At 32.9% G+C, this 57,671-nt stretch carries 44 protein-coding genes, 8 tRNA genes, 1 rRNA gene and 3 other annotated features (1 of these 56 cut by a window edge); of the genes, 51 read left to right on the plus strand and 2 right to left on the minus strand.

Annotation, left to right across the window (positions count from 1 at the left end):
- Positions 1–346 precede the first annotated feature (346 nt).
- The 15 genes from BMX60_RS03080 (at position 347) to BMX60_RS03155 (ending at position 21,989) form a co-directional block, all read left to right on the plus strand.
- Positions 347–1,684 (plus strand): sodium-dependent transporter, encoded by a 1,338-nt coding sequence (locus tag BMX60_RS03080; protein WP_091349056.1) that lies wholly within the window; start codon positions 347–349, stop codon positions 1,682–1,684.
- 60 nt (positions 1,685–1,744) lie between these two features.
- Positions 1,745–2,098 carry a YlbF/YmcA family competence regulator gene (locus BMX60_RS03085; protein ID WP_091349059.1) on the plus strand — a complete coding sequence of 118 codons (354 nt, stop codon included), beginning with the start codon at positions 1,745–1,747 and terminating at the stop codon, positions 2,096–2,098.
- Positions 2,099–2,469: 371 nt separating this feature from the next.
- Positions 2,470–2,652 (plus strand): indolepyruvate ferredoxin oxidoreductase subunit alpha, encoded by a 183-nt coding sequence (locus BMX60_RS03090; RefSeq protein WP_072907598.1) that lies wholly within the window; start codon positions 2,470–2,472, stop codon positions 2,650–2,652.
- A gap of 374 nt (positions 2,653–3,026) precedes the next feature.
- Positions 3,027–3,470 (plus strand): BREX-3 system P-loop-containing protein BrxF, encoded by a 444-nt coding sequence (gene brxF, locus BMX60_RS03095; protein WP_091349061.1) that lies wholly within the window; start codon positions 3,027–3,029, stop codon positions 3,468–3,470.
- A 13-nt stretch (positions 3,471–3,483) separates the two neighbouring features.
- Entirely contained in the window at positions 3,484–7,170 is a 3,687-nt protein-coding gene (locus tag BMX60_RS03100) for a DUF6079 family protein (RefSeq protein ID WP_242945693.1), read from the plus strand.
- Positions 7,171–7,182: 12 nt separating this feature from the next.
- A complete protein-coding gene (locus BMX60_RS03105) occupies positions 7,183–9,714 on the plus strand; it encodes a DNA methyltransferase (protein ID WP_091349064.1) in 2,532 nt (843 codons plus the stop codon).
- Positions 9,715–9,720: 6 nt separating this feature from the next.
- On the plus strand, positions 9,721–12,078 hold the full coding sequence (locus tag BMX60_RS03110; RefSeq protein ID WP_091349067.1) for an AAA family ATPase: 2,358 nt from the start codon (positions 9,721–9,723) through the stop codon (positions 12,076–12,078).
- A 70-nt stretch (positions 12,079–12,148) separates the two neighbouring features.
- Positions 12,149–14,824 (plus strand): DEAD/DEAH box helicase, encoded by a 2,676-nt coding sequence (locus tag BMX60_RS03115; protein WP_091349069.1) that lies wholly within the window; start codon positions 12,149–12,151, stop codon positions 14,822–14,824.
- Between the two features lie 4 nt (positions 14,825–14,828).
- Positions 14,829–16,274: a PglZ domain-containing protein gene (locus tag BMX60_RS03120; protein ID WP_091349071.1), complete on the plus strand. Its 1,446-nt coding sequence runs from the start codon at positions 14,829–14,831 to the stop codon at positions 16,272–16,274.
- Positions 16,275–16,979, plus strand: a complete 705-nt coding sequence (locus BMX60_RS12245) for a hypothetical protein (RefSeq protein ID WP_242945694.1) — start codon at positions 16,275–16,277, stop codon at positions 16,977–16,979.
- Between the two features lie 329 nt (positions 16,980–17,308).
- Entirely contained in the window at positions 17,309–18,406 is a 1,098-nt protein-coding gene (locus BMX60_RS03135; protein WP_091349076.1) for a carbohydrate kinase, read from the plus strand.
- 3 nt (positions 18,407–18,409) lie between these two features.
- Entirely contained in the window at positions 18,410–19,306 is an 897-nt protein-coding gene (locus BMX60_RS03140; protein ID WP_091349077.1) for a pseudouridine-5'-phosphate glycosidase, read from the plus strand.
- A gap of 18 nt (positions 19,307–19,324) precedes the next feature.
- Positions 19,325–20,593, plus strand: coding sequence for an EF-P 5-aminopentanol modification-associated protein YfmF (yfmF, locus tag BMX60_RS03145; RefSeq protein ID WP_091349080.1), 1,269 nt, complete (start codon positions 19,325–19,327; stop codon positions 20,591–20,593).
- Between the two features lies 1 nt (position 20,594).
- Complete coding sequence (gene yfmH, locus BMX60_RS03150; protein ID WP_091349082.1) at positions 20,595–21,878, plus strand: EF-P 5-aminopentanol modification-associated protein YfmH; 1,284 nt, start codon at positions 20,595–20,597, stop codon at positions 21,876–21,878.
- A gap of 25 nt (positions 21,879–21,903) precedes the next feature.
- Positions 21,904–21,989 (plus strand) — tRNA-Leu (locus BMX60_RS03155).
- 58 nt (positions 21,990–22,047) lie between these two features.
- On the opposite strand, the gene BMX60_RS12000 is transcribed toward BMX60_RS03155, so the two are convergent.
- Positions 22,048–22,209, minus strand: a complete 162-nt coding sequence (locus BMX60_RS12000) for a hypothetical protein (RefSeq protein ID WP_177159674.1) — start codon at positions 22,207–22,209, stop codon at positions 22,048–22,050.
- A gap of 179 nt (positions 22,210–22,388) precedes the next feature.
- On the opposite strand from BMX60_RS12000, the gene BMX60_RS03160 reads away from it, so the two are divergent.
- From BMX60_RS03160 to BMX60_RS03320, 33 genes are all read left to right on the plus strand, one after another.
- Complete coding sequence (locus BMX60_RS03160; protein WP_091349085.1) at positions 22,389–22,967, plus strand: RNA polymerase sigma factor; 579 nt, start codon at positions 22,389–22,391, stop codon at positions 22,965–22,967.
- Positions 22,968–23,004: 37 nt separating this feature from the next.
- Complete coding sequence (locus BMX60_RS03165; protein WP_091349088.1) at positions 23,005–23,487, plus strand: hypothetical protein; 483 nt, start codon at positions 23,005–23,007, stop codon at positions 23,485–23,487.
- Between the two features lie 80 nt (positions 23,488–23,567).
- On the plus strand, positions 23,568–26,063 hold the full coding sequence (polA, locus tag BMX60_RS03170; protein WP_091349090.1) for a DNA polymerase I: 2,496 nt from the start codon (positions 23,568–23,570) through the stop codon (positions 26,061–26,063).
- 17 nt (positions 26,064–26,080) lie between these two features.
- Positions 26,081–26,899, plus strand: coding sequence for a DNA-formamidopyrimidine glycosylase (mutM, locus tag BMX60_RS03175; RefSeq protein WP_091349092.1), 819 nt, complete (start codon positions 26,081–26,083; stop codon positions 26,897–26,899).
- 90 nt (positions 26,900–26,989) lie between these two features.
- On the plus strand, positions 26,990–27,613 hold the full coding sequence (ytaF, locus tag BMX60_RS03180; RefSeq protein ID WP_091349094.1) for a sporulation membrane protein YtaF: 624 nt from the start codon (positions 26,990–26,992) through the stop codon (positions 27,611–27,613).
- 215 nt (positions 27,614–27,828) lie between these two features.
- The gene (coaE, locus tag BMX60_RS03185) at positions 27,829–28,431 is read left to right on the plus strand and encodes a dephospho-CoA kinase (protein ID WP_091349096.1); all 603 of its coding nucleotides are present in this window, start codon (positions 27,829–27,831) and stop codon (positions 28,429–28,431) included.
- Positions 28,432–28,680: 249 nt separating this feature from the next.
- Positions 28,681–30,504: an ABC transporter substrate-binding protein gene (locus tag BMX60_RS03190; RefSeq protein ID WP_091349098.1), complete on the plus strand. Its 1,824-nt coding sequence runs from the start codon at positions 28,681–28,683 to the stop codon at positions 30,502–30,504.
- A 154-nt stretch (positions 30,505–30,658) separates the two neighbouring features.
- On the plus strand, positions 30,659–31,645 hold the full coding sequence (locus BMX60_RS03195) for an ABC transporter permease (RefSeq protein ID WP_091349100.1): 987 nt from the start codon (positions 30,659–30,661) through the stop codon (positions 31,643–31,645).
- Between the two features lie 12 nt (positions 31,646–31,657).
- Entirely contained in the window at positions 31,658–33,487 is a 1,830-nt protein-coding gene (locus BMX60_RS03200) for an ABC transporter permease subunit (protein ID WP_242945695.1), read from the plus strand.
- An 11-nt stretch (positions 33,488–33,498) separates the two neighbouring features.
- Entirely contained in the window at positions 33,499–34,491 is a 993-nt protein-coding gene (locus BMX60_RS03205; RefSeq protein WP_091349102.1) for an ABC transporter ATP-binding protein, read from the plus strand.
- On the plus strand, positions 34,484–36,040 hold the full coding sequence (locus tag BMX60_RS03210) for an ABC transporter ATP-binding protein (protein WP_177159675.1): 1,557 nt from the start codon (positions 34,484–34,486) through the stop codon (positions 36,038–36,040). The genes BMX60_RS03205 and BMX60_RS03210 overlap by 8 nt, the downstream gene beginning before the upstream one ends.
- Positions 36,041–36,054: 14 nt before the next feature.
- Positions 36,055–36,267 (plus strand): hypothetical protein, encoded by a 213-nt coding sequence (locus BMX60_RS03215; RefSeq protein WP_091349105.1) that lies wholly within the window; start codon positions 36,055–36,057, stop codon positions 36,265–36,267.
- Between the two features lie 87 nt (positions 36,268–36,354).
- A tRNA-Leu gene (locus tag BMX60_RS03220) sits at positions 36,355–36,439 on the plus strand.
- A gap of 197 nt (positions 36,440–36,636) precedes the next feature.
- A tRNA-Asp gene (locus BMX60_RS03225) sits at positions 36,637–36,713 on the plus strand.
- Between the two features lie 13 nt (positions 36,714–36,726).
- Positions 36,727–36,802: transfer RNA gene (locus BMX60_RS03230), tRNA-Phe, on the plus strand.
- Positions 36,803–36,812: 10 nt separating this feature from the next.
- Positions 36,813–36,887: transfer RNA gene (locus tag BMX60_RS03235), tRNA-Gly, on the plus strand.
- Positions 36,888–36,897: 10 nt separating this feature from the next.
- Positions 36,898–36,972: transfer RNA gene (locus BMX60_RS03240), tRNA-Cys, on the plus strand.
- A gap of 21 nt (positions 36,973–36,993) precedes the next feature.
- Positions 36,994–37,082, plus strand: a tRNA-Leu gene (locus BMX60_RS03245).
- Between the two features lie 52 nt (positions 37,083–37,134).
- A tRNA-Val gene (locus BMX60_RS03250) sits at positions 37,135–37,209 on the plus strand.
- A 188-nt stretch (positions 37,210–37,397) separates the two neighbouring features.
- Entirely contained in the window at positions 37,398–38,282 is an 885-nt protein-coding gene (ytxC, locus tag BMX60_RS03255) for a putative sporulation protein YtxC (protein WP_091349108.1), read from the plus strand.
- A gap of 43 nt (positions 38,283–38,325) precedes the next feature.
- Positions 38,326–38,533: a binding site (T-box leader), on the plus strand.
- 68 nt (positions 38,534–38,601) lie between these two features.
- The gene (thrS, locus tag BMX60_RS03260; protein WP_091349111.1) at positions 38,602–40,506 is read left to right on the plus strand and encodes a threonine--tRNA ligase; all 1,905 of its coding nucleotides are present in this window, start codon (positions 38,602–38,604) and stop codon (positions 40,504–40,506) included.
- Between the two features lie 39 nt (positions 40,507–40,545).
- Positions 40,546–40,664, plus strand: a sequence feature (ribosomal protein L20 leader region).
- A 46-nt stretch (positions 40,665–40,710) separates the two neighbouring features.
- Positions 40,711–41,202, plus strand: a complete 492-nt coding sequence (infC, locus tag BMX60_RS03265) for a translation initiation factor IF-3 (protein WP_423230154.1) — start codon at positions 40,711–40,713, stop codon at positions 41,200–41,202.
- 23 nt (positions 41,203–41,225) lie between these two features.
- Positions 41,226–41,417, plus strand: coding sequence for a 50S ribosomal protein L35 (gene rpmI, locus BMX60_RS03270; RefSeq protein WP_091349116.1), 192 nt, complete (start codon positions 41,226–41,228; stop codon positions 41,415–41,417).
- A 31-nt stretch (positions 41,418–41,448) separates the two neighbouring features.
- Positions 41,449–41,802 carry a 50S ribosomal protein L20 gene (gene rplT / locus BMX60_RS03275; RefSeq protein ID WP_072907652.1) on the plus strand — a complete coding sequence of 118 codons (354 nt, stop codon included), beginning with the start codon at positions 41,449–41,451 and terminating at the stop codon, positions 41,800–41,802.
- A gap of 101 nt (positions 41,803–41,903) precedes the next feature.
- On the plus strand, positions 41,904–43,241 hold the full coding sequence (locus BMX60_RS03280) for a TrkH family potassium uptake protein (RefSeq protein WP_091349118.1): 1,338 nt from the start codon (positions 41,904–41,906) through the stop codon (positions 43,239–43,241).
- 11 nt (positions 43,242–43,252) lie between these two features.
- Positions 43,253–43,900: a potassium channel family protein gene (locus tag BMX60_RS03285; protein ID WP_091349120.1), complete on the plus strand. Its 648-nt coding sequence runs from the start codon at positions 43,253–43,255 to the stop codon at positions 43,898–43,900.
- A 2-nt stretch (positions 43,901–43,902) separates the two neighbouring features.
- On the plus strand, positions 43,903–44,652 hold the full coding sequence (locus BMX60_RS03290) for a TrmH family RNA methyltransferase (RefSeq protein ID WP_177159676.1): 750 nt from the start codon (positions 43,903–43,905) through the stop codon (positions 44,650–44,652).
- A 95-nt stretch (positions 44,653–44,747) separates the two neighbouring features.
- Positions 44,748–44,959 (plus strand) — a binding site (T-box leader).
- Between the two features lie 45 nt (positions 44,960–45,004).
- Positions 45,005–46,036: a phenylalanine--tRNA ligase subunit alpha gene (gene pheS, locus BMX60_RS03295; RefSeq protein WP_091349126.1), complete on the plus strand. Its 1,032-nt coding sequence runs from the start codon at positions 45,005–45,007 to the stop codon at positions 46,034–46,036.
- 5 nt (positions 46,037–46,041) lie between these two features.
- Positions 46,042–48,417, plus strand: coding sequence for a phenylalanine--tRNA ligase subunit beta (gene pheT / locus BMX60_RS03300; protein WP_177159677.1), 2,376 nt, complete (start codon positions 46,042–46,044; stop codon positions 48,415–48,417).
- A gap of 62 nt (positions 48,418–48,479) precedes the next feature.
- Positions 48,480–48,764 carry a cell division protein ZapA gene (locus BMX60_RS03305; protein WP_091349131.1) on the plus strand — a complete coding sequence of 95 codons (285 nt, stop codon included), beginning with the start codon at positions 48,480–48,482 and terminating at the stop codon, positions 48,762–48,764.
- Positions 48,765–49,295, plus strand: coding sequence for a CvpA family protein (locus BMX60_RS03310; RefSeq protein ID WP_091349133.1), 531 nt, complete (start codon positions 48,765–48,767; stop codon positions 49,293–49,295).
- A gap of 154 nt (positions 49,296–49,449) precedes the next feature.
- Positions 49,450–50,748: a PHP domain-containing protein gene (locus BMX60_RS03315; protein ID WP_091349135.1), complete on the plus strand. Its 1,299-nt coding sequence runs from the start codon at positions 49,450–49,452 to the stop codon at positions 50,746–50,748.
- A 4-nt stretch (positions 50,749–50,752) separates the two neighbouring features.
- Positions 50,753–53,104 carry an endonuclease MutS2 gene (locus BMX60_RS03320; RefSeq protein WP_091349137.1) on the plus strand — a complete coding sequence of 784 codons (2,352 nt, stop codon included), beginning with the start codon at positions 50,753–50,755 and terminating at the stop codon, positions 53,102–53,104.
- A 42-nt stretch (positions 53,105–53,146) separates the two neighbouring features.
- Here the strand turns inward: BMX60_RS03320 and BMX60_RS03325 are convergent, their stop codons facing one another.
- Positions 53,147–55,969 carry a transglycosylase domain-containing protein gene (locus tag BMX60_RS03325; protein WP_091349139.1) on the minus strand — a complete coding sequence of 941 codons (2,823 nt, stop codon included), beginning with the start codon at positions 55,967–55,969 and terminating at the stop codon, positions 53,147–53,149.
- Between the two features lie 191 nt (positions 55,970–56,160).
- Here BMX60_RS03325 and BMX60_RS03330 point away from each other — a divergent pair, with 191 nt between their 5' ends.
- The 3 genes from BMX60_RS03330 to BMX60_RS03340 all read left to right on the plus strand — a co-directional run.
- Positions 56,161–56,634, plus strand: a complete 474-nt coding sequence (locus BMX60_RS03330; RefSeq protein WP_091349142.1) for a hypothetical protein — start codon at positions 56,161–56,163, stop codon at positions 56,632–56,634.
- Positions 56,635–56,683: 49 nt separating this feature from the next.
- Positions 56,684–57,385 carry a sporulation protein YunB gene (gene yunB, locus BMX60_RS03335; RefSeq protein WP_091349145.1) on the plus strand — a complete coding sequence of 234 codons (702 nt, stop codon included), beginning with the start codon at positions 56,684–56,686 and terminating at the stop codon, positions 57,383–57,385.
- 260 nt (positions 57,386–57,645) lie between these two features.
- Positions 57,646–57,671 (plus strand): 16S ribosomal RNA (locus BMX60_RS03340); its annotated part runs 173 nt beyond the window's last position; the annotation flags it as partial.

Genomic DNA, 57,671 nt, shown 5'->3' on the forward strand with positions numbered 1-57,671 from the left:
TTTTAAAGGCTGTAGTAATTAAACATTCTAACAAAGTCTCCGTCGAGATTTAAGGCTTCTATCTAAAAGGAAGAAGGGTACCGCTCTAATTCGCCATCCATGGCTCAATAGAGCTTTCGGAACGTCCTGTTCCTCACCCCTTCTTCCTTTTATCTAATCAGCTCTTAAATCTATCTCCTCGACTTAATCGTATCTTTGTTTAATTACCACAGCTGATGATGACTTTGTCTATAGTTTGTCTTCAATCTGGAGGACCCTATGGGGTCCTTTTATTTTATGTATAGATATGGAAGGAGTTGGCTATGCTAAATTATGAAAAAAACATAATTATGAGGTGAAAGAATCTATGGCAAAACAAAGGGAACAATGGGGTTCAAAATTAGGATTTATTTTAGCAGCTGCAGGTAGTGCTATTGGTTTAGGAAATATATGGCGCTTTCCTACAGTTGTTGGTCAAAGTGGTGGAGGAATTTTTATACTCATATATCTGATAATTATCTTTTTAATTGGTATTCCCTTAATGATTTGTGAGCTAACTATAGGTAGGAAGGGAAAAAGTAATATTGTTAGAGCTTTTAAAGGGATAAAACCTGGTAGTCCTTGGTGGATAATTGGAGCATTGGGGGTAGCTGCAGGTTTTATCATCTTATCTTTTTATTCTGTCATAGCTGGTTGGTCAGTAGCTTATATATTTAAGTTTTTAAGCGGGGGATTAAATAATTTAGATGTTAGAGATTCTAGGGAAATTTTCGTTAATTTTGTAGCTTCACCAGTTGAACCTCTAATATGGCATGGAATATTTATGGCAATGACCATTGGAATCGTCATTTTCGGGATAGATAAAGGGATTGAGAAAGCTAGTAAAATAATGATGCCTGTACTATTTGTACTGCTGCTATTATTAGCTTTAAGAAGTATTACCCTTCCTGGGGCATTAGAAGGTTTAAGATGGTATCTAACCCCTAATCTACAGGCAATAAATATTAAAATTATTTTAGGGGCATTAGGGCAAGTATTTTTTAGTTTAAGTCTAGGGATGGGTGCTATTATGACCTACGGAAGTTATTTAACCGATGATAATGATATACCTAATTCAGCTATGTTTATATCTTTAGCTGATTTAAGTATTGCTATATTGGCAGGATTTATTATTATTCCAGCAGTTTTTGCCTTTGGCTTTGAACCCAATGCCGGTCCATCCTTAATTTTCATAACATTACCGGCGGTTTTTGCTTCCCTTCCTTTAGGGAATCTATTTGGAGGACTATTTTTTATCCTTCTAACTATCGCTGCTTTAACTTCAGCTATTTCATTGTTGGAGGTTCCTGTAGCGTACTTTATAGAAGAATTTAAGTGGTCGAGAAAACAAGCTTCAATAATATTAGGGATTATTATTTTCCTTCTAGGTATTCCTTCGTCTCTATCCATGGGAATTTTAGGTGAGACACTATTCTTCGGTAGAGGATTTCTAGATTTTATGGATTTCTTTTCATCTAATTTGATTTTACCCATAGGAGGTCTTTTAACAGCGGTATTTGTAGGATGGGTATGGGGAGCCCAGGGAATATTTAATGAATTAGAAAAAGCCAGGGTAACTTTTAGAGCAAAAAATATCTGGTTTAGTATCGTAAAATACCTTTTACCTGTAGTACTTTTTTATATTTTAATTACAGGGCTTATTTAAAAAAAGGAATATTTCTTTTTTTGTCAAAATATAAAAGTAAAAAAAAGGGAGGGGATTTTGATGAATATTTATGACAAAGCCTACGAATTAGCTAAAAGCTTTAAAGAATTACCAGAGTATAAAGAATACCAGCGTTTAGCAGAAATTATCAAAAAAGATGTGGATACACAGGAGATGCTTTTAGATTTTAGAAAAAAGAATTATGAAATCCAAAAAATGCAGTTAGCAGGGAAAGCAGCTGATCCAAAGAAAGTAGAAGAAGCAAAAAAACTATATGAGATTATAAAATTAAATAAAACGGCAAATGACTTTTTAGCAGTGGAATATCGTTTAGGTAAAATAATGTTAGATCTTCAACGGATATTAGGTGAAAATATAAAGATGGAGTTTCCAGTAGAAGATATTACCCATTAAATATAATTCTCCATATGTATTTCATAAAGTCTTCCTTAGATTGTATTGGGAAGACTTTATTCTTAAAATTTTTGTCGAAAAAAATCGAAAAAAGGGATTTAAGGGCGAAAAATAGAGGAAAATAAAGAAAGACAAAGATATTTTTTTAAAATGGGGGTTATTGGGGTTTGAGAGGGGAAAAAAAGTGGGTTATAATATGAATGTAATTAGGACAAGCTCTTATAGATAAGCCTTCTCCTATGACCTTCCAGATTCCCCCCTCGTATCTGGAAGGTTTTTTCTTTTTTTATGAATAATAATTTAAAAAAAGGTGATTATAACTGTAGGTGACTAACCTAATTTTGTCTTAAGAAGACTTGGAGGTGACAATAGTGACTTACTTTATTAATCACGACTGTATTTCTTGTGGAGCTTGTGAGCCAGAATGTCCAGTAGATGCTATAAGTGAAGGTGAAGACAAATTTGTTATTGATGCTGCAAAATGTATTGATTGTGGAGCCTGTGCAGATGTTTGCCCTGTAGATGCTCCTAAACCAGCGGATGAAGCTGAATAGAACTTATAATAATGTAAAAAGGTGCTAAACTCTAGCACCTTTTTTTAATACTTATCAGACATAAGTCATTTCTAATCATCTTAAATCTATCTCCTAAATTAAATAATATCTTTGTTAATCCACACGTAATGGTGACTTTGTCTATGGTTTTATCTTCAGTCTCTACTGCTATTAATAGATTGGTGGAGTTATTCTGTATAAAATTTGCAAACAATTAAATACTATATATTTACGCTATTTCTAATATATGCTATATTATTAATAAATTAGATAATTATTACTATTTTGGTATGCACAATTTTCAACTTATTAATTTTTATTTTAGTTATCAATAAGAGGTAAAGTGAAAGATCCAAGGAAAGGTAGTGAAGTTATTGAGTACTTTGATAAAGAGTTTTAATGTTAATATGGATCTTCTAAAGAAAATAACTATACCTATTATTTTTTGTTCATTAGAACCTAGACTAATAAAACTTATTGATGAGTGTAAATATCAAAAGTTGAGCTTAAATTTAGAGTTATCTAAAACCCTTTTGAAGAAGGAAATTCATAATAGGACACAATTTGTTACTGATGAAGTAATGGAAATAGTAAATTCAAAACATGGGCCAATTTTTCTTATAGATTATGAAATGTTATTTGATCCAAGGTATCAAATAGATGTAATAAAACTTTTTTGTGAACTTTCAAGGAAAACTCAAATTATTGTTAAATGGTGTGGTACTTTTGAAGATAATCACTTAATATTTGCAACACCGGATTATAGTGATTATCATTCATATAACATCAATAATTATCAAATTATTTGTGTAAATTGAGGGGGTTGTTTTTATGCGATATCGTGATTTAATTAATTTTAATCCAATTGAAAGTGTTATCCAACTTACTGCTGCAAATGATCGAGAAGAAGCAGTAAAACTAGTAAAAAGTTATGTTATGTCCAATGATATGGCTGACAAGTTGATTATTAATATGCTTTCACAACTTTCTTTAGAAGATGTTGTAGATAATAAAGGTGTTTTGCTGGTAGGTAATTATGGAACAGGTAAATCACACCTTATGTCAGTTATATCCTCTATAGCAGGAGATGCTGAAAATCTTAACTATGTTCAAAATCTAAAGTTTGCAGAGGCAGCGAGAAGTATTTCTGGTAAGTTTGAAGTTTTACGTATAGAGATAGGGGCATCTAAAATGTCCCTTAGAAATATAATCTTAACAAAAGTGAAACAGGATTTTGATAAACGTGGACTTAAATTTGATTTTCCAGATGAAAAGGATATTATTTCAAATAAAGATGTACTTATAGATATGATGTCAATTTTTTCATCCAAATATCCAGATAAAGGATACTTGATTGTAGTTGACGAGTTCCTTGATTATCTGGGTGGACGCAAAGAACAAGAAATAAAACTTGACCTGGGCTTTATGCGGGAGATAGGTGAAATTATTAAAAATTCTCGTTTAAGAGCTATTTTTGGGGTGCAGGAAAAACTTTTTGATAATCCTAGGTTTTCCTTTGTATCTAATTCCTTAAACAGAGTAAAGGATAGATTTGAGCAAGTTATTATTCGTAAAGAAGATACCGCTTTTGTAGTATCTGAAAGAATACTTAAGAAAACATCAGAACAAAAAGCTTTAATTCGTGAACATTTACAAAAGTTTTGTAGTCTATATACCAATATGTCTGAGCGTATGGATGAATACGTAGAATTGTTCCCGATTCATCCTTCATATATTGATGTTTTTAACAAAATATACATTATTGAAAATCGTCATATATTAAAAAATATTTCTGAGATTATAAAGAACATTCTAGACAAAGAAATTAATGATCAATCTCCTGGTATTATATCTTTTGATAGTTATTGGTCTTTTATCAAGGAAAACCCTGCTCTGAGAACAGATTCAAATATCAAAGAAGTTGTTGAAAAGAGTGGTATTCTCGAGGATATTATCAATCGTTCATTTCCTAAAAAAATTTATAAACCTTTGGCCTTGCAAATAATACATGCTTTAAGTGTATATAGATTAACTACCGGTGATATTAGTGTTCGTACAGGATTAACTGCAGAAAATCTACGAGATGATCTTTGTTTATATTTGAAAGGAATGCCTGACGAAAGCTCAGATACATTATGTTCAGTAATTCAAACTGTATTAAAAGATATTATGACAACTGTTAGTGGTCAATTTATTGAATATAATAGAGAAAATGGGCAATATTATTTGGATTTGAAAAAAGATATTGATTTCGATGAAAAAATAATGCAAAGGGCAGCTATTATAGATGATGATAGTTTAAATAGTTATTTTTATGATGTAGTTTATTATTGTCTAGATTGGCAACAGAATGAATATGTTGATAATTTTAAAATTTACGAGCATAGGTTAAATTGGGTATCTCATAATATTTTCCGTTCAGGGTATTTATTTTTAGGAACACCTGAATCACGGCCTACTGCCCAGCCTCCTGAAGATTATTATATATATTTTATTCCACCATATGGTAATGAAGATTACCAAGATGATAAAAAGGATGATGAGGTCTTTTTCCTGTTTAAGACTAATGAAGAATTTAAGAACAATTTAAAATTATATGGTGCTGCTCAGATATTGAAAGATTTAGCAGAAGAAAAAAATAAGCCTGTTTATAAAAATAAGGCTGAGGGTTATAAGAGGAATTTGACGAGATATCTTAGTGAAAACAAAAATACTTGTTTTGAGGTAATTTACAAAGGTCAAAAGAAACAGCTGTTAGAAGTGATGAAGGGGAGATATAAAAGTAATACCCCCTTTAAAGAAACCATTGATCTGGTAGCTTCTATTTGTTTAGATGAATATTTCACTTCAAAGTATCCAGAAATTCCTAAATTTAAAATTCAAGTTACCCACCAAAACAGGGAAAGTATTATTAGAGCAGCTGTTGATAGATTTGCCGGGAGAAAAAATCAACAAGCAAATTATTTCCTTGAAAGTTTTGGTTTACTCGATGGAGATAAAATTACCGTTGAGAACTCCAAATATGCACAATACTTTATAAATGAGCTAGAAAAATTGCCGGTCAATGCAGTAATTAATTTTAGCGATATTTATCAAGAAGTTGAGAATAAAGATGAATTATATATTGATAAGCGTTTCAGCATCTGTTACGCATATTTACCAGTTGTTTTTCTTGCTTTGGTCTATACAGGTCATGCAGTTATAACTTTGAGAAATGGCACAATCTTAACTGCTTCAAATCTAGAATTATTGCCCAAAACAGATCTAACTGATCTTTATGAATTTAAGAATATTTATAAGCCTAAGGAGCTGAGATTAGCAGAGCTGGTAAAACTCTATGAATTGTTAGAGCTCCCAACAGGTCTTATTACCAATCCCAGTCAGAGGGAAGTTGGTCTTGAAAAATTGTTGGCTAAAATTCAAGAGAAAGTTGAACTATCTTCCAAGGCAGTTAGCAAATTAAATAGAGATTTTGAGCTTTGGGGTGAACCGTTAATTCCTGAACATATTTCTCAAGATTATAAGGATTCTATTAAAAGGGTTATAGATATACTGGGTAATTTCCAAAACAGATTTAATACCGTTGCTAAGCTAAATAATTTTAATTATACAATACAACAAATTGAGCAGATCGGAAAAGATATTATGAAATCAGTAATAGTCTTAGAATACGAAAAGTTTAAAAATGATTGTCTGGTAGATGTTAATTATATAATGAATTTGGAAGGGACTAATATTGATGGATTAAGAGATGAGATAAAAGAAGCTAAAGATAAGTTTCGTCAAATTAGAGAAGATATATCTGAAAAAATGAATGGAGAATACTCAGCAATAGAGGTTAAAAAAATACTTTCTGAAATTAAAAACAAATATATTGATATTTATTTTGCAGAGCATCAGAAAAAGCGTTTGGGGTTTTCAGAAGGAAAGCGTAAAGGAGAATTACTAGGTTCGATAAAATTAAATAACTTAAGACGTTTAAAAAATTTAAGCAATATTTTTTCAACTTTCAAACTAGATAGTATTGAAAGAGATCTAGCAGAATTAAAAGTTTGTTATGAGTTAACACCGGATATGCTTAAGTCAAACCATTTATGCACTAATTGTCATTTTTCAATAGGCGAAGAAGGGAAATCAGTAAAAGGAAGATTAGATGAAATTGAAGATAGAATTGATGATTTACTTAGTGAGTGGAGCAATACCCTCTTTAATACTGTCACAGATCCTACTATTGAAGAGCAAAAACAGTATCTAAAACCAGAACAAAGGAAAATAATCGATGATTTTATAAAAACAAAGAAGTTGCCGGAAAAAATTGATCAATTTTTCGTTAATGCTATTGAAGATTTATTAAAAGGTTTTGAACCTGTTGTTATCACTGCCGATGAACTCATTGATAAGCTTGGTGCCATTGGGCCTTGTGACATCGATACCTTCCAAGATAAACTTAAAAAATTCTTAGATGATTATATTAGCGGAAAGGATAAAAATAAATTGCGGATTATTATAAAAAGATAAGGGGAATCGGGTATGAAATTAACTAAAAAAGATATTGATAAGGTTAGACATATTGAAGGTTTTCCAATAGCAAAGGATGAGGATATAATCGCTTTATCTAATCCTCCATATTATACAGCTTGTCCTAATCCTTTTATAGAGGATTTTATAAAGGAACATGGCAAACCTTATGATGAAGGGACTGATGATTATCATAGGGAACCTTTTGCTGCCGATGTGAGTGAAGGGAAAAATGATCCAATTTATAATGCCCATAGTTATCATACAAAAGTACCTCATAAAGCTATAATGCGATATATACTTCATTATACTGAACCAGGTGATATTGTCTTTGACGGATTCTGTGGTACTGGAATGACAGGGGTTGCTGCACAAATGTGTGGCAACCCAGACCCTGAATTTAAGGCTAAAATAGAAAAGGAAATGCCTTATGTAAAATGGGGTGCCCGTAAAGCTATTTTAAATGATCTTTCACCTGCTGCAACATTTATAGCCTATAACTATAATTCTCCTGTAGATGTAGTGGAATTTCAGCGAGAAGCAAATTGCATTTTAGAAGAATGTGAAAAAGAATTAGGATGGATGTATGAAACTAGACATGTCATCGAAGGGAAAATCCAAAGGGATATATATGGAAATCCAGTTATGGGTCGTATTAACTATACTGTTTGGAGCGATGTATTTATATGTCCTACCTGTTCTAATGAAATAGTATTTTGGGATGCTGCCGTTGATAAAGAAAATGGTAAAGTTAATGATAAATTCTATTGCCCCCATTGTCGTAGCCAACTGACCAAACGCAGCTGTACTAGGGCCCAGGAAACCCATTTTGATACCGGCTTGAACCAATTGGTAACTATGGCTAAACAGGTACCGGTTTTAATTAATTATTCTGTTGGTAAAAAACGTTTTGAGAAAGAGCCAGATGAATATGATATAGAGCTAATTGAAAAAATCAACAATATGGAAATTCCCTATTGGTATCCTACGGATAGAATGTGCGAAGGGAGAGAAAGTCGTAGGAATGATCAAAATGGGATAACACATGTGCATCAGTTTTATACGAGAAGAAATAATGCTTTTATGGCAATTTTGTATTCAAAGATTTCAAGATCAAAGAATAGATTACCATTATTATTCGCGTTTACTGCTTCAATTCAAAGAGCAACTAAAACAAACAGATTTAGATTCGGCGGAACTGGCAATCTAAGCGGAACTTTGTATATACCTTCATTACAGTATGAAAGAAGTGCGAATGCATTATTTGTTTCTAAATTTAATGATATTATGAATCAAAAGCAAATGTTAATTGATAAAAATTGTTTTGTAAATACAGCATCGCTTTCTAATATTATCAATTTACAAGAAAATTCAATAGACTACATTTTCACAGATCCTCCCTTTGGCAGTAACCTAAATTACTCTGAATTAAGCTTCATCTGGGAAGCGTGGCTCCGGGTTTTTACTAATCAGAAACCAGAAGCGATTATAAACGCCGTTCAGGGGAAAGGTTTGTTGGAGTATCAGTCGCTGATGACTCAATGTTTTAGTGAGTGTTACCGCATCTTGAAGCCGGGCCGTTGGATGACAGTGGAATTTCACAATTCGCAAAACTCTGTTTGGAATGCTATTCAGGAATCATTAATGCGAGGAGGCTTTATTATTGCCGATGTTCGAACGTTGGACAAAAAGCAAGGCAGTTTTAAACAGGTTACGACAACTTCTGCTGTAAAGCAAGATCTTGTTATTTCTGCATATAAACCAAAGGAAAGTTTCAAACGAGAATTCATTTCTCATGCTGGGAGTGAAGAAACAGCTTGGAGTTTTGTTAGACAACATCTTGAAAATCTTCCTGTAGTCGTAGTTAAAAATGGAAAAATTGAATTAATAGCAGAACGCCAAGCATTTTTGCTCTATGATCGCATGGTAGCTTATCATATCATGAATGGTATATCTGTTCCCTTGGATGCAATAGATTTTTATAAAGGTTTAGATGAAAGGTTCTTAAAACGAGATGGAATGTACTTTTTAGCAGAGCAGGTAAATGAATATGATACCGCTCGAATTATAAATGATGTGCAACCGGTTCAGTTTGAGCTTTATGTCACCAACGAGAAGACTGCTATTTCATGGCTCTATCAGCAACTTGAAACACCGCAGACATATGCTGAACTACAGCCAAAATTCATGCAGGAAATAAAAGCATGGGACAAGTTTGAAAAAAGGCTTGAACTGGCTGTTTTACTAGAAGAGAACTTTTTGCAGGACGATAAGGGTAGGTGGTACATCCCAGATATAACAAAAACTGCTGATGTGGCTAAACTTCGTGAAAAGAATTTATTAAAGGAGTTTGAAGGTTATTTAAGTACAAAAGGTAAATTAAAACTATTCCGTACTGAAGCTATTAGAGTAGGTTTTGCAAAACTCTGGGCAGATAAAAATTATAAGCTTATTGTCGAAACCGCGGAGCGCTTACCGGAAAGTGTTATCCAAGAGGATGATAAGCTGTTGATGTATTATGATTTGAGTTTGGGGAGAGTGTAATTATTTATGATAAAAAAAATTAAGAAAATTGATGGTTTTGGTGTATATAATAATTTTTTGTGGGATTCGACAGTATTAGATAATGAAAATAGTCAACCATTATGTTTTAATAAAGTCAATATTATATATGGTAGAAATTATTCGGGAAAAACAACTTTATCAAGAATTATTCGCTCATTTGAAACTAGTTTTCTCGATTCAAAATATGATTCTTCAACTTTTTCGCTTGAAATGGATAATGGTACAATCTTAACTCAAGAAGATCTACATCAAAAAGATTTTCATTTCAGAGTTTTCAATAAAGATTTCGTCATAGATAACTTAAAATTTATTGTAGATCCCAATGAAAAAATAAAAGCTTTTGCTGTATTTGGAGAGGAAAATGTTCGACTCGAAAAAGAAATTCGTGAACTTAAAAATAAATTAGGTTCTAATGAAAAGGATAAAGAATCAGGTTTATATCATTTATTGAAAGAAGCGAAAATAAACGAAGAAAAAGAGAAAAATAAATTGAAAGATGAAAAAGAAAAACTTGAAAATAGACTACGTGATAAAGCAACTGACCCAAGTACTGGTATAAGATATAATGTTGAAAAATTTGGAGATCAGAATTATGATATTAGAAAGATAAGAAAAGAGCTAGAACTCGTACTCTCAGATAATTACCGAGCTCTTACACCAGAGGAAAAAAATAAATATGAGGCTATTGTTAATGAAAAAGGTAAACCTCCAATTAGTGAATTGCCCAAAATCAATCTTTTATTTGATTCTTTTTGTGACGAAGCACAAGTATTATTATCTAAGCAAATTGGTGAGTCGGATAAAATTCAGGAATTACTTAATGATTACGCATTAAACAAATGGGTAAAAGAAGGTGTTGGCTTGTTAAAAGGTAAAAAGCAATGTGCTTTTTGCGGTTCTGAAATAACAGATGAACGATGGGAATCTCTTAAAAAACATTTTGACGATGAATCCCAAAAACTTGAGAGTGATATCAAAAATTTGATTGATAGAATAGAAAACCATAAGAATGAAATAAACAATGGGTTTATATGGAAAGAGGAAGATTTTTATGTTAATTTCCTTCAACAATTGGAAACGTTAAAAACTAAATATAATGATGTCGCAAATAAATATTTAAAACATTTAGATGCTATAAGAGAGCAGCTTAGAGAAAGATTAACTGTTATTACAAAAAAAATTGAATTTATTAGACCCTGTGATAATAAAAACGACTTTGATGCTATATTGAATGAATGTAAAAGTTTTAAAAATGAGGTAAATGAATATTGTGCTTCTAATAGAAATCATATAAAAGATGCACAAGAAAAGTTAAGGTTATTTGAAGTATATTCTTTTGCTAGAGATATTGGATATGAGGATATTTGCAAGAAAATTAAAGATTTAGAAGAGACGTGTACAAAAGCGGAAGAAGAGACAAAACGACTTCAAAAAAATATAGAAGATATAAAGGAAGAAATTAAAAAGAAAGAAAATTTATTGAGCAGTGAGCAAAATGCAGCAGACAAAATCAATTACTACCTGGACAAATATTTCGGCCATAAATATTTAACTCTTAAAGCTGTTGAAGATGATTCAACAAATGAAAAGAGTGTTTATTTTGAAGTGCATCGAAACGATGATATTGCGTTTAATTTAAGTGAAGGAGAATGTAATTTAATTGCTTTTTGCTATTTTATGGCTAAATTGGAAGATGTTAAAACCGCTGGTCAAAAACCTATAATTTGGATTGATGATCCTGTAAGTAGTCTTGATGATGATAATATTTTTTATATGTATAGCCTAATAAGTGAGATAACAAAGAAAGAGTTATATACCCAATTAGTTATTTCTACACACAATTTAGAGTTTTTAAAATATCTAAGGAGATTAAAACCAAATAAAAAGGGATATTGGATAATACGTCGTACTGGGGAAAACTCTGTCATTAAACCTATGCCAAAACATTTAGTGAAATATGGTACAGAGTTTAACTACCTTTTTTCATGCATTTATAAATGTTCGCAGTTAAACGAAAATGATGATGATAATTATGAAATTATTTACAACTTTGGAAATAATGCAAGAAAGTTTTTAGAAGTCTACCTTTATTATAAATATCCGTATATCGACGAACGAGAATATAATCTAGAAGAAAGACTAGAAAGATTTTTTGCAGGTGATTCTTTAATTGCAGAAAAGGTTAATAGAGTTGTAAATGAACGTTCTCATTTACAAATGATAGAAAGGGGTTTAATTCCATTTGATAAGAAAAAAGAAATCATAAGCGTAGCAAAGCATATAATTGATAAAGTAAATGAAGATAATGAACAATATCAGGAATTACTTAATAGTATTAGCTAATATATTAGACCTTAAACATAATTATAATTAATTTATATGTAAAGTTAATTATTAGAGGGGTCAATACAACATGATTACTTTTACTATAGGAGATTACGTTTTTGATAAAATCAAAAATGAGCGAGTGCAAATATTGGATGTCAGTGAAGTATGGGGCTTTGTTTCTTATAAGGTTTTTAATTCTTCTACTGGAGAAGTTTATAAGTTATCCATTGATGATATTTGCACTGAAGTACCTGAAGATAATTTTAATGAAAATTATCTTCGGTATGTTGCTATGCTTTCTAAAATTAAAAATGAAATCTCTCAAGGTATTATATCAAAAATATCTAACAATATAATTCCTTTACCCCATCAGATTTATGCTCTTAATAGGGCGCTATCAAATAATAATATAAGGTATATATTGGCTGATGAAGTTGGACTTGGGAAAACTATTGAAGCAGGGCTTATTATCAAAGAATTAAAAACTAGGGGACTAATAAAAAGGATTTTGATTGTTTGTCCTACTGGTCTTGTAACTCAATGGAGTTTTGAGATGGAGGATAAATTTAATGAGAAGTTTCATGTTATTTTACCAGAAGATTATAATTCTATACGTAAGATAACTGGTAAAGATGATGTTTACGGACAATTTGAACAAGTTATATCACCAATGGATTCTATAAAACCATTGGTAAGACGGACTGGCTGGAGTGAAGAAAAGGTAATTAAATATAATGAGGAAAGGATCTATTCCATAATAAATAGTGGTTGGGATTTGGTGGTTATTGATGAAGCACATAGAGTTGCTGGGAGTTCAGGAGAAGTAGCTAGATATAAACTTGGTAAACTTTTGGCAGCAGCCAGTCCTTATCTATTATTATTAACAGCTACACCCCATAATGGTAAAACAGAGCCGTTTTTACGCCTTATTCGTCTTTTGGATGAAAAGGCTTTTCCTAATATTAATGCTGTTGTTAGAGAACAGGTAGCTCCTTACATTATAAGGACTGAAAAACGTGAAGCTATAGATAATAATGGTAATAAGCTCTTTAAAAAGCGGGTGACTAAAGTTATTGAATTACATTGGGACGATAGACATTCCCTACAACGTAAATTGTATGGAATGGTATCTAATTATGTTTCTAAAAATTATAACAAAGCAATGCGTAATCGTGGTAAAAATATGTGGTTTGTATTTTTGCTTATTATGATGCAGCGTTTAGTTACCAGTAGTACAAGGGCTATCAGAGAAAGTATGGAACGACGTGTAAAAATCCTAGAAGAGCAAAGTTTTAAGTACCAAACAATGAGTGAAGATGAACTTATAGAGATGGATTTTGAAGAAAATATAGAAGATGTCATTGCTGCTATTTCTTTAGATATAAAAGAAGAGATTGCTCAACTTAGAGATATTATTGCTGTTGCTAAGCAAGCGGAATTTCAATATCTTGATGTAAAAGTTGAAACTCTTCTTGAAATAATTGATAACTTATTTGCAGAGGAAAGGGATAGAAAAGTTATTGTTTTTACAGAATTTGTTGCAACACAAAGCTATCTTGTAAAATTGTTAAAGGATAGGGGTTATTCAACGTCTATACTCAATGGTAGTATGAATATTGAAGAAAGGAATATTGTATTAAAAGAGTTTAAAGAAGAAACTGATATCCTAATTTCCACCGATGCCGGTGGTGAAGGGTTAAACCTACAGTTTTCAAATTGTATTATTAATTATGACTTGCCCTGGAATCCTATGAAGATAGAACAGCGTATTGGTCGGGTTGATCGTATTGGGCAAAAAAGAGATGTATTGGTGTATAATTTAATTTTAGCAGATACTGTTGAAAATCGGGTTAGGGTCGTGTTGGAAGAAAAGCTTTCCGTTATACTTAAAGAATTAGGAATAGATAAGTATTCCGATATTCTGGATAGTGAAGCTGCTGAGTTAAACTTTACAGATGCTTATTTGAAATCAATCCACAATCCTAAGAATATTGAGACTAATATTCGTCCAGTAGAAGAGGATTTGAAAAAGCAAGTTGAAAATAGCATGCTTATTAAAGATTTAATAAAGGATGAAAAAGACCTTACATCAATGATTGGGAAGGAATCATCCTATGATATTGAAACTGCATTAAAGCAAATGTTTACATATTATCAAAACTATAAAGGATATTCCTCCTTACCTATAGAAGGTTTGAAAATTAACGATCCTGTGATTGATAGCCATCTAAAAAAGGAAATAGAGCAAGACATAGGAGGTAAAATCTTAAAAGTTTCTATAAGAGATTTTCCTAATGAGAAGGGTTATTTTATGTTATGGAAGATATCACTAACTAATGAAAGTCATGGCCAGAAAATCATCCCAATTTTTATTAACCAAGAGTTTATAGTTCGTCCTATAGCTGGTAAGAAAATTTGGGATGCTATTCTTGATAAAGACAGGACTATCACTGTTTGGGAAGGGGAAAAGGTAGATATTGAGATACAGAATAAACTACGTATAATTTCACAAGAATTTGCTTATGATACTTTTTTAATGATGAAAACAGAATTGGAAAAAAGGAATGAAGAAAAGTATAGGAAGTATTTGTATGCTTTAAATCTGCGTATTGAGGCTGCAGAACGAATAGGGATCGAAAACATTAGGAAGCACAAACTTATGGCTTTAAGCCGGGAAAAGGCAGAGATAGAAGCCAATTATCAGATGGGTAAGAAATTCTATCCTGATTTTAAATTAGTACTTTTGGCGTATATGGAGTGAAATTATGATAGAGAAACGGATAATTGAATTGTTTTCAATAGAATATGAAAAGCGTTTATTGATATTTGATATAAATGGTTTTTCTGTTATTTACGATTATATTAAATTACTTATTTCTCGGAAATTTCAAGTAATTATTTACGAAGACATTGAAGCATTTCGGTTAAAGTATGAGCAAGAAATAAAGAATTCTAATGATAAATACGCAGTAATTGTACATTCTGATATTTATGTTCCTTATGATATAAGGAAACAGTTCTTTGAAGTTGAAATTTCTCTTAAAAGTATTTTTCCAAAACTTCATGAAGATACAGTGCGCAGGTATATTAAAGACATTGACTTGATTAGTTTTGCCTATGGGGAGCTTTATTCGTTTTGTGATACCAAGGAAAAGACTGAAAAATTTATTATAGATAAGGTCTTTTCAAGGGAAAATATAGAAAGTTATTGTGTGTTGTTAATTAAAAAACTCTTGCCTTCTAATGATAAATATGTTATAAATGCAAATGAATGGATTGAAATTGCCCGTAAAAAAGCACAAATTGATTATTACGCTTCCAAAGGAAACATTACTATTGATACGAGATTTGTTGATGAGAAATTTAAAAACTTTATATTTAATGGTTATCAAAAACTTGCTGGTGAGATTTCAAAAGATGTTCCTGCTATTTTGACTAAAATAATTGATATAATTGCCAATGGTAAAACTGCTCTTATTATTATAGATGGGATGTCTTTGTTTGATTTTGAAGTAATATCCCGATATTGGGAAGGGATTGACTATGATTTTTACTGCACTTACGCCGTTATACCGACGACGACAGCTATTTCAAGGCAATCTTTATTAACGGGCAAGTATCCACGGGAATTAAAAAATCCTTTTTCTTTAAGCCAAGAAGAAAAAGAATTCTTAGAAGCTATAAAGAAAAAGGGGTATACAAAGAAGCAAATCTTATATTTTAAAGGTTATAATCCACCGATTAGTTATTTAACCAAGTTTTTAGTTATTATAATTAATGATGTAGATGATTTAGTTCATGCCCAAAAGCAAGGGCGTGTAGGGATGTATAACGATCTTTCCCTTTGGGCTAAAAGTGGTAAATTGCAAAAATTAATTAAGGAATTGTATGAACAGGGTTTTAATATTTATATAACATCTGATCATGGTAATACTTGTTGTGTAGGAGTAGGAGATATTCGTAATGTTGGTGTTGAGGTTGAAACTAAGTCAAAAAGGATGTTAGTACTGAAAGATTTTGCAGAATACAAAGATTTTTTCACAGATAAAGTTATAAAGTATCCAGGATATTATTTAGATAAAGATTATCAATATTTTGTTTGCGAATCAGACTATTCATTTGATAATAAGGATAAAGAAACAATGACACATGGAGGCATATCTATAGATGAGGTTATTGTCCCATTTATTAAAGTAAAGGCGGTAATTTAGATGGCAAAGATGATTGGAATGTCCCGTTCGATTAAATTAGAATGGTTGAATAAAACTGTAGAACTTATTTTAGAGGGAAAAAATGAAAAACAAATCAAAGATGAGTTAAATGAATATTTGTCTTTTGAAATAAAAGATCCTACTAACCTTATAAAAACTAGAGGAATTCTCATGAATATTTGGGTAAAGACTCCTGATGAGGTTACAGTTTTAAAAAAACTTGCAATAGAAGCTTATAAGGATGAGAAGGCCAACAAATTGGCATTACATTGGAGTATGATGCTAGTTGCTTACCCTGTTTTTTCTGATATATGTGCTTTAATAGGAAAGCTTACTAACATCCAGGATACATTTACAGCCTCTTGGCTTAAAGAAAAGCTGTTTGAAATGTGGGGGGAAGGGACTACACTGTTATACTCTAGTCAAAAAATATTACAAACTTTAAAACAAATTGGAGTTATAGAAAATGAGAAAATTGGTGTATATAGAATAAAAAAATACCAGGTTACTGATGTAAAAACTATACAAGTGTTGTTATTGGCTATTCTTTATTTAAGGGAAAGGGCTTACTATGAAATTGTAGAATTATCTTCAGTGCCCCAGGTTTTTCCTTTTGAATATAATGTTTCCTATGAATGGCTACATGATTCAAATTTATTTAATTTAAGTAACTTTGGAGGTAAAATTGTATTAACTGTAGATTAAGAATAAATATTCTTCTGGAAGGGAGCAGGTGTTAAAATACCGGCTCAGACTGAAGACAAACTATAGACAAAGTCATCATCAGCTGTGGTAATTAAACAAAGATACGATTAAGTTGAGGAGATAGATTTTACCACAGCCTTTAAAAAATGACTTTGTCTACAAACTGAGCTGGTGTTAAACACCGGCTTTTATTTATACTTATAATAATAAAATGGAATACTAATATTTAAATTGATATTAATTTTACAAACTTTTCCTTGACATTAAAGAAATGAAAAATTATACTAACTATTGTATATGACATTAAACAAAAGTTAAGAGGTGTGAGTATGGAGAAGCTAACCGATAGGGAGGAACAAATTTTAAGGGTTTTAATGAATGAGCCGATGTTATCTCAAGATGAATTGGCGGAGAGATTGGATATATCCCGTTCTGCAGTAGCTGTACACATTTCTAATTTAATCAAAAAAGGATACATTTTAGGTAGGGGATATGTATTTAATGAAGAAAAAAAGGTTGTAGTTGTAGGGGGAGCAAATTTTGACTTAATTGGTAAAGGTAAAGGTGGTTTAAAGTATAAAACATCTAACCCCGGTAAAGTCATGAAAACGGTGGGGGGAGTAGGAAGAAATATTGCTGAAAACTTGGGTAAATTAAAAATACCAACTACTTTACTAACTGCTGTTGGAAAAGATGGTTTAGGGGATAGTATTTTAAAAAGGACTAAAGAATCGGGAGTAGATGTCAGTTTAGTTTTAAAAACAGATAAATATCCATCAGGGACATACATAGCCATTTTAGATGAAAACAGTGATTTAGCCTTAGCTTTAGCAGATATGGATATAGTGGAGCTAGTAGATAGAAACTATATTAAAGAGCGGCTTTATACTTTGAAAACTGCCAATATAATAGTATGTGATACCAATGTTCCCACAGATACAATTGAAGTATTGGCTGATTACTGTAAAAATACTGAAACTTTATTTGTAGTAGAGCCTGTTTCTGTGGAAAAGGCACAAAAGGTAAAAAATATCCTTTCATCTATTGATATTTTTACGCCAAATAAAGAAGAAATGGAATCTCTCTGTGGTTTTCCTTTAAATTCTTTGGAAGATTATAAAAAAGCAGGAAACTTTGCTTTGGAAAAGGGTATAAAAATTTTACTTTTAAAACTAGGACCACAGGGGCTATATATCCATAGTGAAAGTTATCAAAACATCTTCCCTTCCCTAGCTTCAAATATCGTCGATGTTACTGGGGCGGGAGATAGTTTGGTAGCAGGTTTTATAGCTTCATATTTTGAAGGCCACTCTTTAGAAAAGTGCTGTCAATATGCTTTAGCAGTTGCTGCATACACATTAGAGTTTAACGACACCGTAGCCTATGATTTAAGTTGGGCCAAAATACAGACAATATTGGGGGAATAGAAGATGAATTTATCAATTAGTCCAAAAGTAAAAAAAGCTTTAGAGGAAAAGAGGCCTGTGGTGGCATTAGAAAGTACAATAATATCCCATGGCATGCCTTATCCTAAAAATTATCAAACAGCTTTAGAAGTAGAAGAGATAGTTAGGGAAAATGGTGCTACCCCTGCTACAATTGCTATTATTGGTGGTACTATAAAAGTAGGTTTATCAGCGGAAGAAATTGATTATTTAGCTAAAACACCGGGAGTTTACAAAGTAAGTAGAAGGGATTTACCATTTATTGTTGCTACAGGTAAAGATGGTGCTACTACCGTATCGGGAACAATGATTGTAGCAGCTATGGCGGGGATAAAAGTTTTTGCTACAGGGGGTATAGGTGGTGTCCATATCGAAGGGGAAAACACCATGGATATATCTGCCGATTTAACAGAATTAGGTCAAACGAATGTAGCGGTGGTTTGTGCAGGGGTAAAATCTATTTTAGATATCGGCAGAACTTTAGAATACCTTGAAACCTTAGGTGTTCCCGTTATTACTTATAAATCCAGTGAATTTCCTGCCTTTTTTAGTTCTAAAAGTGGATATTCCTCTCCACTTACTACCGATAAAATAGAAGATATTGCTCAAACCATTAAGACAAAATACCACTTAGGGTTAAAAGGTGGGGTAGTTATAGCAAATCCAATTCCTGAAGAATTTGATTTTGATGGAGAAATTATCGGGAAGGCTATTAGGGAAGCTTTAAGTGAATGTAAAGAAAAAAATATAACAGGAAAAGAAGTTACACCCTTTTTACTTCAAAAAATTGTAGATATAACAGGTGGTAAAAGTTTAGAATCTAACATTGCCTTAGTGAAAAATAATGCTAAATTGGCAGCTCAAATAGCAAAACTGCTTTAGTAACAGGAGGTAAAAATAATGGAAAATATCTTCCAAAGGGAAGTAATTTCAGAGGGGATTAATCTTTATCTGTATCAAACGGAAAAGTATAAAACTGTGGCCTTTCGAGTTTTTCTTTACAACAAAGCCGATGAAGATATTACAAAAACAGCCTTAATTCCCTTTGTTTTAGCTAGGGGAACGGAAAATTATCGGGATAATTTAACAATAAGGAGAAATTTAGCCCATTTATATGGTGCCCAGTTAGCCAGTGGTGTTACTAGGCGTGGTGATGCTATTTTATTAGATTTTAGATTGGAAATGGTCAATCCTAAATTTGTGGAAGAAAAAAATTATTTAGTAAAGGGATTAGATATATTAAAAGAAGTAATTTTTAATCCTTTAACAATAGATGAAGGATTTAATCCCCTTTATGTAGACGGGGAAAAAGAAAATATTAAAAATAGGATCTTAGCGGTATTAAATGATAAAGGAAGATATGCCTTCGAACGGGCAGTGCAGTTAATGTGTCCTAACGATCCTTATCGCTTTTTTAAGTATGGTAAATTAGAAGATTTACCTGGAATTAATCCTAAAAACCTTTATCAAAAATATAGAGGGATTGTGGAAAATTGTCCTATAGATATTTTTGTGGTGGGAGATTTTGAAAAAGAAGAGCTAATCGGAATTATTAAAGAGAAATTTAATTATCCTAGAAAAGGGGTACAGAGGATAGAAAAACCGAAAAGGGTAGAATTTCTAGGATATAAAGAAGAAGTAGAGGAAATGGAAGTGAACCAAGGGAAATTGGTAATGGGTTTGAAAACCCCGATTACCCTAGAACATCCTTTATACCCTGCCCTATTGATGTACAATGGTATATTAGGGGCCTATCCCCATTCCAAATTATTTAAAAATGTCAGAGAAAATGCCAGCTTAGCCTATTATGCCGGTTCTAACTTAGAAAGTTTAAAAGGATTAGTATTTATCTTTGCAGGGATTGAACCTAAAACCTACCACCAAACTGTCGAAATAATTAAAGGACAGTTAGAGGATATGAAAAATGGTAATATTTCAGAAAAAGAATTCCAGTACACATACGTAAGTTTAGAGAATGGTTTATTGGAAACCTATGATGAAGTTGGTGGCCAGATAGGGTACTTTGTAGATGGGAAATTAGTAGGTAAAACAATAACGATACCGGATTTGCTTGAAAAGTTAAAAAGGGTAAAGGTAGAGGATGTAGTGGAAGTTGCAAAAAGTGTGGAACTAGAGTTGATTTATTTCCTTAAGGGAAAGGGTGATTAAAATGGCTGTCCAAACCTTAGAATTTAAAGAGGTACAAGAAAAAGGTTATAAATGGGAAATGGATAATGGCCTAACGGTATTTTACCTTCCTAAACCTAAATTTAAAAAAACCTTTGGGGTTTTTGCCACTAACTATGGGGCAGTGGATTTTGCTGAAGATAACTTTCCACCGGGAATTGCCCACTTTTTAGAACATAAGTTATTTGAAGAACCCCATGGTAATATAGAAGAGGAATTTGCTAAATTAGGGGTTACCGTTAACGCCTTTACTACCCATATCCATACTTGCTACTTCTTTTCTGCTACAGGGAATTTCTATCCCGCCCTTGAACTGTTATTAAACTTTGTTCAAGCTCCCCATTTTACAGAGGAAAATGTTAAAAAAGAACAAGGGATTATTACCCAAGAAATAGAAATGTATCGGGATGATCCTACTTGGGTCGTTTACTTAAATCTCTTAAAAGCCCTTTATCCTAATCATCCAGTAAGTAAAGATATTGCAGGGACCGTTGATGATATTATGAAAATAACTCCAGAAATGTTATATAATTGTTATAACAAGTTTTACAATCCCCGTAATATGGTGTTGTTGGTGGCAGGGGACTTAGATCTAAATAAATTAAGGGAATTTATCGAAGAAAATCAAAAGGAAAAAGGATTTGGTGAGAAATACAAATACATCCGAAGTATACCCTATGATCCCTTTATCCCAAATAAAAAATTGGTGGAAGAAAAAATGGAAGTAGCTAGACCTATACTTTGTTTAGGATTTAAAGACAAAGATGTCGGACAAAAGGGAAAAGATCTATTTAAAAAGGAAATTGCTACACTATTGTTAATGGAAACTATTTTAGGTAGGGGATCTAAACTATATAATAGCTTATATGATGAAGGGATAATAGACAGTAGTTTCGGTGTGGAGTACACCGCTGAAGACGGCTTTGGACATACGATTTTATCTTTAGAAACCGATGATCCCCAAGGCTTTGTTGAAAGGTTGGAATTAGAAATTGAGAAAATCAAAGAACAGGGTCTAGATAAAGAAGAGTTTTTGTTAAATAAAAGAAAATTAGAGGGTCTTAATTTAATGGAATTAAATTCTATGGAAAATGTAGTATTAGGTTTTATGGGAGATTATTTTAGAGATTGTAATTATTTTGATAGGGTAGAGGCAATCAGGGAAGTTACCTTTGAAGATGTTCAACAAAGATTAGTAGAACATTTAGATTTTAAAATGAGTGCTATTTCAATAATTAACAATGGCATCTTGACAAAGAAAGGGTAAATATGATAATATAAATTTTGCAAGTGCCGAAGTGGCGGAATTGGCAGACGCACTTGACTCAAAATCAAGCGGCCACAAACCGTGCCGGTTCGAGTCCGGCCTTCGGCACCAATAAAATCTACAGAAAGGTTAAAGGGTTTGCATTTGCAAACCCTTTTTTGTAACTGTACTACCAAGTGTGTTGACAATCTTTGCATTTATATTCTTTTTCTAAGCTTCCTCTAAAATAGAAACCGAAAATTCCATGGACATTTTCTTTTGCTTCAAGTTTTTCAACGGATGTACTTTGGCATTTAGGGCATTGGATGTTATTCTCAGTTTTAACTTCCATAAAAATTCCCCCTTAATTAGAAGTTTGTATATATATTATATACAAAAATTTAGAAAATTAAAACAAAAATTTGTAATATTTGTAGGAACAAAATTACAAGATTTATCGTCTAATTATTATCTAATTATGGGGTTTTTTAAGTAATATAAAGTAAATTGGTTTACAGGAGGTTCTAAAGAGTGGATCCTTTATTAGAGAAAAAAATAGTTGAAGGCCTTAAAAAAGGTGAACTTTCCAGTTTTGAAGAGTTTGTTAAATATTATCAAAGGGATATATATAATATTGCCCTTAGATTTTTAAATAATGAACAGGACGCCCTAGATGTTACACAGGAAATTTTTTTAAAGGTATTAAAGAAGATAGATTCTTTTCAAGGTAATAGTAAACTTTCTACTTGGTTATATAGAATAACTATTAATTATTGCAAGGATTATGTAAAAAAATACTATAAACATACCAATTTATATATAGATAAAGGAATAGATGGGGAAGAAGGAGAAATTTATTACCAACTACCCAGTGATGAAGGAGAGCCTTCTATGGTTTTAGAAGAAAAACTAAAGAAAGAGGCTTTGTATAAATGTATAGAACTATTGGAACCTGAATTCAAAGAGGTAATAATTTTAAAATATATTAACCAATTATCCTATGGAGAGATGGGAGAAATTTTAAACATTCCCGAAGGAACTGTAAAATCTAGATTACATCGGGGAAGATTAAATTTAGCAAAACTTTTAAAAGAACGGGAACTTTTATAACCAAATTTTCGTCTAAATTTTAAAAGGTGGTGATACCATGGAATATAAAGATTGGGATGAGTTAAAAAAGGTTGATCAGATGTTAAAAAATATGGAAAAGGTAGAAGTGCCTATAGATTTAACTGCAAGAATAGTTAAAAGGGCAAAGGAACAAGGACTTATCGATAAAAAACCTAAGAAAAGAACTTTCTCAACCCTTGTATCTCCTATATCAAGATTGTCTAAAATTTCTTTAACTGCTGCTTGTATATTATATCTAATATTATCTATAAATTTACTAGGTTTAAATTTCTGGGGACCTACTACTGTTTTGGAAAAATCAGGACAGTATGAAATTGCTAGAAAAAATTTAGCCATTGATGGGGTAGAAGATTACTCACAAATAGAATCTGAAATAGAGAATACCAATATTGTAACTAAAGAAAAGGATGTAGATACTAATATAATTATTTTTCTTTTAGCTACGGGACTTTCTATACCTTATTTAATAGAAGTAATAAAAATAAAGAAAAACCTTTAAAAGTTCATCGGCTTTTAAAGGTTTTCTTCTGTTTTTGGTGTATAATATACATATAGCTATGGGTTTAAGGAGAGTGAAAAATGATGAAAAAAGCGGTAATAATTGATGGTAATAGTTTAATATACAGGGCCTTTTTTGCCTTGCCATTATTACAAACATCTAAAGGTGAATATACCAATGGACTTTATGGTTTTACAACTATGTTATTTAAAGTTATAGAAGAAGAAAAACCAGATTATATCGCTGTGGCTTTAGATAAAGGTAAGAAAAATTTTAGACATGAAACCTTTCCTGAATACAAAGGTCATCGTCCCAAAATGCCTGTAGAACTTATAGGACAATTTAAGTTACTTAAAGAAATGCTAGAACTGATGAAAATTAATTATTTTGAATTAGATAACTATGAAGCCGATGATATCATAGGCACCTTTGCCCAAAGGGCAAAAGAACAAGGTTACTATACCCTTATAGTCAGTGGTGATAGAGATGTTTTACAGCTAGTAGACCAAAATGTCGATGTAATGTTAACTAAAAAAGGAATTAGCCAAACTATAAAGTATGACGAGAAAAGTTTAGAAAAGGAATTTGGTATTTCTTCTAAAATGTTAATTGATGTAAAGGCACTTATGGGTGATACTTCTGACAACATTCCAGGTGTTAAAGGAGTAGGGGAAAAAACAGCTCTTAAACTAATTCAAACCTTTGGCTCTTTAACAGAAGTCTATAATAACCTTGATAAAGCAGGGGGACCTAAATTAAGGGAAAACTTAGAGAAAGATAAAGAAATGGCCTTTATTAGCCAAAAATTAGCTAAAATCAAATTAGATGTACCTTTAGATTTTGAATTTAACAACTTAACCCTTAAAGACTTTGACCAAGGTTTATTAGCTTTTTTTAGAAGGGTAGAATTTAATAGTTTAATTCCAAAAATTAATATTTTAGTTGATGAACAGGAAAATGATTTTGAAGTAAAAGAAGGCAAACTAAATATTAAAGAATTGTTAGGTAATGAGTATGGGATTCTTTGGCAAGGAGATATCCTCTATATTGGTAGTTATGATGAATTTTACAAAACCACTGACTTTGAAAAGATAAAAGAAATACTTGAAAATGAGGAAGTTAAAAAAATCTGTTTTGATTATAAAAATCTATTACATAAATCTAAAGAAAGTGGCATTGAAGTAAAAGGGGTAATTTTTGATACTCTATTAGCCGCTTATCTTCTAGAGCCAGATAAAAGTAGTTATTCTATCGAGGATTTAGCCCAAAATTACTTAAATTTTTCCTTAAATAGTGAAGATTTTGAAAGAAAAGCTAGTTTGTTACCTATAATCTATCTTGAACAACGGAATCGAATTGAGGCTATGGGTGGAGAATTTTTGCTATATCAAATAGAAATGCCTTTAAGTAAAGTATTATGTGATATGGAACGGGAAGGAATTCATGTAGATAAAGATTATTTAGAAAAGTTAAGTAAAGAGTTTGATGAGCAATTGGGGATATTACAAGAAAAAATCTGGAGTTATTCTAAAGAAAAATTTAACATAAATTCACCTAAACAATTGGGAACAGTGTTATTTGAAGAGTTAAACCTTCCCCCCCTTAAAAAAACTAAGACCGGATACTCTACAGATGTTACGGTGTTAGAGGGGCTTAAAGAAGCTCATCCTATTATTGATTATTTATTACAATATAGAACTTTGGCGAAATTAAAATCTACCTATGCCGATGGTTTAATAGCTTTAATAAAAGAAGATGGCAAACTTCACACTACCTTTAACCAGACTATAACAGCAACAGGAAGACTTTCTAGTACAGAACCTAATTTACAAAATATACCAATAAGGTTGGAGGAAGGGAAAAAAATCCGAAAAGCCTTTATTGCCCCTGAAGGCTATACGTTACTTTCCTTTGATTACTCCCAAATTGAGCTGAGGATTTTAGCCCATATGTCAGGGGATAGTAATTTAATTGAAGGTTTTTTAAAGGGACAGGATGTCCACCAAAGAACTGCTTCTGAGGTTTTTGGTGTTCCATTAGCACAGGTAACTGAACAACAGCGTAGACATGCAAAGGCCGTTAACTTTGGAATAGTTTATGGAATGAGTGATTTTGGATTAGCCCAAAGCCTTTCTATCCCGAGAAAAGAGGCTAAAGATTATATCGAAAGGTATTTCCAACGCTATCAAGGTGTAAAAAGATTTATTGATTCTACAATATCCCTTTGTAAAGAAAAGGGTTATGTGGAAACATTATTTAACAGGAGAAGGTATATCCATGAAATAAATAGCTCTAACTTTAATAGAAGGTCCTTTGCAGAAAGGGCAGCTATCAATACCCCTATACAAGGAACAGCTGCAGATATAATTAAAAAGGCCATGGTAGATATCTATAACAGTAAACCTAATGCTAAAATGTTACTACAAGTTCATGATGAACTGGTGTTTTTAGTGGAAAACTCAAAGGTTAATGAAGTGATTCCAAAGATTAAAGAAATAATGGAAAATACCATTAAACTAGCAGTTCCATTAACAGTAGATTACAAGATAGGTAGGAATTGGATGGAAATGGAGTAAATTTGGAGGTAGAAAAAATGCCAGAGTTACCAGAAGTGGAAACAATTGTGCGGGGATTAAGGTCTAAGCTTGAATGTAACAGATTTATAGAAGTAGAAGTTTACAATGAAAACACTATCAAAAATCCTAAGTGTATCAAGGAATTTAAAGAAAGAATAGAAGGAAAGAAAATTAGAGAAGTTAAGAGGCGGGGGAAGTACATCCTCTTGATTTTAGAAGATCTGGCCCATGTTATTATCCATTTGCGAATGACAGGGCAATTGATATACAGTGAGGATCAGTTGAATTTTAGTCATTTGTGCCTCTCTGCAAAGCTTTCTAAGGGCTATTTGTATTTTAATGATATCCGAAAATTTGGTACTATCTCCTTATTGCCTAAAGATGACTTGGCTAAAGAAAAGGGATTTTGGACTTTAGGGGTGGAACCCTTAGAAGAAAGCTTTGGAATTGAATATCTCAAAAGTAAATTAGATACTGGTAGGCCTATAAAAAGTTTGTTATTAGATCAAAGGGTCTTAGCAGGTTTGGGAAATATTTATGTTGATGAAAGCCTCTTTTTAGCAGGTATTTCCCCTTCTAAGCCCGCCAAAACTTTATCTGATGAAGAGATTTCTAAGTTAGTTTCAGCTATAAAATTTGTTTTAACTAAAGGAATTGAAAATAAGGGAACATCCTTTAGTGATTTTGTAGATTCTTATGGAGATAAGGGTACTAATCAAAATTTCTTGCAAGTTTATGGCAGAGGTGGGGAAAAGTGTAAGGTATGTGGTAATGTATTAGCAAAAGACAAAATAGCAGGTAGAACAACGGTATTTTGCCTATATTGCCAAAAATAAATAGGCTTTTGGGAAAAACAGAAAATCTATCACATAAAAAGCCCAAATCCATAAAATGAACTAGACCTAATCCTTCGAGGTGGTGATTTTATGGAACTTTGGGCAGTATTTTTTTTAGCTCTAGCTGTTTCTTTAGATGGTTTTGGTGCTGGTTTTGCCTACGGGCTCAACAGAATAACTATAAATTTCTCCGCAAAAATATTGATAAGCTTAGCATCTGCCTTTGCAATATACTTATCTTTATTGGCGGGGGTATTGATTATAAAAATATTACCACCTAATTTAGCAGAGAAATTAGGTGGAATTCTACTCTGCGTTATGGGAATATATATAATTTATCAAAACTTGAGGAATTTAATAAATAACCAACCCTTTGATGAAGAATTTTTAAAGAAAAATTTTATTCAAAAGTTATTTATCTTGTTAAAAGAACCTAAGAAAGCAGATTTTGATAAATCAGGGAATATTTCTGGGATTGAAGTGTTTTTTTTAGGGTTTGCTTTAGCAATGGATGCCTTTGGAGCAGGATTTGGTGCAGCCTTAGCAGGGAGTAACCCCTTATTAATGGCAGTTTCTGTAGGAATTTTAAAGTTTATTTTAGTATCCCTTGGAATTATTTTAGGTAAAAAGTTAACGGAAATTCCATGGCAAGGAGTAATAGTTATAATTCCTGGAATAATTTTTTTGTTAATAGGGTTGACAAATTTAAAATAATTAGTAAAATTAAATACTAAGTAACAAATCGGAAGCTTCAAGCTTCTGATTTATTTTAAACATCTTACCCTGTTTCATTAAAGAAATAAAGGGATAAAGGAAATAGTACTTTTATAGAAATATAAAAAATTAAAAAAAATTAAAAGGAAAAAATAATTTTTTATCGAATAATTAATTTATAAATATAATATATTTTCAGTGAGGAGGTAGCTTTCTTGAAAAAAATCGGCTTAACAGGTGGAATAGCTAGTGGTAAAAGCACTATTTCTAAAATATTAAAGCGGCTAGGGGCAGCAATTATAGATGCAGATTTAGAGGCAAAGGCCACTCTTAAGCCAGAGACAAAATGCTGGGAGTTGTTGGTTAAAGAATTTGGTAGAGAAATTTTAAAACCTGATAATACAATAGACCGTAAAAAGCTAGGAAATTTAGTTTTTGGTAAAGCTGAAAAGTTACAAAAATTAAACCAAATTGTTCATCCTTTTGTTAAAGAAAGGATTAAAAATAAAATGGTAGAGATAGAAAGGAAAGGTAAATATAAAGCTATTGTTCTAGATGCCCCTCTACTTATAGAAACCGGTTTTCATAATTTAGTTGACGAAGTTTGGGTAGTAGATGTAGATAGAGAAACTCAAATACAGAGGGTAATGAAAAGGGATAATTTAAATAGAGAACAAGCAATAGCCCGTATAAATTCCCAACTACCAAGGGAAGAAAGGATTAAATACGCCACAGCAATTATCGATAATATGGGGACGAGGAAACATACTAGGGAACAAATAATCAAACTTTGGCAAACTAAAGTTGAAGAAAAATAAACTGAATATTTCTCTCTGAGAGAAAAATGTCGAAATTTTTATAGATTCAAACCGTTGACAATTTTTAAAATGTATATTATCATATGAAATAACTTAAAATATAAAGTTACATACTTTATAATTATAATTTTTTAATAATAATATTTAGAATCTTCTGTATTATTGCTGTGACTTACCTTTAAGTGATTGATCCCTAATCAATCACTTAAAAATAAAAAAAGAAAAGAAAATAGGAGGGAGAGTAATTACATGAGAAAATTATTGACAGTATTATTGATCTCCGTCATGGTGCTTTCTTTGGCAGCATGTGGAGGGAAACAGGAGGAAGCCCGTAAAATCGGTGGTACTTTAATTATCGGTAATACCACTGAAATGACCGGGGACTGGATAACAGCATTCTCCAATATCGCTTCTGACAGCGAAGTACTAAACTTAATTACAGGGTATTATACAGTTGATTTAACTTCTGCTGGGGAGTATGTAATCAACAAAACTGCTGTAAAGGATTATGAAAGGATTGTAAATGACGACGGTTCTATAACCTATGAGTTCGAGATCAACAAAGGGTTAAAATTTAGTAACGGAGTTGAAATTACTGCGAAAGACTATGTTGCTGATATTTTACTTTGGAACTCTAAGTTTATAGCCGATTTAGGTGGTTCTAACACCGTTTCTTTTAGGCTTAAAGGACATGGACCATATTCAAAAGGTGAAACTAAAGAATTTTCAGGAGTTCGCCTATTAGATGACTATAAATTCTCTGTAACTATCGATGCTGCCCACTTACCATACTTCTATGAATTACCTCTAGTTAGGTATAGTCCAGAATTTTTACCTTTCTGGTTAGGGGACGGTGTAGATGTTGCTGATGATGGAAATGGTGCTTATTTTACCGTAGAAGTTACCGAAGAAGCTTTTGGAGATATCTTTAAAGCAGCAAGGGAAAATCCTATATATGTATCTAGTGGTCCATATGTAGTAGAAGAATATGATGTTGCTTCTAAAATGGTTACTTTAAAAATCAATGAAAACTTTGCTGGTAACTATGAAGGACAAAAACCTTCAATAGAAACAGTGATCTTAAAGTTAGTTCAGCAAGATACAATGATGGATGAGTTAAGAACCGGTGGTGTAGACTTACTTTATGGTGTAGTTGCCGGTGGAACAATCCAAGCAGGTCATGACTTAGTAGAAGAAGGTATCGGTATTACTTTCAGTGCTTATCCCCGTTCTGGTTATGGTAAAATCCACTTTGTAACTGACCATGGTCCAACACAATTTAAAGAAGTACGCCAAGCTATTGCCCACTTAATCAATAGAGATGAGTTTATTCAAGCCTTTGCTAGAGGTTATGGTTCAGTTGTCCATGGGCCATACGGAGAAGGTCAGTGGTTCTATCAAGAAACAAGACAAGAATTGTTATCTAAAGTTAATCTATATCCTTATAGCTTAGAAGATGCAGTTAGAGTTCTTGAAGAAGGTGGCTGGACTTTAGATGCCAACGGTAATCCATACACCGGCGAAGGTTTACGCCACAAAATGGTAGATGGCCAATTAATGCCTTTAGTAATCGAATGGTTTGGTTCTGCTAATAACGAGTTTACAGATTTATTAGCTATCCGTTTACTAGAAAATCCTGATATCGCTGCTGCTGGTATGAAATTCAATCAAACAGTTGGTGATTTCGGTGAATTGATTAACTGGTATACCCGTACCGGTGGAGAGCAATACACAGTACCAACTTATCATATGTTTAACTTAGCTACTAGCTTTACCCCAATGTACGACTTAGAAAGAACTTATACACCTGGTGGTAGTGTAAACTACAATAGAATTAACGATGAAGAATTATATAGATTAGCAAAAGAACTAGTTAGAAGAGATGGTACAGACAGAGATGGATTTAAAAAGGCCTTTGTTGATTTCATTGTTCGCTGGAATGAGTTACTACCTGATATTCCACTCTACTCTAACACCTTACACGATTTCTTCAATGAAAAATTAAAAGATTGGAATTTAACTGCTAATATCAGACTAGTTCATGCTATCCTCTATGCATATATCGAAGAATAAGATTTTAGTAGATTTAAAAGAAAAATAGGGTATATTGTAAAATATACCCTATTTTTACCATATAAAGTAATTTTCCTTAAAGTTATAAATATTAATAATGTTAACTAGTTAATAATTTTTCAGATTATACTAAGAGATGAAGGCAGGTAATAATATGTTAAAATACTTTATAAAAAGAATTGCCTATATGATCCTAGTTTTCTTTATTATGTCTATTGTTCTTTTTGGGTTGTATAGTCTAATACCTGGTGACCCGGCGATGATGAATGTTTTCCACTTGAAGGAACAAATGTCTCCTGAAGAATTTGAGGCTAGATATCAACAAGAACGGCAGAATTTAGGGCTAGATGATCCCGTACATGTCAGGTATTATCGTTGGGCAAGTAGATTTTTTAGGGGAGAATTTGGTAGGTCAAACTATTACAAAAAAGACGTTATTGATGTTGTTAAAACACCTTTGAGGGTAACAGTAACTTATAATATTTTTGTCGTCTTATTAACCTTTTTAATCACTATACCTCTAGGTATAGCTTCTGCTGTTTATAAAAATTCTACCTTTGACAAAGTTGTACAAGTTGTAACTGTGGTTGGTTACAGTATTCCTTCCTTTATATTTGCGTTAATTTTTATTTACCTATTTGCAGTAAGGTTAGGTTGGTTTCCAGTTAGTGGTATGAGGACCCCTGGATTTTCAGGAACTCAGTTTCAAGAGTTTTTAGATTTGGTTAAACATATGGCACTTCCTGTTATAGCGTTAACTTTTGCATCATTAGGAGCGATGACCCGCTATGTTAGAGCTTCTATGATAGATGCTTTAGCTTTAGACTGTATTAGAACTGCTAGGGCAAAGGGTCTCAAAGAAAGGGTTGTTATTTTATCCCATGCTTGGAGGAATGCTTTGTTAGGTGTTATCACTTTGATGATAGCTTATGCTATGTCACTATTTAGTGGTGCATTGATCTTAGAAACTATGTTTAATATTCATGGAATGGGTAAATTTTTATATGATTCTCTCCGGAACATGGATTATAATGTAACTTTGGCAATCCAGTTGTTCTACGTAGTTATCGCATTGGTGACTAATATCTTGATAGATTTTAGCTATGGGCTTGTTGACCCAAGGGTAAGAGTAGATAAATAGGGAGGGGAAAGAATGTCTAAAACAGAAAAAAACATCGAACAAAAGGCCCATAAGCGGTTGGCTATGTTTTCCTTTCTTTTTGGAGGGAAAAGTAAACTATCTATTTTAGAAGAGGAGCATATTGAAAGTCCAACTAGAACAATTATAAAAAACTTTGTTAGTAATAAAATGGGGATGACTGCTTTAATTATTTTTTTGAGTATTTTCTTAATAGTATCTATAGGACCTATTTTCATGCCTTTAGACTTATCTTTTTCAGATGCTAGTCAAATTGATACCCCCCCTGGTTTTGATATGATGAAGGTTCCTAGGGAACTCCAGGGAAATGTTAAACAAATTTCTGTAGGGCCTACTTATTCTATAGGTTTATCCAATGATGGTCAAGTCTATGTTTGGGGCAAGAGTAGAAGGACTAGAACTAATGACTTGAAAAATATCCCTGAGAACATGGGACGGGTAGTTCAAGTAGCAGCAGGTTTTGATCACGCTTTAGCATTAAATGAACAAGGGAAGCTATTTGCTTGGGGTAGTAACCGTCATGGCCAAACGAATATTCCTGCAGAAGTCCAAAATTTAACTAATATTAAAGCTATTTATGCCGGATATTTATCATCATTAGTTTTAACTGAAGATGGTCATTTGTATTACTTTGGAAATACAATGCTCAATGATTATAATGAGTTTCATCCTTATCAAGGGCAAATTAAAAAAGTAGCTTTATCTGAAAATCATTTTATAGCTTTGACCTTTGATGGGGAAGTGGTATTTTTAGGAAACCAACGGGCTTCTTATGCCAATATTCCACAAAATATGGGGAATGTAATAGATATAGCTTCTACATCTTTGACCTTTGCTGCTTTAAATGACAAAGGGGATGTTTTTATTTGGGGTAATCCCTCTGGGGCTAGAGGTGAAAGGGAGATCCCTGAAACTGAAAATAAAATTGTAGAAATTTATGGTGGGAGACATCATTATGTTGCTAAAACCGATAAGGGAGAGCTGTTAAGTTGGGGACTTGACAATTACGGACAAGCCTCTATCCCAAGAAGGGTACAAAATGCTGAAATAGCTACTGTATATAATGGTTTTTACCAAAATTATGCTGTGACTAAAGATGGTAGAGTATTGACTTGGGGATTAAAAGGTTATCTTTTAGGTTCCGATGAATTAGGAAGAGATCTTTTCCAACGTATATTAAATGGTGGAAGGTTGAGTATGACAATAGGTGGAGTTGCAGTATTGATTTCCACTTTCATAGCTATTGTTATTGGTGGTGTCTCCGGATACTTCGGTGGTAGAGTCGATATAATTTTACAAAGGATATCAGAAATGGTAGCATCATTGCCATTCCTTCCCTTAGCTATGATTTTGTCTGCTTTAATAGGTAATATGCTTACAACAACCCAAAGGGTATATTTGATAATGGTCATATTAGGACTTTTATCATGGCCTGGGCTATACCGTTTAATTAGGGCTCAAGTTCTTTCAATCCGTGAACAAGAATATGTTACTGCAGCAAAGGTATTGGGAGTTAAACAAAGTAGTATTATTTTTAAACACATTATTCCCAATGTTATTTCAGTTATTATCGTTTCCGCTACTTTATCCTTTGGTGGTAGTATGATAACTGAGGCTAGTTTGTCCTTTTTAGGTTTTGGAGTACAACCACCCTATCCTACTTGGGGTAATATGCTAAATAGTGCGAGAAACAGTGTTGTAATTCAAAATTTCTGGTGGAGATGGGTCTTTCCATCAATAGTTCTATCTGTTTGTGTAATTTGTATTAATATAATCGGTGAAGCATTAAGAGCTGCTATAGACCCGAAATCTCAAGAACGTTAGGGGGATAAATAATGGCATTATTAGAATTGAAAAATTTACACACATACTTCAAAACCAAAAAAGGAATTATAAAAGCGGTAAATGGTGTCAGTTATTCAGTTGAAGCAGGGAGGACCCTTGGGATAGTAGGGGAAAGTGGTAGTGGAAAAAGTGTATCAGCTATGAGTATCTTAAAATTATTAGACGGCAATGGTTATATAGCTGATGGTGAAATACTCTTTAATGGAGAAAATTTGGTAGATATCCCTGTAAGTCAGATGACTAGAATTAGGGGAAATGAAATATCAGTAATATTTCAAGAACCAATGACATCATTAAACCCTGTATTTTCTGTAGAAAGGCAGTTATCAGAACCTTTCATTATTCATCAGGGAATGAGTAAAAAAGAGGCAGCAGAAAAAGTGGTAGAAATGCTAGCATTAGTTAAAATTCCTAATCCAGAAACTGTTGCCAAACAATACCCCCACCAGCTTTCCGGTGGAATGAGACAGAGGGTAATGATTGCTATGGCTTTAGCATGTCGACCTAGGGTGTTGATTGCTGATGAGCCTACAACGGCATTAGATGTTACTATTCAAGCTCAAATCCTTAAATTGATGAACGAACTTAAAAGTACAGTTGGAACATCGATATTATTTATTACCCATGACTTAGGTGTAATAAATGAGATGGCCGATGATGTTGCTGTTATGTATTGTGGTCAGGTTGTGGAAAAAGCCACTGCTAGAACCATTTTTGGAAAGGATAGTAAATACTCCCATCCTTACACAGAAGGTCTTATGACTTCTATACCTAGACTAGATACCCCAAAAGGAACAAGGTTAGAAGCTATTCCTGGAGCTGTTCCCCATCCCTTAAATTTACCTAAAGGTTGTAAATTTGCCCCTAGATGCAAATATGCTACAGATAAATGTAGGGAACATGAACCCCAATTACTTGAAGTGGAGCCAGGGCATCAAGTTCGTTGCTTCTATCCAGTGAAAGGAGTAAGACAAAATGGCTAAGATACAAAATGGTAAAAAGGTCTTAATCCGTATTGAAAACTTAAAACAATACTTTCCATTAAAAAAGAAATCAATTTTTGCAGAACAGTTATATGTAAGGGCAAATGATGATGTTTCTTTAGATATTTACGAAGGTGAAACTTTAGGGCTAGTAGGGGAAAGTGGTTGTGGTAAATCGACCCTAGGTAGGACGTTATTACAACTTTATAATCAGACCGATGGTAGAACAATTTATTATGGTAGAGAATTAGATGAAATTGCTCCCCAGTATGTAGTTAAGACTTTGAAAAATTTAGAAAAAATTCGGGAAAAGTATAAAGAAGCTAAAAAAGTTGAAGAAGAGGCAAGGAAAGCCTATGAAAAAGCGGCAGAAGGTGAGGAGAAATACAAAGCTATTAACAAACTGAGGGCTGCAGAGAAAGTTAGTAAAGATTATTTCTTAGATATGGTACAGCTTATAGGTGGATTTTATTTAGCTGAAGATTTAAAACCAGTAGCGGATATCCTATTAAAAGAGCATAATGCAGCTATTAAGGTAAGAAGAATTAAGAATAAAATTCAAGATTATCAATTAAAATTAGATAATAAAGTAGCTAAGTTGAGGGATAAAGGAAACAGTGAAAAAGAAATAGAAGAAAAAGTAAAAACCTTGAAGGAAAAAATAGCTGAACAAAAGGCTGCTTTAAAAGAAGCAGAGAAGAAGCTAGAAGAAATATTGGCTACTATAGAAAAAATGTTAGACCCATATAGGGATCATCCTGATTTTGAAAGATTAGAATCTTATAGAGATAAAGGGATAGACTTAGCTAAGCTTACCGTAGATGAAATGAGGATAGTAAGAAAAGATTTACAATTAATTTTCCAAGACCCTTATTCATCTTTAAATCCGAAGATGACAGTTGGTCAAATTATTTCCGAAGGGTTGTTTGCCCATAAGATGTTTTCTCCAAATGATCCCAAATTACAAGATTACGTTTTAGATGTTATGGATAAGTGTGGGTTACAAAATTACTTTGTTCACCGTTATCCCCATCAGTTCTCTGGTGGTCAAAGGCAGCGGATAGGTATTGCCCGTTCAGTTGCTCTAAAACCTAAATTTATTGTCTGTGATGAAGCGGTTTCTGCACTAGATGTTTCTATTCAATCACAAATTCTTAACTTATTACAAGACCTTAAAGAGCAAGAAAAATTAACGTATCTATTTATATCCCATGACTTATCAGTTATTAAACATATTAGTGATAGGGTAGCAGTAATGTATTTAGGTAATGTAGTGGAGTTAGCAGAAACAGAAGAATTGTATCAGAGGCCAATGCATCCATATACTGAGGCATTGTTAATGGCAATACCTACTACTGATATCGATGTAGATAAAAAAGAAGTTTATGTATTAGAAGGAGATATACCAAGTCCTATTCGCCCGCCAGCAGGCTGTAAATTCCACACCCGCTGTCGCTATGCAACGGAAATTTGTAAGAATGTACCACCAAAACTTGAAGAAGCTTCACCTGGACACTTTGTAGCTTGTCACCATAAACTAAATCAATAAAGGAATGAAATGACGTGTTATATCAAAGGGAGAAAATAGAAAAAATCTTACAAATTAAAAAAGAAAAGGCTGAAGCAATTAAGAAAAGTAGAGGTTATAGTGAAGATTATGATGAAAAATTAACCTTTGATGATATCTTGGCTATTATAATTTCAGCAACAATTGTATTTGGACCTATCTTTTTAGTCTTAGGGATAATATTATACTTATTAATAAGAACATGGTAGAAAATTTGCGGGGTAACTTTATCCCGCAATTTTAATTAAAATTCAATTGACATAATACAAATAAATGGTATATAATAATAAAGGAATGCGAGAGTGCTGGAACTGGCAGACAGGCACGTTTGAGGGGCGTGTGGTCAATACCGTACGGGTTCAAGTCCCGTCTCTCGCACCAAAATTTATTTTTTATAAAAAAGTGTTGACAACACATAAAATAAATGATAGAATAAATCTTGTCGTTGTGACAGAGCACCACAAATTAGATGAAAGCAAATGAAAGTAAATGAAAGTAAAAAAATTAAAAATAAAATAAAGTATTGACAAAACAAAATAAACGAGTTATAATAATAAATGTCGCTGAGATGAAGAGTTGGAGCTGTGGTGTAGAGGCCTAACATGCCTGCCTGTCACGCAGGAGATCGCGGGTTCGAATCCCGTCAGCTCCGCCAGTAAAGTATATGTGCCTCGGTAGCTCAGTCGGTAGAGCAGAGGACTGAAAATCCTCGTGTCGGCAGTTCGATTCTGCCCTGAGGCACCATTTAAAACATGCGGAAGTGGCTCAGTGGTAGAGCATCGCCTTGCCAAGGCGAGGGTCGCGGGTTCAAATCCCGTCTTCCGCTCCAATAAAAGTCTGGCGGCATAGCCAAGTGGTAAGGCAGAGGACTGCAAATCCTTTATTCCCCAGTTCAAATCTGGGTGCCGCCTCCAAGATCTTACCAAATACACCCTGCCGGGGTGGCGGAATAGGCAGACGCAAGGGACTTAAAATCCCTCGGGCTTTACGGCCCGTACCGGTTCGACTCCGGTCCTCGGCACCAACTAAAAATTAACACCTGAGACAAAGTTCTCAGGTTTTGTTATACTAAAAATGGGTTCGTAACTCAGGGGGAGAGTGCTACCTTGACAGGGTAGAAGTCGCGCGTTCGATCCGCGCCGAACCCACCATAAATGATAATAAACAGCTAAAAGGCTGTTTTTCCTTTTTTTAAGAAGTTTTCTAGTCCTTTGATGATGCCAGAGTTTTGGAAAGAAAGTTAAAATTTCAATTATTTTTATTGACAATTTAACTGTATATAACAACTTCACCCCTCATATACTAAATTTAGGTAGATTATCTTAAGGGGGGAAGAAATATGAAAAGTCTTACGATAGGTACTAAAAGATATCTAGAACAATTTAGATATTGTTTAGAAGATAAACTAGAACCTTTACGGCAACTAGGGATGGAAATTAACTTAACAGAAGAATCTAAAGGTAACATAACTTTTTTGGGATGTTCAATTCATAATACCACCATTAGTAATCATGATTATGAAAAAATTGCAGTTAAACAAATAGCCTTTGCTTTAGCAACATACATAGTAGATGTTTTGGAAAAACCTTTATTAGAAAAAAATATTAAAAACTTTTACCCTACTTTATCGGAAAAAGAACAAAATAAATTGTATATAAAGTCATTAGAAATTATAAAACAAAAGAATAAGGTTTTTAAAAGAGATGAAACAATAAAAGCTGATATTGCAGAAAAACTTATAGAATATTTCGAGAAACAATGGCAAATCAATATTGAAGGTTTTATTAGGTTTAGACTACAAGATTATATGGATAGTTTATTAGAAATAATTCAAGAGGCTCAAGAAGAGCTGAATATAGAAAAAGAGTATAATGACTTTATTAAATTACTTAGGTATTTTGTGGATATCCAAGAACCTAAAGTAAATGAAGCCCATTTATTAAAAAAGGGTGGTAAATATTTAATTTTAGGAGATAATCATGAAATAATAACAGAGGAAAATTATGGTGATGTAAATGGTTGTGATGGAATTATAAGTTGTTTAGTAACCTATGCTCCTCAAAAAATAGTTATCCATATAAAAGATTTTTATTTTGATGATGAAGTGTTAACAACTGTAAATAGTATCTTTGATGAGAAAGTTGTTTTATGTTTAGGTTGTAATCACTGTGCTGACCCTGTAGATACAATGGAAAAAAGTAATGAAGAAATAAAAACAACTTGACTTTTAGAATAAATAACAATATAATATTTTCAAAAAATATTGCTTAAAAATTATGAAGGGGAAAAGTACTTTGTGGAACTTTTCAGAGAGGGTATACCGTGGCTGAAAGTATACCTAAAGGGAAACTTAGGAAAAACCACCCTGGAGTTGAAGGCGATGAGCCTTTTCGGTTAATAGCCGTTATCCTATTTAAAGTGGAAGGATAGTATCCTTCAACTAGGGTGGAACCGCGGTGTATAATCGTCCCTTTTTCAAGGGACGATTTTTTATACATACTAGAAAAAAGATTTTGTTATTTTAGAAAGGAGTTGAGGTTTAAATGATTAAAGTTACTCTAAAAGATGGATCAGTTAGGGAGTATGAAGTAGGAGTTACAGTAGAAGAAATAGCTAAAGATATTAGCCCAAGGTTAGCTAAAGAAGCTTTAGCAGGAAGGGTTAACGGAAAACTAGTAGATTTAAATTTTAAGTTAGAAAATGACAGTACATTAGATATCATTACCTTTCAAAGTCCAGAAGGGGAAGATATCTATAGGCATAGTTCTGCCCATATAATGGCACAAGCAGTTACAGAACTTTATCCAGGGGTGAAACTGGCAATAGGTCCAAGTATCAAAGATGGTTTTTATTATGATTTTATGGTAGATAAGACCTTTACCCCCGAGGATTTAGAAAAAATTGAAAAGAAAATGGAGGAAATTATTAAAAGGGATCTTCCCTTTAAAAGACATGTTATCTCTAGGGAAGAAGCTATTAAATTCTTTAAAGAATTAGGACAAGATTTTAAAGTTGAGTTAATTGAAGGGTTATCAACTGATGAAGAAATCACTTACTATAAACAAGGAGACTTTGTGGATCTCTGTTCAGGCCCCCATATACCTAGTACAGGGAGGTTAAAAGCCTTTAAACTTCTCAATGTGGCAGGTGCTTATTGGAGAGGGGATGAAAAAAATCCAATGTTACAGAGGATTTATGGTACATCATTCCCTAAAAAATCAATGTTAGACGAATATTTATACAGACTTGAAGAGGCCAAAAAGAGGGATCATAGAAAATTAGGTAGGGAGCTAGACCTCTTTAGCTTCAGTGAAGAAGCGCCAGGTATGCCCTTTTACCATCCAAAGGGAATGATCCTCAGAAATGAAATTATCAATTTTTGGAGAGAAAAACATAAAGAGTATGGTTACGATGAAATTCAAACACCTCTTATTATGAACCAAAGGCTATGGGAGCGTTCAGGTCACTGGCAAAATTATCGGGAAAACATGTACTTTACAGAAGTTGATGATGAGACCTTTGCTATAAAACCGATGAATTGTCCTGGTGCCATGTTAGTATATAAAACAAGTCACCATAGTTATAGGGATTTACCCCTTAGGATGGCAGAATTAGGGTTAGTCCATCGTAGAGAACTTTCAGGTGCCCTCCATGGAATGATGAGGGTAAGGGCTTTTACCCAAGATGATGCCCATATCTTCATGACACCAGAGCAAATTGAAGAAGAAATAGGAAAAATAATGGAACTAATCGATGATGTATATAAAGTTTTTGGTTATTCCTATAGAGTTGAGCTAAGTACTAAACCAGAAAAAGCCATTGGTAGTGATGAGATATGGGAAATAGCCACCAATGCCCTTAAAAAGGTATTGGAAAACCGTAATATGGATTATGTGATAAATGAAGGGGATGGAGCTTTTTACGGTCCCAAAATTGACTTCCATATCGAAGATTGTTTAGGTAGAAGTTGGCAGTGTGGAACAATTCAGTTAGATTTTATGTTACCTGAAAGATTTGATTTAACCTATGTAGGGGAAGATGGTCAAAAACACAGGCCTGTAGTGGTACATAGGGTAGTACTTGGTGCTATAGACAGGTTTATTGGGCTGTTAGTAGAACATGTGGGAGGAGCTTTCCCCCTTTGGTTAGCACCAGAACAGGTGAGAATTATTGCTATTAGTGAACGACATCTTCCTTATTGTAAAGAGTTAGAGAAGAAGTTAAAAGATAAAGGAATTAGGGTTTGGGTAGATGGTAGAAGTGAAAAAATAGGGTATAAAATCAGAGAAGGTCAATTGCAAAAAATACCATATATGTTGGTTGTAGGGGATAAAGAAGTGGAAAATGGAGAAGTAAATGTTAGAAAAAGGGGAGAAGGGGAAATAGGCTCTAAAAAGGTTGAAGAGCTAATAAATGACCTTTTAGAAGAAATAAAAAATAAAAGGTAAATTCCTTGACATTACCCTAAATAAGTATTATACTAATGAAGTAGCAAGAAGAAGCCATCCGCTTCTCACCTTACGACCACAGGTTGTTGGGTTACCTATAAGATCGGTATTTACGTATCTTTATGGGCGGGTGGTTTAACCTGCCCATTTTTATTATTATTTTAAAGTATTTTTAGGAGGTGAAAAACTATTAGTAAAGACTTATTGATTAATGAGGAAATTAGGGCTAAAGAAGTGCGATTAATTGATGAAGCAGGAAATCAAATTGGAATCGTACCAATAAAAGAAGCTCTAAAGGCAGCAGGACAAAAAAATCTTGACCTTGTGGAAATTGCTCCTATGGCTAACCCGCCAGTTTGCCGTATAATGGATTATGGTAAATTTAAATATGAGCAAAGTAAAAGGGAAAAAGAAGCGAGAAAGAATCAACATGTTATCACAGTAAAAGAAATGAAATTAAGACCTAAAATTGATGAACATGATTTTCAAACAAAACTAAGGAATATTATTAAGTTCTTAGAATCAAAGGATAAAGTAAAAGTCACTGTTATGTTCAGAGGTCGCGAAATTGCTTATGTTGAACAAGGTCAAACATTATGTGATAGAATAGCTGAAGCGGTAAAGGACATAGCAGTAGTAGAGAAACCAGCTAAAGTTGAAGGTAAAAATATGATAATGGTTCTAGCTCCAAAATAAACACTTGGAAGGAGGCTTTTATTATGCCAAAAATGAAAACTCATAGTGGTGCTAAAAAGAGATTTAAAAAGAATAAAAATGGTAAAATTAAAAGAAGTCATGCTTTTACTAGTCACATTTTAACTAAGAAAACTCCAAAGAGAAAAAGAAATCTTAGAAAGAGTACTCTAGTAAGCAAGGCTGATTATAAGCGTATTGCTCAATTACTACCATAGTTCTTAATAACAGATAAAGGAGGTATTACTAATGCCAAGAGTGAAATCAGTTGTACAAGCCAGAAAACGTCATAAAAAAATCTTAAAGCTTGCAAAAGGCTATTATGGTTCAAAAAGCAAGCTTTTCCGTAGAGCTAACGAACAGGTATTAAAATCTTTATCATATGCATATAGAGATAGAAAAAATCGTAAAAGAGATTTCAGGAAGTTATGGATTGCCAGAATTAATGCTGAGGCAAGAAACAATGGTTTATCTTACAGCAGAATGATTAACGGACTAAAAAAAGCGGGTGTTGACATTAACCGTAAAATGTTAGCTGACTTAGCAGTTAATGATAGCAAAGCTTTTGCCCAATTAGCTGAATTGGCAAAAAGTAATCTATAGTAATAAAAAGCGTCTAATGACGCTTTTTTGCAATTTTCTCATCTTTATCATATAATATATTTAAATACCAAAAAGGAATTGCCTCAGAGAGGAAGGTTTAAATGGTAAAAGAGAAAAAGTCCCTTACCCCTGCACGAATCTTAGCAGGAGGTTTTCTAAGCCTTATATTACTAGGTACAATTTTATTAAGCCTTCCCATTTCCTCGGTGGAAGGGAGTATAAGTGTTATAGATGCTCTATTTACCGCCACATCCGCCGTATGTGTGACGGGATTAGTGGTGGTAGATACAGGAACTCATTTTACCTTATTTGGCCAACTTGTAATTTTAGGCCTTATCCAAGCTGGTGGTCTAGGTTTTATGACTATGGCTACTTTGATATTTTTGTTGTTAGGTAAAAAAATAACCCTTAAAGAGAGATTAGTAATCCAAGAAGCATTAAATCAGTTTTCTTTAGAGGGTCTTGTTCGGCTAACAAAATACATAATAATTTTTACAATAACTATTGAGTTAATTGCAGCTTTGCTTTTGGGACTAAGGTTTTCAATGGATCATGGTTACAAATTAGGGATGTACATGGGTTTGTTCCATTCAATATCAGCTTTTGCCAATGCAGGCTTTGATATTATGGGGATTGTAGGAGAATCCAGTTTAACGGCATATGGAAACGATCCTGTAGTTGTCTTTATTATTATGGGCTTGTTTATTATAGGTGGTTTAGGATTTACAGTTATTGTCGATATTTATAAAAGACATTCTTTTGGGAAAATGGCATTACATAGCAGGTTTGCTTTAGTTCTTACAGGTATTTTACTCTTAATAGGATTTTTAGGTGTTTTTTTCTTAGAGTATAGTAATCCAAATACCTTAGGGGAAATGCCTTTCTATAGAAAAATATTACCTTCTATTTTTACCGGGGCTACTACGAGAACTGCTGGATTTAATACACTAGATACAGGTTCATTGACGTCAGCGACCCTATTTTTCATGTCTGTTCTGATGTTTATTGGAGCTTCCCCTGCCTCAACCGGTGGAGGTATAAAAACGACTACTTTTGGAGTATTACTAGTTTCTGTTGTAGCAATGATAAAAGGGGATAGGGAAGTACATATCTTTAATCGGAGATTACCCTATGAAATAGTGTTAAAAGCCTTATCAATCATTATGATATCCTTGGTTATAATTGGTTTAGCAACTATTATTCTAAGTAGAACAGAACAACAAGAATTTTTACATATCCTTTTTGAAGTGGTTTCCGCCTTTGGTACAGTGGGACTTTCCACTGGAATTACATCAGAGCTTACTACTATAGGTAGAATTATTATAATCATCATTATGTTCATTGGAAGGGTAGGACCTTTAACTTTAGCTTTAGCTTTTAGTCAAAGGATGAAAAATAGTAAGATTAGATACCCTGAAGAAAAAGTACTGGTAGGTTAGGGGGTAAAATTATGAAACAATTTGTTGTTATCGGTTTAGGTAGATTTGGAACTGCCGTTGCTAAAACCCTATTTGATATGGGGTATGATGTTATGGGTATTGATATAAGTGAAGAGAGAATTCATCAAGCTATGGGTTGTACTACCCATGTGGTTCAATTAGATGCCATAGATGAAGGGGCATTACAATCAGTGGGAATCCGCAATTTTGATGTAGCTGTTGTCGCTATAGGTCAAGATATTCAAGCTAGTATACTAACCACAATGATTTTAAAAGAGATGGGAATAGAGTATGTTGTAGCTAAAGCCCAAAATGATTTACATGCTAAAGTCCTTTATAAAACAGGGGCAGATCGGGTGGTTTTTCCAGAAAGGGATATGGGTGTCAGAGTTGCTAATAATTTAACAAGTACTAATATTCTAGACTATATAGAATTAGCACCAGATTATAGTATTGTTGAAATAACTGCTCCAGAATTTATGCATAATAAATCTTTAAAAGAGTTGGATTTAAGGGCTAAATTTGGTATAAACGTCGTTGCAGTAAAATCAGGTAAAAATATCATAGTTTCTCCAACTGCCGATGATGTGATAAAACCTGGTGATATAGTGGTAGCTATTGGTAGTAATGAAAAGCTAAATAAAATAAAGGAGCGGTAGTGGTGTTAATTACCTCTATTGAAAACAAGATTGTAAAAGAAATTTTAGAAATTAAAAGAAAGGGGAAAAAAAGCAAAAGTCCACTCCTATTTTTTGAAGGATATCGCTTAGTAGAAGATATATTAAAATCCGGTGCTAAAGTAGAAAAACTTATTATAAGAGAGGGAGACTTGGGAAAATATCGCCATATAATCCAAGATAAGAATTATGTGATTGTAACAGATAAAGTCTTTAAAGAAATTTCTGGTACTGTTAATAGTCAAGGAATAGGGTTATTAGCCTATAAACCGCTTCCCCCTGAACTTAATCTAGGTACCCTTGCCTTGGCTGTAGATGGAGTACAAGACCCTGGAAATTTAGGGACGATAATTAGAACAGCGGTGGCAGCTGGAGTTAATTCCCTGTTTTTACTAAAAGGAACGGTAGACCTTTATAATGAAAAAGTTTTAAGAAGTACTATGGGTGCCTTATATAAAATTCCAATCTATCTTGATATGGAAATAGAGGATCTTAAAGAAATTATCGATAAATATTCACTGACACCTGTTAAAACTTCTGTCCATGGAGAATATTTATATAATTCTATTCCTAAAGGAAAGTATTTAGTTTTTGTTGGTAATGAAGGAAACGGTCTTTCTCAAAGGGTGGAAAATTTACCGGGTATCACAGTAAAAATTCCTTTATATGGTGATATAGAATCTTTAAATGTAGCTGTAGCAACGGGAATTGTACTGTATGGGATAAGAGGTTAAAAATTACCTACATAAAAATTGCCAATTATCTGTAAATATGGTATAATATTTGCAAATTATTCAATACCCTTTTCTTTTATATAAATTGAATAATTCAAAAGATAATGCGAAAGTAAAGTAGGCTACAGTTCATGCCATACAGGGAGTGGTATCTAGACTGAGAGTACCATTGGTATGAAGTAGTTGAAGTTCCCTTTCAAATCGGTAGAGTGAACTAATAGTAGCTTTACCCGGTTAAGCACCGTTAACGGCTCTAGAGTGGCTTTTAAGCAATTTGGGTGGTACCGCGGAAATCTCCGTCCCATTGGGATAGGGATTTTTTTATTTATCTTAAATTAAAGGAGGAGTAAGGATGAAGGAAAAATTATCTGGTTTATTATCCACTGCCCTTGAAAAAATAAAGGGAGCAGAAAGGATAGAAGAATTAGAAGGATATAAAGTCCAATACTTAGGAAAAAAAGGGGAATTAACTGGGATTTTAAGGGGTATGGGTTCTTTGGCACCTGAGGAAAGGCCAATTATCGGTCAAATTGCAAACGAAGTTAAAGAACAAATACAAAGGGCCATTGAAGAAAAAATTTTTATTTTGGAAGAAAAGTTATTAGAGGATAGATTGCAAAGGGAAACAATAGATATTTCCTTACCAGGACTTAAAAGAGAAATAGGAGCCCTTCATCCCCTTACCATTGTTCGTAGGGAAATAGAACAAATTTTTATGAGTATGGGCTATGAAATTGTGGAAGGACCAGAAATAGAAACAGATTATTACAATTTTGAAGCATTAAATTTACCTCCTAATCATCCTGCAAGGGATATGCAAGATACCTTTTATATTACAGAAAATATTCTTCTGAGAACCCACACATCTCCAGTTCAAGCTAGAACAATGGAGAAGAGGGCAGAAGCTATTCCTTTAAAAATAATCAGCCCAGGTAGAGTTTTTAGGAAAGATGATGATGCCACCCATTCCCCTATGTTCCATCAAGTAGAGGGATTGGTCATAGATAAAAATATTACTTTAGGAGATTTAAAAGGAACACTTTTATTATTTGCAAAGGAAATGTTTGGTGAAAAACAAAAGGTTCGTCTCCGTCCTAGTTTCTTCCCTTTTACAGAGCCATCGGCAGAAGTAGATATAAGTTGTTTTCTTTGTGAGGGTAAAGGATGTAGTTTATGCTCTAATACTGGCTGGATAGAAATATTAGGTGCAGGTATGGTCCATCCTAATGTACTTCGGGCAGGTGGATATAATCCCGATGAAGTACAGGGTTTCGCATTCGGTATGGGTGTAGAAAGAATAACTATGCTTAAATACGGAATAAGTGATATAAGGGAATTGTTCAATGGTGATTTAAGGGTAGTAAAACAATTTGCAAGGGGGTAATAAAGGTGAAAATATCTTACAATTGGTTAAAAGAGTATGTAAAAATAGATTTATCACCAGAAGAATTAGCTGAAAAACTGACAAAAGCAGGGGTAGTAGTAGAACATATTTCCCCGGCCTTTGAAGAAATAAAGGGTGTAGTAGTGGCGGAAATTTTAGAAATAGAAAAACACCCTGATGCCGACAAATTGTCAGTAACTAAAGTAAATAACGGTTCAGAAGTATTACAAGTAGTGTGTGGGGCAAACAATATAAAAGTTGGTCAAAAAGTACCATTAGCCCAAATAGGTACTGTTCTACCAGGTAACTTTAAAATCAAAAAATCAAAAATAAGGGGAGTAGAATCCTTCGGAATGTTATGTTCTGCAGATGAATTGGGATTAGAATTAGATGTAGAAGATGGAATATTGATTTTACCTGAAGACACTCCTTTAGGGTTAGAAATCAGTGAAGTACTAGGTTTAAATGACTATATTTTACTACTAGATTTAACCCCAAATAGAAGTGATTGTTTAAGTTTACTAGGGGTAGCAAAGGAAGTAGCCGCTTTAACAGGGGCTGAATTTGTTGCTCCAGCCATTTATGACGGTAAAATTAATCCTAGCAGTTTTTCAATAAAAATTGAAAGTCCAGAATGTAGAAACTACATTGGTGGAGAGATTTCTAATATTCACATAGCACCTTCCCCTCTATGGTTACAAGTTAAATTATTAAAGGCAGGTTTAAGACCTATTAATAATGTAGTAGATATAACCAACTACGTTATGTTAGAATACGGTCAACCTCTCCATGCCTTTGATAGAAAAAAGATCTCTACATCAGAAATTGTCGTTAAAAATATAACTGAAGAGAGGGAATTTAAAACATTAGATGAACAAATAAGAAAAATACCCAAAGGATTATTAGTAATAACTGATGGTGTTAATCCTTTAGCTGTTGCAGGAGTAATGGGTGGCGCTGAAAGTGAAGTAGATTCAACTACCGAAGAAATTATTCTAGAATCAGCCTATTTTCAAGGTGAAGCTGTAAGAAGAAGTGTTAAAGGAATGAATTTAAGGACAGAAGCTTCTTCTAGATTTGAAAAGTCGGTAGCACCTTTATATGTTAAAGATGCAGCATTGAGGACTATAAAATTATTGATAGATCTCTGTGGTGCTAATTTAGTAGGTTTAAGTGAAGAAGGTGACTTTTCATATCAACCTGTTTCCATTAAAATTTCTCCACAAAAAGTTAAAGATTATTTAGGTTTAACTATAGAAAGGGAAGAAATAGTAAAGATTTTGAGTAATCTTGGTTGTAATGTAGAAGGAAAAGATCCTTTGATTGTTCAACCTCCCCACCATAGAGTGGATTTATCTTTAGAAGTAGATTTAATTGAAGAGGTTGCCAGGATTTATGGGTATGATAACATACCGGCTACATTACCCCAAGGTGTTACTACAGTTGGAAAAATTCCTTATAAAGAGAAGGTCTATACAAAAATTAAGGATTTGTTAATAGGATATGGTGTTAATGAGGTAATAACATACCCCTTTATTTCACCAGATAGTTTTGTTAAATGTAATCTAGAACCAGAACAAGCAATTCCCTTAGCAAATCCTTTAGGAAAAGAAAACAGTTTGATGAGGACTTCTTTATTGCCCTCTGCCTTAAGTTGTGTTACTTTCAACCTTAACCGACACAATGAAAGGGTTCAGTTTTTCGAATTAGGGAAAGTTTATTTAGGGAAATTACCACTAGAAAAACTTCCCGAAGAACGGGACTCCTTAATTGTAATTTTACAAGGTGAAAGTAAAAGGGTACATTGGTTAACCGGTAAAGAAAGGGTAAATGATTTTTATACAATAAAAGGGATATTAGAAAGTATTTTCGCTTTATGTAATATTATTTCTTGGGAAATACGTAAAGAAGAAAATGTAAATTACCATCCCGGCCGTAGTGGAGCAATTTATATTCAGGGAGAAAAAGTAGGTTTTATAGGCCAACTCCATCCCGCCCTTATGAAAAACTGGGAAATAGAAGATGAAATATATTCTCTAAAATTGGACTTAAATTCAGTTGTTAAACATAGTAATGAATATTACAACTATAAATCCATAGTTAAATATCCTGTAGTAGAAAGGGATTTAGCAGTAGTAGTTGATGCAGACCTTCCTGGAGATCAATTAATTAAAGAAATTAAAGGTATTTCCCCGATAATTTCTAAGGCTGAAATTTTTGATGTTTATCAAGGAAAGGGTATTGAAGAAGGTAAGAAAAGTATAGCAATTTCCATTACTCTACAAAAAAATGGAACTTTAACAGATGAGGAAATTAACTTCTTCATAAACAAGGGATTGCAGACTTTAGAAGAAAAGTATAATGCAAAGTTGAGAAGTTAGCAGGAATTAGTTAAATTATGTTGAATATTAAAATAATAAGCTGAATACTAGGAGGGGTGTTTATGGGGAATAAGGAGAATGTAACCAGAACTACAGTCCGTATTTTTGGGGAAGATCACATTATTATTGGTAATAAATCCCCTGAATATATTAAAGGTCTAGCAAATAGTATAGATAAGCAAATGTGGGCTATAAAAGAAAAGAATCCTAAGTTAAGTTCAACTAAAATAGCAATAATGACAGCAATGATTTTGGCAGACAAACTCCATAGTTTAAAAGAGGAGTGTGACCAACTTTACTCCATGTTAATAGAATATGAGGAGAAGAAAAGTGAGGGGAAAAAATAAATGTTAGATTTATTACTCATTATTTTTATCTTTTTTTCCATTGTAAATGGTAGAAAAAAGGGTTTAGTAAGAGGGCTTTTAGAGCTTGGAAGCATAGTTATTGCCTTTATGGTAGCTTCAAGATTTGGTTCTGAAGTTGGAAATTTATTAGATAATATTTTTAATATAACTCCTAAAATAAAAGAATCCATAAACATTCCTTTTATAGATATCACCGACGAAATAGCTAAAATTATCGGTGTTATCGGCTATATAGTGATTTTCTTTATAGCTCGATTTGTTTTAAGTATAATAATTGCTCAGACATCTTTTATTAACCATATCCCCTTGATAGGAACTGCTAATAAATTGTTAGGAGCAGCTTTAGGTTTTATTAAAGGTTATCTTTTAAGTTTAATGACTGTATGGTTATTATCTTTCATAGCTGTAGACTGGGCCCAAAATTTATTGAATAAATCATTTTTAGCCCCTATACTCCTTGATTCCTTCCCTAGTATTTATTCTAAGTTAAATCTTTGGTTATCTAATTAATAGTTTAAGTTTAAGCATGATTTATTGTTGGAAAAACAATAAGTCATGCTTTATAATTATATAAGTTTCCCTGTTTGAAAATAGCCATAATTTCAGTGTATAATTTACTCTATTTTTTCCGGAAAATAAAATAGAATATTTGGGAGGTAAAATTATGGATAACAGGGAAATTGAAAATAAACTTACATCACTAGAAGGTATAGGTGAAAAAATTGCCAAAGAAATAATTGATATAGTTAATTTAGGATATAGTCCTAAACTAGAAAAATTACAAAAAGAGCTACCTCAAAATTTAAAAGAAGGACAACAACAAAAATTTTTATTAGGTTTAGCACTACCTTTAGCAAATGAGTACATTAAAATTTTAAATAAATGTACAGGTGTAAAAAAAGTAGAAATTGTTGGAGAAGTCAGGAGAAGGAAAGAAATAGTATCTTCTATTGATTTATTGTTAATCTTAGATAGACCTTTAGAAGACAAGATAAGTTTTATAGGAAAATTTGGTATACCTGTTAATATATATTTGTCCTCTACTGAAAAAATAGGTTATAATAAAATTATTCATACTGGAAGTGAAAAACATCTAGAACTGTTAAAAGAATTGGGCTTAACAGCTCGAGAAGGTACTGAGGAGGAAGTCTATAGTAGTTTAGGTCTTGAATATATACCACCATACCTTAGGGAAGGTAGACAGGAAATTTTATTGGCTAAGGAAAGAATGTTACCTAAACTAATTTCTATAGGAAATATTAAAGGAGATTTACACATTCATACTAATTATAGTGATGGATTATCTCCAATGGAGGATTTAGCTAAGGAGGCCATAAGGTTAGGTTATCAGTATATAGCCATTACTGATCATTCTCAATCCTTAAAAATTGCTAAGGGTTTAACTAAAGAGAGGATAATAAAACAGTGGAAAGAAATTGATAATTTACAAAAAAGTTTGAATATAAGAATTTTAAAGGGAATTGAAGTGGATATTCTTTCTGATGGTTCCTTAGATTTTGATGATGATTTCTTAGCACAGTTTGATGTGGTAGTAGCTTCTGTTCATAGTAATTTTAAGCAAGGAAAAGGGGAAATGACAAGTAGAATAATTAAGGCTATCCAAAATCCCCATGTGGATATCATTGGTCATTTAACGGGTCGCCTTTTACTTAAAAGAAATCCCTATGAATTAGATATTGAAGAAATTTTCCAAGTTGCTAAAAATGAAAAAATAGCTTTCGAAATCAATAGTTCTCCTGATCGTTTGGATTTGAAAACAGAACATCTTTGGAAAGCAAAAAAATTGGGGATTAAAATAGCCATAAATACTGATAGTCATAGTAGGATAGAACTAGCTAATATAATTTTAGGTGTTGGAGTAGCCCAAAGGGGATATTTAGAAGAAAAAGATATTATTAATTGTTGGGAGATAGAGGAATTAGAAAGATATTTAAGGGGATGATTTAATGGATAAAAAATACTTACAAACACTAGAATTTTACAAAATAGTAAAGATGTTAGAGAATAAAGCTTTAACACCTATGGGGAAGGAAAAATGTCTAGGAGTTTTTCCAGAACAAGATAAAGACAGATTATTAGAACTACTAAATTTTACTTCTGAAGGGGTGATTTCATATAACTATGGAAATCCGCCATTAGTAGAGTTAAAGGATATTTCTTCATCCCTCTATAGGGCAGGTAAAGGTGGATTATTAAACGGATTAGAACTTTATGAAATTCAGCGAACCCTACAAGGAGCTAAAGAACTAAAAATTTTCTTTACTAAAATAAAAAATTTAACTCCTAGAATAAATAACTTATTACAGTTAATGGATGAGTGTAAGGAATTGAAAAGCCAACTCTCTATTAGTATAGGTGATAATGGTACTATTTTAGATACTGCATCTAGCGAATTAAAGGCTATAAGGAAACAGATCTTCCGTTCTGAAGGTGAACTTAAGGAAAGGTTAGAGAGATTTGTAAAGTCTCCTCAAAATCAGAAGTATTTACAAGAAGGACTTGTTACCCAAAGAAATGATAGATATGTGGTTCCGGTAAAAGTTGAACATAAAGGGCAAGTAACAGGGATTGTCCACGATTTTTCTGCCAGTGGTTCTACAGTTTACGTGGAACCTAGTTTTGCTGTAGAAATAGCTAATAAAATTCAAGAATTGAAAATAAAAGAAAAACAAGAGATAGAAAGGATTCTCTATAATTTAACTAACTTAGTATCACAAAATAAAGGAGCATTAGAATATATCAATAATCTTATTGGTGAACTAGATTTTATTTTAGCAAAAGCAAAATTAGCTAAGGAACTTAGGGGTACTGAACCGGTAATAAATGATGAGGGTTTTATTCATATAAAGGAAGGAAGACATCCGCTAATTCCCTTTGAGGAAGTTGTCCCTATAACTTTAGAATTGGGAAAAGATTTTACAACTTTAGTAATTACTGGTCCTAATACTGGGGGGAAAACCGTTACATTAAAGACAGTGGGATTATTGACCTTAATGGCACAAAGTGGTATGTTTGTACCTGCTCAAGAAGGTAGTAGTTTTCCTATCCTTGAAGGGGTATATGCAGATATAGGAGATGAACAAAGTATAGAACAGTCTTTAAGTACTTTTTCTTCCCATATGACAAATATAATCAATATTATCGAGAATGCTACTACTAATTCTCTGGTATTATTTGATGAATTAGGTGCAGGAACTGACCCCTTAGAAGGTTCGGCATTAGCTACAGCCATCCTTGATTTTTTTAAAGAAAGGGGAACATTGACAGTAGCTACCACCCATTATAGTCAATTGAAAAGTTATGCTTATGAAAACAGTGGTGTTGAAAATGCATCGGTAGAATTTGACCATCTGACATTAAGACCTACATATAAGTTGTTAATAGGAATTCCTGGTAAAAGTAATGCCTTTGAAATTTCTAAAAGGTTAGGTCTTAGTGAAGAGATAATCCATAGGGCAAAGGAACTTATTAGTAAAGATACCCTTAAAGTAGATGAAATGATAAAAGATTTAGAAGAAAAAAGAATGTTTTACGAAAAAAAGTTAAAAGAACTAGAACTATCTGTACAGCAATATAATCAAAAAAATAGTGAATTACAAGAAAAGCTAGAAGAACTTTCCGCTAAAAAAGAAACAATAATACAAAAAGCGAAGGAAGAAGCAAATAAAATTCTTCGCTTAGCTAAAAGGGAAGGGGAAAGCCTTATTGAAGAATTGAAACAAATTCATAAAGAAGTGGAAAAAGGTGAAGTTCAAAGGTATTTGCAAGAAGCAAGGGAAAAAATGAAAAATATTTCCCCCATAAAAGAAGAATCTACTTTAAAAGGAAATTTAACAAAAGAGAAAATAAAAGTAGGTATGGAAGTAAAACTGTTAGATATTAATCAAAAGGGAATTGTTTTAGAGTTGCCAGATGAAAATAATCAAGTATTATGCCAAGTAGGGATTATAAAGGTAAAAACAGCTTTAGAAAATTTAGAAGGAGTTCCCCAATCTGCTAAAGTCTCCTTTAATAATAAAGGTGGAACTAAAACTGTGACTTCAAAAGGAGAGCATTCTAGTACTACCTTAGATATCAGAGGTCAAAATGTCGAAGAAGCCATTTTAAATATTGATAAATTTTTAGACAGTTGTTTTATATCAGGGTTTAAAGAGGTAACAATAATCCATGGTAAAGGTACAGGAGCATTAAGGGCAGGAGTTCAACAATATTTAAAGAAACATCCCCATGTTAAGTCTGTCCGTTTAGGTGGCTATTATGATGGGGGAGAAGGTGCTAGTATTGTCACTTTAGATTAGGAGGAATAATAAATTAAAAAGAGCCCAAAAGTGGGCTCTTTTTTAATTACCATTACCATTACCGTTATTTTTGGGAATTTGAATTGACTTAGTTGGAGATGGTGAAGCACCTTCAGCAACTATATAATAGTAATATGTTTTACCTTTTTCTATATTTGTATCTAGATAGAAGAGATTAGAAGTAGAATGTATTTCAGTAAAGCCAGAGTTTTCTTCGGTACTCCGGAAAATACGATAATTTGTCGCATTGAAAGCTGGCTCCCAACTTATTTCCACCCTATTATTTCTAAATTCTAGCTTAAAGTTTGTAACCCTTTGGACAGAAGATGGGAGGGTTATTTTAATAGTATTTGAACCTCTGGTTTCAGTTCCATCACTAGTCAAACCCGTTACATAGTAGGAATATTCTACATCTTTATCTACATCTTTATCTAAATATTCTTTAACATTTAATGGTATATTGTTGAGAAGAACAAAATTGGAATCTGGGGTTTTTCGGTAAATATTAAATCCTAAAAGGTCGCTAGGAGCATCCCATTTTAATTTAATACCTTGAGGAGTTAACTCAGCAGTTAAGTTTCGAGGTAACGGGATATTGCCATCACCTTCGTGCATATCACAAACTTCTGTAGGTGCCATTAGATCAACATCTTTAGCTCTTCTGCCAGGACCTCTACTCCATATGTCTGTTGTAACTCGATAATCTCTAGGAGCTAACATAATTTTAGTTTGGCGGTGATGGGGGGGACAGGAATCACTGGCTAATTTACCACTTACTCTGCAAACAGTAACTTCTACAAAGGCATCACACATTTCAACAGGTTCGTATCCTCTGATGAATAAGTCTGTTCTGATATATTCTTCAGGGGTTAAAGGACTAGGTAATTTACCTGATTTTATACTGATTGGTATTTCCACAATATTATTAGGTTTTTCAAAGGGTGTGTCAGGTATATTTTTATGAACTCCCTCCATTATTTTACCCCATATTGTAGAAATCCATGGTTGACCTGCTGCTACACCTCTATTATTTAGGTCCCAACCAAGCCAAACCCCTAAACTATAGTGGGGGGTATAGCCAACTAACCATAAATCTTTTCTGCCATCGGTAGTACCAGTTTTTAATGCAGCTGTTTTTCTAAAATAGTTTCTGACATTAGGAGCTGTTCCTGGAGGTCTTGAAACACCTGTTAAAACATCAGTTATTAAATAGGCTGTTTCTTCACTCATCACTACCCTTTGTTTCGGTTCGTTTCTATAAATTACCCTGCCATTTCTATCAGTTATTTCTTTAATAAAGTAGGGCTCAGCTAAAATACCTTTATTTGCAAAGGCGGAATAGGCAGCGGTAATTTCAAGGGCAGTAACTTCTCTAGATCCAAGGGCTGCAGCACCTGAGATGTTTTGATATTTTGAAAGCCCCATATTATAAGCAAACCTTTCCCCATTCCTGATACCTACAATCTCTAATAATGACACAACTGCAGGGACATTTAATGATCTTACTAATGATTCCCTTATAGTGACCAGTCCGAAAAAATTGCTAAAAGGATTTTCAGGGGTCCAAAAACCTGTTTTTGAACTAGGATCGGGATATTTTATCGGCTGATCATCTAATACAGAGCCAGGGAATAACAATCTTTGTTCAAAGGCTGGTGCATAAGAAAGGATAGGTTTAATAGTTGAACCAGGCTGTCTAAAAGAAGTAACTGGCCTTAAAACGGCATTTCGATGTGGATGGGCATTTCTACCAGTAACCAAAGCCAAGATTTCTCCTGTTTTTACATCAATAAGGGTGGCACTGGCTTCTTCTTGTTGATTAGGTCCTTCGTATTTAGTTGGGAAATTACTATCGTCATTTATAACACTTTCTGCTACTTTTTGATAATCTAAATTAATTGTAGTTTTAATTGTAAAACCATGGTTATAAACGGCATAATGGGCTTCTTGTGGAGTATAATCGTATAGTTCTATTAGTATTTTTTTTGCTTCCTCAATTGCATACATGAATGGACCCCAATGATAATTTTGATTTACAGTATTTTCCTTTTCTCCTTTAGCTCTTGAAGCTAAGATTAATTCTTCGTTTCTTGCTTCTTCAAACTGTTCTTTGGTAATGTAACCGGCATTGTACATCCGTGATAATACATAGTTTCTTCTATTTATAGCATCTTCTATTCTACCGACACGGGGGTCAAAACGTACCGGCCAATTAGGAATACCGGCAAGAAGGGCCATTTCAGCTAAAGTTAGTTCATCTAAAGTTTTATTAAATAAGGCATCAGCAGCTGCTCCTACACCAAATTCATTAAAACCATATACTACGGCACTATTTAAGTAAAATTCCAGTATTTCTTCTTTGGTATAAAGTTTTTCAATTTTTAATGCGAGATAAAGTTCTTGAATTTTTCTGTCCATTACTTTTCCTTGATGTAAAAAAACTTGTTTAGCTAGCTGTTGAGTTATTGTACTACCTCCAGAGATACTACCACCTCGGAGATTTGACAAAGCTGCCCTGGCCATACCTCTGATATCAAAGCCTGGATGTTCAAAAAAGTTGCGGTCTTCGGTAGCTAAAAAAGCATTAATTAAATCTTGAGGAAATTCATCAAAGGTGTGGCGAATTCTCTTTTCATTATAAGCTTCACCAATAAAAGCACCATTTCTGTCTAAGACTGTTGACGGCAATGAAGGATTTTCTAAGCGGTCTCGATTAAATTCTGGTAAATCCTGCAAAGCGGCGACTACCATACCTAAAGCTATACCACCGCCTAAAAAACCTATAAGTAAAGATAGTACTAATACTAATTTAAAAACTTTTAATAAAACCTTCCCCTTTTTTGGAGGCCTTTTCTTATCTTCCATATTATTTTATCTCTCCTTTCCCATTTAGGAAATAAGATTATTTTCCTCTTGATTTAAAATATTATAGCATAGTTTAACCTAAAAGTTAAGAAATACAAATCTTAATATTTTATTAACTGTATAAAAAAGGAAAAAATGCATATGCTAAAGATAATCCATAATTAAATAATTATTTAAAAGGAGTTTGTGATATGGTTAGAAAAAGACTGACTTTACTAATTATTATATTGATCTTATCTTTTAGTTCAAATGTTTTTGCTATACCGATGAATGAAAGACTTCTTATAGTAGATGGTGAACAACATGGAATTAGTTATCAAATATTTAAAACAAATGAGCATTATGTTATAAGATTTTATAAGGAAGAGGAAAACATTTTTAAATGTTTAATTACAGAATTAGAAATAAATTTAGAAATAGAAAACGGTAAGTTATTAAGTGTTGCGCCAACGGGGAAATTAGAAAATAATAGATCGACATATAAATTTTCTTCCCGTAAGGGCTTGAACAAGCAGTTAGAAGATAAAGGTGTATTTTTAATATTTAAATTTATCCCTGAAGAGAATTGTTTAGGTAAACTTACTTTTTCAATAACAGAATATACTTCAGTTTCAAAAACTAGTGTTACAAGGCAAAGTAATTTAATAACTTTTTCTTTACAGTAATTTTTTCCCCTCCTGCTTAATATATTTATTTTAGTTAGGGGGGGAAAATATGTTTAGAAGAAGGAAGTATTCCGTTTTTAGAGGTATAAAGTTTAAACCTAAGTTAATAGTTTTTACTATATTGATATTATTTATTTATTCTTCCATTAAAACATTTATATTTATAGAAACAAATTTAAGACCTTCTATTATTGCAATTGCCGAGGCACGGGCTAAAGTAATTGCTACTGAAGCTATTAACAGTGCTATAGATATGCATATTGCTAGGGAAAGTCGCTATGAACATCTCATATTTATACAAAAAGATTATCAAGGTAACATAGCGATGGCAGAAGTCAATAATATGGAAGTAGCTAGGATACAAACACTAACAACAATGAATGTTCAAGATGCATTAAAAAGAATTAAATCTGAGAAAATCCGCATACCTTTAGGCCAAGCATTAGGTAGTGAAATATTAGCTAACTATGGGCCGAGAATTCCTGTAACCCTAGTTCCAATTGGAACAGTAAATGCAGGTATTGACCAGAAATTTAAAACAACGGGAATAAATATAGTTTCCCATGAAGTAGGAATTCAGATAGAAGCGGAAGTTCAGATTATTATTCCCTTTGTTTCTTCACAAATTACTGTTTCTACATATACACCTATTGTAACTGCCACATATTTTGGAAAAGTTCCCGAAACGGTAATTAACTTACCCTTAGGACAAAATTTTAAAATACCATTCATAGAAGGTGGTGGAGAGTAAAAAATTTCCTCTTGCATAAGAGAAAAAAATATGCTAATATAATTTTCGTCGTTGTCACACTAGAAGTTTTAAAAAAGAAAAACAAAAAAACAAAAAAAGGTGTTGACAAAGAAAACAAAAAATGATAAGATAAGTTTTGTCGCCGCGAGGTGACAAAAAAGAAAAAAGTTCTTTGAAAAAGTTCCTTGAAAGAAAAACCTTTCAGGAAAGAATATAGCATCGAAAAAACTTTGAGTTTAAGTCAGGGAAAACTTTCAATTTTTATGGAGAGTTTGATCCTGGCTCA

Source organism: Anaerobranca gottschalkii DSM 13577, from assembly GCF_900111575.1.
Lineage (GTDB): Bacteria > Bacillota > Proteinivoracia > Proteinivoracales > Proteinivoracaceae > Anaerobranca > Anaerobranca gottschalkii.

Coding starts and splice junctions, on each gene's coding strand:
- BMX60_RS03105 (WP_091349064.1), top strand. CDS start 7,183: ATGAAATTAACTAAAAAAGATATTGATAAGGTTAGACATATTGAAGGT.
- BMX60_RS03110 (WP_091349067.1), top strand. CDS start 9,721: ATGATAAAAAAAATTAAGAAAATTGATGGTTTTGGTGTATATAATAAT.
- mutM (WP_091349092.1), top strand. CDS start 26,081: ATGCCAGAGTTACCAGAAGTGGAAACAATTGTGCGGGGATTAAGGTCT.
- BMX60_RS03305 (WP_091349131.1), top strand. CDS start 48,480: ATGGGGAATAAGGAGAATGTAACCAGAACTACAGTCCGTATTTTTGGG.
- yfmF (WP_091349080.1), top strand. CDS start 19,325: ATGGAAAATATCTTCCAAAGGGAAGTAATTTCAGAGGGGATTAATCTT.
- BMX60_RS03190 (WP_091349098.1), top strand. CDS start 28,681: ATGAGAAAATTATTGACAGTATTATTGATCTCCGTCATGGTGCTTTCT.
- polA (WP_091349090.1), top strand. CDS start 23,568: ATGATGAAAAAAGCGGTAATAATTGATGGTAATAGTTTAATATACAGG.
- yfmH (WP_091349082.1), top strand. CDS start 20,595: ATGGCTGTCCAAACCTTAGAATTTAAAGAGGTACAAGAAAAAGGTTAT.
- BMX60_RS03140 (WP_091349077.1), top strand. CDS start 18,410: ATGAATTTATCAATTAGTCCAAAAGTAAAAAAAGCTTTAGAGGAAAAG.
- BMX60_RS12000 (WP_177159674.1), bottom strand. CDS start 22,209: ATGGAAGTTAAAACTGAGAATAACATCCAATGCCCTAAATGCCAAAGT.
- BMX60_RS03165 (WP_091349088.1), top strand. CDS start 23,005: ATGGAATATAAAGATTGGGATGAGTTAAAAAAGGTTGATCAGATGTTA.
- rplT (WP_072907652.1), top strand. CDS start 41,449: ATGCCAAGAGTGAAATCAGTTGTACAAGCCAGAAAACGTCATAAAAAA.
- BMX60_RS03280 (WP_091349118.1), top strand. CDS start 41,904: ATGGTAAAAGAGAAAAAGTCCCTTACCCCTGCACGAATCTTAGCAGGA.
- BMX60_RS03325 (WP_091349139.1), bottom strand. CDS start 55,969: ATGGAAGATAAGAAAAGGCCTCCAAAAAAGGGGAAGGTTTTATTAAAA.
- BMX60_RS03315 (WP_091349135.1), top strand. CDS start 49,450: ATGGATAACAGGGAAATTGAAAATAAACTTACATCACTAGAAGGTATA.
- BMX60_RS03100 (WP_242945693.1), top strand. CDS start 3,484: ATGCGATATCGTGATTTAATTAATTTTAATCCAATTGAAAGTGTTATC.
- BMX60_RS03195 (WP_091349100.1), top strand. CDS start 30,659: ATGTTAAAATACTTTATAAAAAGAATTGCCTATATGATCCTAGTTTTC.
- BMX60_RS03200 (WP_242945695.1), top strand. CDS start 31,658: ATGTCTAAAACAGAAAAAAACATCGAACAAAAGGCCCATAAGCGGTTG.
- BMX60_RS03285 (WP_091349120.1), top strand. CDS start 43,253: ATGAAACAATTTGTTGTTATCGGTTTAGGTAGATTTGGAACTGCCGTT.
- BMX60_RS03115 (WP_091349069.1), top strand. CDS start 12,149: ATGATTACTTTTACTATAGGAGATTACGTTTTTGATAAAATCAAAAAT.
- BMX60_RS03310 (WP_091349133.1), top strand. CDS start 48,765: ATGTTAGATTTATTACTCATTATTTTTATCTTTTTTTCCATTGTAAAT.
- BMX60_RS03330 (WP_091349142.1), top strand. CDS start 56,161: ATGGTTAGAAAAAGACTGACTTTACTAATTATTATATTGATCTTATCT.
- BMX60_RS03320 (WP_091349137.1), top strand. CDS start 50,753: ATGGATAAAAAATACTTACAAACACTAGAATTTTACAAAATAGTAAAG.
- BMX60_RS03135 (WP_091349076.1), top strand. CDS start 17,309: ATGGAGAAGCTAACCGATAGGGAGGAACAAATTTTAAGGGTTTTAATG.
- BMX60_RS03080 (WP_091349056.1), top strand. CDS start 347: ATGGCAAAACAAAGGGAACAATGGGGTTCAAAATTAGGATTTATTTTA.
- BMX60_RS03120 (WP_091349071.1), top strand. CDS start 14,829: ATGATAGAGAAACGGATAATTGAATTGTTTTCAATAGAATATGAAAAG.
- BMX60_RS03085 (WP_091349059.1), top strand. CDS start 1,745: ATGAATATTTATGACAAAGCCTACGAATTAGCTAAAAGCTTTAAAGAA.
- thrS (WP_091349111.1), top strand. CDS start 38,602: ATGATTAAAGTTACTCTAAAAGATGGATCAGTTAGGGAGTATGAAGTA.
- yunB (WP_091349145.1), top strand. CDS start 56,684: ATGTTTAGAAGAAGGAAGTATTCCGTTTTTAGAGGTATAAAGTTTAAA.
- rpmI (WP_091349116.1), top strand. CDS start 41,226: ATGCCAAAAATGAAAACTCATAGTGGTGCTAAAAAGAGATTTAAAAAG.
- BMX60_RS03210 (WP_177159675.1), top strand. CDS start 34,484: ATGGCTAAGATACAAAATGGTAAAAAGGTCTTAATCCGTATTGAAAAC.
- BMX60_RS12245 (WP_242945694.1), top strand. CDS start 16,275: ATGGCAAAGATGATTGGAATGTCCCGTTCGATTAAATTAGAATGGTTG.
- pheS (WP_091349126.1), top strand. CDS start 45,005: ATGAAGGAAAAATTATCTGGTTTATTATCCACTGCCCTTGAAAAAATA.
- ytxC (WP_091349108.1), top strand. CDS start 37,398: ATGAAAAGTCTTACGATAGGTACTAAAAGATATCTAGAACAATTTAGA.
- ytaF (WP_091349094.1), top strand. CDS start 26,990: ATGGAACTTTGGGCAGTATTTTTTTTAGCTCTAGCTGTTTCTTTAGAT.
- BMX60_RS03205 (WP_091349102.1), top strand. CDS start 33,499: ATGGCATTATTAGAATTGAAAAATTTACACACATACTTCAAAACCAAA.